Below are 57,671 nucleotides of genomic sequence, written 5' to 3'. Positions count from 1 at the left end.
ACGTCGGCAGCGGGCCCGGCGTCGTCTCCTGCCTGTTCGCCGACGCCTTCCCCGGCGCCCGCGTAGTCGCCGCCGACGGTGCCGGACCGCTGCTGGAGCGGGCCCGCGACCGCGCCGCCCGGCTCGGTGTCGCCGACCGCTTCGGCACCCTCACCGGTGACCTGCCCGGCGTACTGGGCGAGCTGGAGTACCCGGCCGACCTGATGTGGGCGAGCCAGAGCCTGCACCACCTCGGCGACCAGCGTGCGGCCCTCGTCGCGCTCGCCGGGCACCTCGCCCCCGGCGGCACCCTGGCGATCCTGGAGGGCGGGCTGCCCGCCCGGTTCCTGCCCCGCGACATCGGCATCGGGCGTCCCGGGCTGCAGGCCAGGATGCACGCGGTGGAGGAGGACTCGTTCGCGAAGATGCGCGCGAGTCTGCCCGGCTCCGTGGCGGAGAGCGAGGACTGGCCGGCGCTGCTCACCTCGGCGGGCCTCGAGCACACCGGCACCCGCAGCTTCCTGCTGGACCTGCCCGCGCCGCTCACCGATGAGGCCCGTGCGTACGTCACCAGCTCACTGTCCCGGTTGCGCGACCGGATCGGGGACGACCTGGAAGCCACCGACCGGGCCACGCTCGACCGACTGCTCGACCCCGGGGACGAGGCGGGCTTGCACCGGCGCCAGGACGCGTTCGTGCTGGTCGCGCACACGGTCTACACGGCCCGACGCCCCTCCTGACCGGGGCACTTGACTCCGAGGGCGCTCCAAGTGGGCGACGTCGACACCGTGGGTCGTACGGCCGCTGGGGCAGCCCGACCGAGACGTGCGAAGGGGCCCGGCCGCACCGGCCGGGCCCCTTCGCACGCGGACATGTCACTCCCCGTTGAATCCCGCGGGATCCGGGCCCAGCCGCCGGTCCTCGTTCAGCGCGCTGATCGCCGCGAGGTCCTCGGGGTCCAGGGCGAAGCCGGACACGTCGATGTTCTCCTTGATCCGCGACGGCGTCACGGACTTGGGGATCACCACGTTGCCGGTCTGGAGGTGCCAGCGCAGCACGACCTGGGCCGGGGTGCGGCCGTGCTTCTGGGCGATCGCCACGATCGCGGGGACCTCCAGGATGCCCTTGCCGGAACCGAGCGGGGACCAGGCCTCGGTGGCGATGCCCTGCTCCGCGTGGTACTCGCGGGCGGCGTGCTGCTGGAGGTGCGGGTGCAGCTCGATCTGGTTGACGGCCGGGACGACCGACGTCTCGCCGATCAGCCGCTCCAGGTGTTCCGGCAGGAAGTTGGAGACGCCGATGGCCCGGACCCGGCCGTCGGCGTGCAGCTTCTCGAACGCCTTGTACGTGTCGACGTACCGCTCCTTGGCCGGCATGGGCCAGTGGATCAGGTACAGGTCGACGTACTCCAGGCCGAGCTTCGCCAGCGAGGTGTCGAAGGCCCGGAGGGTGGAGTCGTATCCCTGGTCCGTGTTCCAGAGCTTGGTGGTGACGAAGAGGTCCTCGCGGGCGACGCCGGAGGCGGCGATCGCCCTGCCGGTGCCCTCTTCATTGCCGTAGATCGCCGCTGTGTCGATGCTGCGGTACCCGGCCTCCAGGGCGTGGGCGACGGCCGTCTCGGCCTCGTCGTCCGGCACCTGCCAGACGCCGAAGCCAAGCTGGGGCATCTCGACGCCGTTGTTCAGGATGATCGGGGAGACCTTGCTGCTCACGAGCTCTTGATCCTTCGGTTGTGGTCAGGTGGTACTCACATCGTCAACGATCACGGACCGCGACGCATTCCTGACCGGCGGACTCACACCGTGTACAACGCCTCGACCTCCGTGGCGTAGGCCTTCTCGATGGCCCTGCGCTTCAGTTTCAGCGACGGCGTCAGCAGCCCGTGCTCCTCGGTGAACGGCTGGGCGAGGATGCGGAAGGTCCGGATCGACTCGGCCTGCGACACCAGCGTGTTCGCGGCGACGACCGCGCGCCGCACCTCCGTCTCCAGATCGGCGTCGTGCACCAGCTCGGCCGGGGGCATCCGCGGCTTGTTGCGCATCGTCAGCCAGTGCTCGACCGCCTCCTGGTCGAGGGTGATGAGCGCGGCGACGTAGGGCCGGTCGTTGCCCACGATGATGCACTGGTTGACCAGCGGGTGGTCCCGGACGCGCTCCTCCAGCAGGCCGGGGGAGACGCTCTTGCCGCCGGAGGTCACCAGGATCTCCTTCTTGCGGCCGGTGATGGTGAGGTAGCCGTCCTCGTCCAGGGCGCCCAGGTCACCGGTGGCCAGCCAGCCGTCCTGCAGGGTCTCGTCGGTGGCCTTGGGGTTGTTCAGGTAGCCCTGGAAGACGTTGTCGCCGCTGAGCCAGATCTCGCCGTCGTCCGCGATGTGCACGGTGACACCCGGGACCGGCACCCCGACGGTGCCGAAGCGGGTGCGCTCGGGCGGGTTGGCGGTGGCGGCGGCCGTGGACTCGGTCAGCCCGTAGCCCTCGTAGATCTGCACGCCCGCGCCCGCGAAGAAGAGACCCAGCTTCCGGTCCATCGCCGAGCCGCCCGACATGGCGTTGCGGATGCGTCCGCCCATCGCGTCCCGCACCTTGGTGTAGACGAGCTTGTCGAAGAGCTGGTGCTGCATGCGCAGGCCCGCCGACGGGCCGGGTCCGGTGCCCCAGGCCTTCGCCTCCGCCGCCTCCGCGTACCTCACGGCCACGTCGACGGCCTTCTCGAAGGGGCCCGCCTTCCCGTCCTTCTCGGCCTTGCGCCGAGCCGCGTTGAACACCTTCTCGAAGATGTACGGCACGGCCAGGATGAAGGTCGGTCGGAAGGCCGCCAGGTCGGGCAGCAGGGCGGCGGCGTTGAGCTGCGGCTGGTGGCCGAAGCGGACCCGGCCGCGGATCGCCGCGACCTCGACCATCCGGCCGAAGACGTGGGCCAGCGGCAGGAAGAGCAGGGTCGCCGCCTCGTCCCCCTTCCTGGAGTGGAACACCGGCTCCCACCGTTCGATGACGGTGTCCGCCTCGTACATGAAGTTGCCGTGCGAGATGACACAGCCCTTGGGGCGGCCGGTGGTGCCCGAGGTGTAGATGACGGTGGCGGGCGTGTCCGGCGTGACCGCCTGCCGGTGCCGGTGCACCACCTCGTCGTCGAGGTGGGCGCCCGCGTCGTAGAGCTCCTGGACGGCGCCGGAGTCGAGCTGCCACAGACCGCGCAGGTGCGGCAGCCGGTCGATGACCGTGGCGATCGTCATCGCGTGGTCCTCGTGCTCGACGACCGCGGCGGTCACCTCGGCGTCGTACAGCATCCACATGCACTGCTCGGCCGAGGAGGTCGGGTAGACCGGTACCACCTGCGCGCCGATCGTCCACAGGGCGAAGTCGAAGAGGGTCCACTCGTAGCGGGTGCGGGACATGATGGCGACCCGGTCGCCGAAACGGATGCCCTGGGCGAGCAGGCCCTTGGCGAGGGCCAGCACCTCGTCGCGGAAGGCGCCGGCGGTCACGTCCCGCCACTTCCCGGCGTCGTCCTTGCGGCCGAGCGCGATGTGCCGCGGATCCTCCCGGGCATGCCGGAAGACGACGTCGGCCAGACCGCCCACCGGTGGTGCCAACGGCAACGGAGGACTGGTGAACTCGAGCAAACCCCGCTCCCCGCTTCTGGTGACCCCCCGTACAGCGCGGTGAAAGCTACCCCACCCCGGGCGGGGGCGGGAGGGGTGCAGAAATCGAACAGCGCTCATGTTCGCGCTGGTCAGCACGAGAAAATGCGCTCACATGGGGAAGGGTCGGACACATTCCTGACCGTTGAGTAAGCTTCGGTGCCGTAATCTCCACCGAATCTGTACGAGCCGCTTACCGCCGGTACGGGCGACCTGGGCCGCCGTCCACTCCTTCAGCGCGGGCGCCGCGGATTCCGTCACACCGGCTCACCGAGACCCGTGCGCCGAGGCCGGTGCAGCCGGTCACCGCCCGCCAGGATCGCCGACGCGAGGGCGTCCGCCGCGCCCTGCGCCGAGGGGCGGCGCCGGCCGTGCACCAGTACGAAGTCGACGCGGCCCAGCTCGGGCAGCCCGGCCCGCTCCGGCACCCGCACCAGGCCGGGCGGGATGAGCCCTTGCGAGTGGGCCATCACGCCGAGACCCGCACGGGCCGCGGCGATCAGGCCGTTGAGGCTGGCGCTGGTGCACGCGACGCGCCACTCGCGGCCCTGCCGCTGGAGGGCGTCCAGGGCCAGCGCGCGGGTGATGCCCGGCGGCGGGTACACGATCAGCGGCACCGGGCGGTCCGGGTCCAGGCGCAGCCGCTCCGCGCCGATCCACACCAGCCGGTCGCGCCGGACCGGTTCGCCCCGGGGGTCCTTCGGCCGCCGCTTGGCCAGCACCAGATCGAGTTTCCCGGCGGCGAGCTGCTCGTGCAGCGTGCCCGACAGCTCCACCGTCAGCTCCAGGTCGACCTCGGGGTGATCGTGCCGGAAGCCCTCGAGGATCTCCGGCAACCGGGTCAGTACGAAGTCCTCGGACGCCCCGAACCGCAGCCGCCCGCGCAGCCGGGTGCCGGCGAAGAAGGCCGCCGCCTGCTCGTGCGCCTCCAGGATCCGGCGCGCGAACCCGAGCATCGCCTCCCCGTCCTCCGTCAGCTCCACGGAGTGCGTGTCGCGGCTGAACAGCGGTCGCCCGGCGGCGTCCTCCAGCCGTCGCACGTGCTGGCTCACGGTCGACTGGCGCAGCCCGAGCCGCCGGGCGGCCTGCGTGAAACTCAGCGTCTGGGCCACCGACAGGAAGGTGCGCAGGTGGGACGGGTCGTACATCCCCCCAGCCTATCGCGGAACGTGATGACAGTCAGAGCGGTGTACGGGATTCCCGATCGCCGGGTGAGGGAGCAGGATGGGGCGGGGACCCGTGACCCGAAGCGTGACCCGGGCCCGGGACCCCGCCGGACGACAGTGAACGAGCAAGTGGAGCACCGTGACACGCCTGCGATGGCCGCGTTGGATGCCGATCGACCCGTACATCCTGCTGCTGCTGGGGACGGTGGGTCTCGCGGCGCTGCTGCCGGCCCGCGGCACGGGCGCGGACGTCTCCTCCGGAGCCTCCACCGCCGCGATCGCCTTCCTCTTCTTCCTCTACGGCGCCCGGCTCTCCACCCGGGAGGCGGTGGACGGCCTGCGGCACTGGCGGCTGCACGTCACCGTGCTGGCCTGCACCTTCGTCGTCTTCCCGCTGCTGGGGCTGGCCTCCCGCGGACTCGTCCCGGTCTTCCTGACCGACCCCCTCTACCAGGGGCTGCTCTTCCTCACCCTGGTCCCGTCGACCATCCAGTCGTCGATCGCCTTCACCTCCATCGCCCGCGGCAACGTGCCCGCCGCGATCTGCGCGGGCTCCTTCTCCTCCCTGGTGGGCATCGTCGTCACGCCGCTGCTGGCCGCCGCCCTCCTCGGCGGCGGGGGCGGGTTCTCCGCCGACTCGGTGGCCGGGATTGTGCTGCAACTGCTGGTGCCGTTCGTCGCCGGGCAGTTGCTGCGCCGCTGGATCGGGGGCTTCGTCGCCCGCCACAAGAAGGTCCTCGGGCTCGTCGACCGCGGCTCGATCCTCCTCGTCGTGTACACGGCGTTCAGTCAGGGCATGGTCCAGGGCATCTGGCACCAGGTCAGCCCGGTCCGGCTGGCCGGCCTGCTGGCCGTTCAGGCGGTACTGCTGGCCGTGATGCTGCTGCTGACCTGGTACGGGGCGAAGGTGCTGGGCTTCGGGCGGGCGGACCGGATCGCGATCCAGTTCGCCGGGTCGAAGAAGTCCCTCGCCGCCGGACTGCCGATGGCGAGCGTCCTGTTCGGCGCCCAGGCCTCACTGGCCGTACTGCCGCTGATGCTCTTCCACCAGATGCAGTTGATGGTGTGCGCGGTCATCGCCAAGCGCCGGTCGCACGACCCGGAGGCGGTGACCGCGGCGGAGCCCGGCGCTCCGGGGCGCACGGCGGTCGGCAGCGGACGCCACTGAGCCCGCCGGGCTGGCTCAGCCGCCCGCCGGCGTGGGCGTGGGCGGGGAGCGAGGAGGCGGCCAGGGCGAACAGGGAGTCGAGGGCGAGCAGGGGGGAGCGCGGACGCCTGCGGGGAGGTGACGGCATGGAACGGTCCGCCCTTCGGGCGGCTGGACGGGAGCCGGTCTTCAGGACATCACTACATGCAGGACGCGCCATGCCTGATACGCCCCGTTTGCTCCCGCGTGTCGCCCGACGGCGGCCCGGACGGCGGCGCGCGTGTCGCCCGACGGCGCCCAGGGCGGCGCCGGGGAAAGGGGGACCGAGGCGGGGCCCCTGCGGCGCAGGGGGCGCTCCCCGCCGGTCGGGGCCCCGCCGCCGTGCCGCGGGAACCGGGTCAGCCCTGGGCGGCCGCGGCCCGCAGGGCGACGCGGCCCTCACCCGCGTACACGTTCATGGAGCTGCCGCGCAGGAAGCCCACCAGCGTCAGCCCGGTCTCGGCGGCCAGGTCCACCGCGAGCGAGGACGGGGCCGACACGGCGGCCAGCACCGGGATGCCCGCCATCACCGCCTTCTGCGCCAGCTCGAAGGAGGCCCGTCCCGACACCAGCAGAACCGACCGGGACAGCGGCAGGTCCCCGTTCTGCAGGGCGCGGCCGACCAGCTTGTCGACCGCGTTGTGCCGACCCACGTCCTCACGCACGTCCACGAGTTCACCGTCCTCGGTGAACAGGGCCGCCGCGTGCAGGCCGCCGGTCCGGTCGAAGACCCGCTGGGCGGCGCGCAGCCGGTCGGGCAGGTCGGCCAGCAGTTCGGGGGTGACCCGGACCGGGGGAGTGTCGGCGATGGGCCAGCGGGCCGTCGTGCGCACCGCGTCCAGGCTCGCCTTGCCGCACAGCCCGCAGGAGGAGGTCGTGTAGACGTTCCGCTCCAGCGTGATGTCGGGGACCGGCACGTCGGGGGCCGTCCGCACGTCGACGACGTTGTAGGTGTTGGAGCCTCCCCCACGCTCGGCTGCGCTCGCGCGGGAGGTGCCCCCATCCGTGGCGCCCGCGCAGTAGACGATGTTCTGCAGGTCGCCCTGCTCGGCGAGGACTCCTTCGCTGACCAGGAACCCGGCCGCCAGCGCGAAGTCGTCGCCCGGAGTGCGCATCGTGATCGCGAGGGGCTTGCCGTTCAGCCGGATCTCCAGCGGTTCCTCGGCCACGAGCGTGTCCGGGCGGGTGGAGACCGCGCCGTCCCGTACGCGGATCACCTTGCGTCGTTCCGTGACTCGTCCCATGGTCCGTGCCCCTTGTGCCGGTCAGTCCCGGTTCTGTACGTGCTGGTAGCCGAAGCGGCCCTTGATGCAGAGGTTGCCGTGGGTCACCGGGTTGTCGTGCGGCGAGGTGACCTTCACGATCTCATTGTCCTGCACGTGGAGGGTGAGGTTGCAGCCCACTCCGCAGTACGCGCACACCGTGGTCGTCTCGCTCTGCCGCGCCTCGTCCCAGGTGCCCGCCGCGCGCATGTCGAACTCCGACTTGAACGACAGGGCCCCGGTGGGGCAGACCTCGATGCAGTTGCCGCAGTAGACGCACGCCGAGTCGGTCAGCGGGGCGTCCTGTTCGACCGAGATCCGGGCGTCGAAGCCGCGGCCGGAGACCGATATCGCGAACGTGTTCTGCCACTGGTCGCCGCAGGCGTCCACGCACTTGTAGCAGAGGATGCACTTGCCGTAATCGCGTACGTACAGGTCGTTGTCGACCCTCGGCTCCTCGTCGACGCGGGCCGCGTCCGGGCCGAAGCGGTCCGGTTTCGCCTCGTACTCCTTGATCCACCGCGCGACCGACGGGGTCGTCGAGAGGTCGACCGAGGACGCGAGCAGTTCGAGGACGACCTTGCGGCTGTGCCGGGCGCGCTCGGTGTCCGTGCGCACCACCATGCCCGGCTCCGCCCGGCGCGAGCAGGCGGGGGCGAGGGTCCGGGCGCCCTCTACTTCGACCACGCAGACCCGGCAGGCGTTCTTGGGGGTGAGCGTGTCGCCCTCGCACAGCGTCGGGACGTCCTTCCCGGCGGCCCGGCAGGCCTCGAGGATCGTCGACCCCTCGGGGACCCGGGCATCCTGCCCGTCGAGGGTGAACTCCACCAGCCGGCGCGGCACTCCGAGCGGTATCGCGGTCATTCGTACGCCCCCAGACGGTCGATGGCGGATTCCACGGCGTTCCACGCGGTCTGCCCGAGACCGCAGATCGAGGCGTCCCGCATCGCCCGCCCGACCTCCCGCAGCAGGTCGATGTCACCGGCCGCGGCGGCACCCGTACGGTCCGCGATCCGGCGCAGCGCCTCCTCCTGGCGCACGGTCCCGACCCGGCACGGCACGCACTGCCCGCACGACTCGTCACGGAAGAACTCCGCGATGCGCAGCAGCAGCCGGGGGAGGGGCACCGTGTCGTCGAAGGCCATGACGACTCCGGAGCCGAGCGTGGTGCCGGCCTGGCGGGTGCCCTCGAAGGTGAGGGGGATGTCGAGCTCGTCGGGGCGTACGAAGCCGCCCGCCGCGCCGCCGAGCAGTACCGCCCGCAGCCCCGCGCGTACTTGGGCGAGCGTGAGCAGCTCGCCCAGCGTGGCGCCGAACGGCAGCTCGTAGACGCCGGGCCGGTCCACGCTTCCCGACACGCAGTACAGTTTGGGGCCGGTGGAGGCCGCCGTGCCGATCGCCGCGTAGGCCGGGGCGCCCATGGTGAGGATGGGCAGCACGTTGACCAGTGTCTCGACGTTGTTCTCCACCGTCGGCTTGCCGAACAGGCCCTTCTCCACGGGGAACGGCGGCTTGGAGCGGGGCTCGCCCCGGTAGCCCTCGATGGAGTTGAACAGGGCCGTCTCCTCACCGCAGATGTACGCGCCCGCGCCCCGCCGGATCTCGATGTCGAAGGCGTAACCCTGGCCGAGGACGTCGTCGCCGAGCAGGCCGCGGTTGCGGGCCTGCGCGATGGCGTGGGTGAGGCGGGTGAGAGCACGCGGGTATTCACCGCGGAGGTAGAGGTAGCCCTTGTGCGCGCCGGTGGCGTACGCCGCGATCGTCATCGCCTCGACGAGGGCGTACGGGTCGCCCTCCATGAGCACGCGGTCCTTGAAGGTGCCGGGCTCGGACTCGTCGGCGTTGCAGACGAGGTAGTGCGGGTGGTCGGGCTGGGCGGCCGTGGCCTGCCACTTGCGGCCGGTGGGGAAGGCGGCGCCGCCGCGGCCGACCAGGCCCGCGTCGGTGACCTCGCGGATGACGCCGGCGGGGCCGAGGGCGAAGGCGCGGCGCAGGGCCGTGTAGCCGCCGTGGGCGCGGTAGTCGTCGAGCGAGGTGGGGTCGGCGGTGCCGACGCGCTCGAGAAGGGTGAGCGCGGGGTCGCCGGCCTGCGGGACGGCGAGAGCGGGGGCGGGCTCGGCGGGGGCGTTCTCGGGTGCGGTGGCCGCCCGGACGGCGGCGTCCGGGGTCGCGGGGGCGCATACGGCGGTGGCGCGCGGGGTGTCTCTCCCCCGCCGCTCCTTCCCGTCCCCGGGGGCCGCGCCCCCGGACCCCCTCACGGCCTGGACGGTCCCGCCCTCACACGCCGGACGGGCCGAGTCACCCGCGCGTATCACCAGTGCCGCCGGTGCCCGCTCGCACAGGCCCAGGCACGGGCCGCGCTCGACCCGTACGCCGCTCTCCGGGCCCAGGCGTGCCTCGACGTCCGTACTCAAATCCGTCGCCCCGGCCGCCGTGCACGCCAGATCGGTGCAGACGTGGAGGACCGTCGCCGGGCGCGGCCGCACCGAGAACATCGCGTAGAACGTGGCGACCCCGTACGCCTGTGCCGGTGGCACCGTCAGGCGTCGGCACAGGTAGTCCAGGGCGCCCTCGCTGATCCAGCCGATCCGGTCGTTGAGGGCGTGCAGTCCCGGCAGCAGCAGGTCGCGGCGGTCCCGTGCCTCGCGTCCGCCGCGCGCCCAGCGCAGGTCGGCGGCGTCCGTCCCGTCGCGGGCGGCGCCCTCCCAGGACGACTCGGGCGGGCCGAGCAGGGCGTCGACGGCCGCGCGTTCCTCGTCCGTCGGCTCGCTGTCACCGAAGCGCAGGTCCACCGGTGCTCACCTTCTCGATCCGGATCGCCGAGGCCTTGAACTCCGCCGTCCCGGCGATCGGGCAGTTGGCCTCGATGGTCAGTCGGTTGGTGTCCACCTCGTCGGGGAAGTGGAAGCTCATGAAGGCGAGCCCGGGGCGGAGCGCGGTGTCGACCCACACGGGCGCGACCAGCGACCCGCGCCGCGAGGTCACCCGCACCTCCTCACCGACTGCCACTCCGTAGCGTTCGGCGTCCTCCGGGCACAGCTCGACGGACTCGCCGCGTCGCAGTGGGGACGCGTAACTCCCGCTCTGCACACCCGTGTTGTAGGAGTCGAGCCGCCGTCCCGTGGTCAGCCTGATCGGGTACTCCTCGTCGGTGAGGTCCACGGGCGGGTCGTGCCGGACGATGCCGAAGGGCGCGCGCGGACCGCGTCGGGCCGGGTCCGGCTCCCACAGACGGCCGTGCAGGTAGGTGGGTTCCAGCTCCTCGGTGCTCGGGCACGGCCACTGGATGCCCTGGTGCTCCTCCAGGCGGGCGTAGGTCATCCCGTGGTGGTCCGGTGAGAGGGAGCGCAGTTCGTTCCAGACGGCCTCGGCGTCGGCGTACTTCCAGTCGTGGCCGAGGCGGGCCGCCAGGTCGCAGAGGATGTCGACGTCCTCCCGGGCCTCCCCCGGCGGGGTCACCGCCTTGCGGACGCGCTGGACGCGCCGCTCGCTGTTGGTGGTGGTGCCGTCGGTCTCGGCCCAGCCGGCGGTCGCCGGGAGGACCACGTCGGCCAGTTCGGCGGTCTTCGTCAGGAAGATGTCCTGCACGACGAGGAAGTCCAGCGCCCGCAGCCGTCGTACGGCCTGCTCGCCGTCCGCCTCCGACTGCGCGGGGTTCTCGCCGATGCAGTAGACGGCGCGCAGGGTGCCGTCGTCCATGGCCTCGAACATCTCCGTCAGGGTGAGGCCGTGGTGCGGCTGGACGACCGTGTCCCAGGCCGTCTCGAACTTCAGCCGGACCTCGGGGTCGAGCACGTCCTGGAAGCCGGGCAGCCGGCCCGGGATCGCCCCCATGTCACCGCCGCCCTGCACGTTGTTCTGGCCGCGCAGGGGCTGGAGCCCGGAGCCGTAGCGGCCGACGTGGCCGGTGAGCAGGGAGAGGTTGATCAGAGCGCGGACGTTGTCGGTGCCGTTGTGGTGCTCGGTGATGCCGAGGGTCCAGCACAACTGGGCCCGCTCGGCGCGGGCGTAGGCGTGCGCGAGGTCGCGGATCGCGGCGGCCGGTACGCCCGTCACCTTCTCCGCGAGGGAGAGCGTCCACGGTTCGACCAGGGCCCGGTACTCGTCGTAACCGGTGGTCGCGCGCCCGACGAACGCCTCGTTGACGAGTCCGGCGTGGATGATCTCGCGGCCGATCGCGTGCGCCATCGGGATGTCCGTGCCGACGTTGGGGCCGAGCCAGCTCTCCGCCCACTCGGCGGTGGGGGTGCGGCGCGGATCGACCGCGTACATGCGGGCGCCGCCCCGGATGCCCCTCAGCACGTGCTGGAAGAAGATCGGGTGCGCGAAGCGGGCGTTGGAGCCCCACATCACGATCACGTCGGTGTGCTCGATCTCCTCGTACGAGGAGGTCCCGCCGCCCGAGCCGAAGGCGGCCGACAGGCCCGCGACGCTCGGCGCGTGGCAGGTGCGGTTGCAGGAGTCGACGTTGTGGGTGCCCATGACGACCCGGGCGAACTTCTGCGCCACGTAGTTCATCTCGTTGGTCGCGCGGGCGCAGGAGAACATCCCGAACGCGCCGCGCGCCGCCGCCAAGCCCCGTGCGGTCCGGTCCAGGGCCTCGTCCCAGGTCGCCCGGCGCAACGGCGCGTCGCGGGAGTCGCGCACCAGCGGGTGGGTGAGGCGGTTGTAGGTCTTCGGTTGCCGTTTCCTCATGCGGCGCTCCTCAGTGCGAGCAGGTCCGAGATGGCGTGCACGGTGCGCAGGGTGGGCACCTCCACGCCGGTGATCTCCGCCAGTTCGACGACGGCCGCGAGGAGCACGTCGAGTTCGAGCGGCTTGCCGCGCTCCAGGTCCTGGAGCGTGGAGGTGCGGTGGTCGCCGACCTTCTCGGCGCCGGCGAGGCGGCGTTCGATGGAGACGCCGACCTCGCAGCCGAGGGCCTCGGCGACCGACAGGGTCTCGGCCATCATGGTGCCGATCACCTGGCGGGTGCCGCCGTGCGCGCACATCTGCCGCATGGTGGCCCGGGCCAGGGCGCTGATCGGGTTGAAGGAGATGTTGCCGAGCAGTTTCAGCCAGATGTCGTTGCGCAGGTCCGGTTCGACCGGGCACTTCAGACCGCCCGTACGCATCGCCTCGCTGAACGCCGCGCAGCGCGCGGAGACGGACCGGTCGGGCTCACCGATCGAGAAGCGGGTGCCTTCCAGGTGCCGCACGACGCCCGGCCCCGCCAGTTCGGTGGCCGCGTAGACGACGCAGCCGACGGCCCGTTCGGGCGCGAGCACCGCACTGACCGCGCCGGACGGGTCCACGCTCTGAAGGCGGCGTCCGTCGTACGGCCCGCCGTGCCGGTGGAAGTACCACCAGGGGATGCCGTTCTGGGCGGCCACGACCGCCGTGGTGTCGTGCAGCAGCGGCTCGATCAGCGGCCCGCACGCCGCGTACGAGTTGGCCTTCAGGCCCAGGAACACGTAGTCGACCGGGCCGACTTCGGCCGGGTCGTCGGTGGCGTGGGTGTGCGCGGTGAAGTCGCCGCGCGGGCTGTGCACCCGTACTCCGTCCCGCCTCATGGCCGCCAGGTGCGGTCCACGGGCGATGAGATGCACGTCGGCGCCCGCACGGTGGAGCGCGGCGCCGACGTAGGCGCCGATCGCCCCGGCGCCGAGGACTGCGACTTTCATGGCGGGGGAGCTCCGTTCGGTCGAGGGATACCGCGGAACCGCCGACCGAACCCGGCTCCGACGCTCCGTCGGCCGTTCGCTTCTGTCGACGAAATATTGTCTACAGTATGGAGGTTGGCTCAGCAAGGCTTTGTGCAAGGACAGTGGTTGTCTGCTCAACTGTCTTCTCAACCGCTGTCCCCCTCCCTACGGTTGGGGACTCATGAGTCCCCCCGTCGCACCCCCGGGCTGGAGCCGCTGGCTCGTTCCCCCCGCCGCCCTCTCGGTCCACCTCTCCATCGGCCAGGCGTACGCCTGGTCCGTGTTCAAACCGCCCCTCGAGTCCGCGCTCGGCCTCAGCGGCACGCAGAGCGCGCTCCCCTTCCAGCTCGGCATCGTCATGCTCGGACTGTCGGCCGCGTTCGGCGGCACGCTCGTGGAGCGCCACGGACCGCGCTGGGCGATGACCGTCGCCCTGGTCTGCTTCTCGTCCGGCTTCCTGCTCTCCGCGCTCGGCGCGGCCGTGGAGCAGTACTGGCTGATCGTCCTCGGTTACGGCTTCGTCGGCGGGATCGGCCTCGGCATCGGCTACATCTCACCCGTCTCCACGCTGATCAAGTGGTTCCCGGACCGGCCCGGCATGGCCACCGGCATCGCCATCATGGGCTTCGGCGGCGGCGCGCTCATCGCCTCGCCCTGGTCGGCGCAGATGCTGAAGTCCTTCGGCTCCGACAGCTCCGGGATCGCCCTGGCCTTCCTCGTGCACGGACTGACGTACGCCGTCTTCATGCTGCTGGGTGTGCTGCTGGTACGGGTGCCGCGGCCGAAGGAGCGGGCGGACGGAGGGCCGGTGGTGCTCGACGGCGTCCAGGTCTCGGCGCGCGGTGCCATGCGCACGCCCCAGTTCTGGCTGCTCTGGGTCGTGCTCTGCATGAACGTCACGGCCGGCATCGGCATCCTGGAGAAGGCCGCGCCGATGATCACGGACTTCTTCGCCGACACCTCCACGCCGGTGTCGGCGACCGCCGCCGCGGGGTTCGTCGCCCTGCTCTCGGCGGCCAACATGGCGGGCCGGATCGGCTGGTCCTCGACCTCCGACCTGATCGGACGCAAGAACATCTACCGCGTCTACCTCGGCGTCGGCGCGCTGATGTACACGCTGATCGCCCTGTTCGGCGACTCCTCCAAACCGCTGTTCGTCCTGTGCGCCCTGGTCGTCCTGTCCTTCTACGGCGGCGGCTTCGCCACCATCCCGGCCTACCTCAAGGACCTCTTCGGCACCTACCAGGTGGGCGCGATCCACGGGCGGCTGCTCACCGCCTGGTCGACGGCCGGTGTCCTCGGACCGCTGATCGTGAACTGGATCGCCGACCGGCAGGAGGAGGCCGGGCGGCACGGCGCGGCCCTGTACGGGACGTCCTTCGTCATCATGATCGGACTGCTGGCCGTCGGCCTCGTCGCCAACGAACTCGTCCGTCCGGTCCACGCCCGCCACCACATCTCCGCCGCCCAGCCGCCGAAGGAGGCCACCGATGTCCGACGACAGCAGCCAGAGTCCGCCTGACCTGCCCGGCCAGCGGCCGCTGATCGCCTTCACCTGGCTCTGGGTGGGCGCGCCGCTCGCCTATGGGCTGTACGAACTCGTCCGGAAGGCGACCCAGCTCTTCACCGGGTGACGCACCAGGGGCGCCGGGGATGCTGACCGAAGCCGACAAGGCGTGCGCCCGTTTACTGTCGTATCACCTGCCGTCGTACCCGTCGGTCACTGATCACACTGGTGGATCCCGTACCCAAGGCATTGAGGACTCCACCCATGCGCGGCTCCCGCATCAGCGCCGTCGGCCATTACCAGCCCGCCCGGGTCCTCACCAACGAGGACCTGGCGGGCATGGTCGACACGAGCGACGAGTGGATCAGAAGCCGGGTGGGCATTCACTCCCGCCATATCGCCGGGCCCGACGAGCCGGTCGACGAGCTGGCCGGCCAGGCCGCGGCGAAGGCGCTCGCGGCGGCCGGGCTGACGCCCACCGACGTGGACATGGTCGTGGTCGCCACCTCCACCGCGATCGACCGCTCCCCGAACACCGCCGCCCGCGTCGCGGCCCGCCTCGGCATCCCGGGCCCCGCCGCGCTGGACGTCAACGTCGTGTGCGCGGGCTTCACCCACGCCCTGGCCACCGCGGACCACGCCGTACAGGCCGGGGCGTCGAGCAGGGCACTGGTGATCGGCGCGGACAAGATGTCCGAGGTGGCCGACTGGACCGACCGCACCACCTGCGTGCTCGTCGGCGACGGGGCGGGGGCCGCCGTCGTGGAGGCTTGCGCGCCCGGTGAGGAGGCGGGGATCGGCCCCGTGCTGTGGGGGTCGGTGCCCGAGATGAAGAACGCGGTCCGTATCGAGGGCACGCCACCCCGCTTCGCGCAGGAGGGGCAGAGCGTCTACCGCTGGGCGACCACCCGGCTGCCCGCCATCGCCCGCCAGGCCTGCGAGCGGTCCGGGCTGGCACCGGCCGACCTCGCCGCGGTCGTCCTGCACCAGGCGAACCTGCGCATCATCGAACCCCTCGCCGCGAAGATCGGCGCCGTCAACGCCGTCGTGGCCCGCGATGTCGTCGAGTCCGGCAACACCTCGGCGGCGAGCATCCCGCTCGCGCTCGCCAAGCTGGTGGAGCGGAACGAGATCACCAGCGGGGACCCGGTGCTGCTCTTCGGCTTCGGCGGGAACCTCTCCTACGCCGGACAGGTCGTCCGCTGTCCCTGAGCGGTCCCCGGACGGTTCGGCGGCGGCCTCGGTGCGGCCGGGTGTGACGTGGGCTACTCCCGGTCCTCCCACCCGTGCGCGCCGTAGACTGTAGACGAAAGACAATCGATACTCGGCCTAGCGGTCGTATCGCTTCGGCCGTACCGCGTGCGTCGTACCGCTTGTGTCATGTCGCGTGTGTCATGTCGCGTATGTCGTGTCGTGTGCGTCGTGTCGCGTTCGTTGGGCCGCTTTCGAGGGGGGACCGATGTTGTCCGCAGGACTGCCGCAGGGCGCGGTGCCCAAGCTCGAACGGCCCGGCCCGTTGCGTGACCGGGTCTACGAGGCGCTGCTCGAACTGATCACCACCCGGGCCCTCCAGCCCGGCCAGCACCTCGTCGAGAGCGAGCTGGCCGGTCACCTCGGCGTGTCGAGACAGCCCGTGCGCGAGGCCCTGCAGCGGCTCAACACCGAGGGCTGGGTGGATCTGCGGCCCGCGCAGGGCGCGTTCGTCCACGAGCCGACGGAGGAGGAGGCCGACCAGCTCCTGACGGTCCGTACGCTCCTGGAGGCCGAGGCGGCCCGGCTCGCCGCCGCCGACGCGGACAGCGCGGGCGTGGCCGCCCTGGAGGAGCTGTGCGAGGAGGGGGAACGGGCCGTCGCCGCCGACGACGTGGACGCCGCCGTAGCCGTCAACGCCAGATTCCACGCGAAGATCATGGAGCTGGCCGGCAACGCCGTCCTCGCCGAGCTCGCCGCTCAAGTCGACCGCCGGGTCCGCTGGTACTACACGCCCATCGCCCGGCAGCGCGGCCGGCAGTCGTGGATCGAGCACCGCGGCCTGATCGCCGCCATCACCGGCCGGGACGAACAGGCGGCGACGCGGCTGATGCGCGAGCACACCGAACACACGCGCCGTTCGTACCACGCGCGCGGAGAATCGTAAGGTCAGAGGCTGTTCACACGCCGTCCGGCACACCGGACTGGCGGCCCGTGCGGGTTTCACGGAGCCGAGCGCCCCACACTTCTTTGTCCACTCAGTGGAGAAAGTTCGCAGCAATTCGTGCGTGACTTCTTCCCACACCCGGCGCCCACTGCTACGTTCCCTTCGAAAGCAAGCCACTGGACGTGGCCGGGAACCGGCACACTCGAGGCCGATTGAGGCGGGGAGGGGCTCGTGAGACGCATGACGGCACGACCCGCGAACGCCCACCAAGCGCGACTGCTCCAGTTGTTGCGTGACGGAGGGCCCAATTCCCGTGCCCAGCTCGGCGACCAGGTCGACCTCTCCCGGTCGAAGCTGGCCGTCGAGGTGGACCGGCTGCTGGAGACGGAACTCGTCGTGGCCGACGGGCTCGCCGCCTCGCGCGGCGGGCGCCGCAGCCACAACATCCGTCTCAACCCACAACTGCGCTTCCTCGGCGTCGACATCGGCGCGACCTCGGTCGACGTCGCCGTCACCAACGCCGAACTGGAGATCCTCGGGCACATCAACCAGCCCATGGACGTACGCGAGGGTCCGGTCGCGGTCTTCGAGCAAGTACTGTCCATGGCCGCCAAGTTGCGGGCCTCGGGGCTCGCGGAGGGCTTCGACGGCGCCGGCATCGGCGTCCCGGGGCCGGTCCGCTTCCCCGAGGGTGTGCCGGTGGCTCCGCCGATCATGCCGGGCTGGGACGGCTTCCCCGTACGGGAGGCGCTCAGTCAGGAACTCGGCTGCCCGGTCATGGTCGACAACGACGTGAACCTGATGGCGCTGGGGGAGCAGCACGCGGGCGTCGCCCGCACCGTGCACGACTTCCTCGTCGTCAAGATCGGCACCGGTATCGGCTGCGGCATCGTCGTCGGCGGTGACGTCTACCGCGGGACGACGGGCAGCGCGGGCGACATCGGGCACATCCAGGCCGTGCCCGAAGGACGCCCGTGCGCCTGCGGCAACCGCGGCTGTCTGGAGGCCCACTTCAGCGGCGCGGCACTGGCCCGCGACGCCACGGAGGCCGCCCAGCAGGGCCGGTCGGCCGAACTCGCGAGCCGCCTGGAGACGAACGGCGACCTCAGCGCCGCCGACGTCGCCGCCGCGGCCGCCGCGGGGGACGCCACCGCGCTCGACCTGATCCGGGAGGGCGGCCGCAGCACCGGCCAGGTCATCGCCGGCCTGGTCAGCTTCTTCAACCCGGGCCTGGTGGTGATCGGCGGCGGGGTGACCGGCCTCGGCCACAACCTGCTCGCCGCGATCCGCACTCAGGTCTACCGCCAGTCGCTGCCCCTGGCGACCGGCAACCTGCCCATCGTACTGGGGGAGCTGGGTCCCACCGCCGGAGTCATCGGCGGGGCCCGGCTGATCAGCGACCACCTGTTCTCACCCGCCTAGGCACCACCCGCAAACCGGTACCACCCGCGACCCGCGCAGGCGTCACCGGCGACCCGCGCAGGCACCAAGCGGTTCCCGATCTCCATCAGCACAGTGCTCTGCCCCGCCCTGCCCTGTACCGCCCCACCCTGCCCTCTCCCGTCCGCCCCGCCCCGCCCTGCTCTGCCCTGACACCGGCCCGCATGCCCGCCGAGGGGACCTCACATGGCACCAGAACCACCGCTGCTCAGCATGTCCGGCATCACCAAGTCGTTCCCCGGAGTCCGGGCCCTGGACGGCGTCGACCTCGACGTCCAGGCCGGCGAGGTGCACTGCCTGCTCGGCCAGAACGGCGCCGGCAAGTCCACGCTCATCAAGGTGCTGGCCGGTGCCCACCAGCCCGACACCGGCACCATCCGCTGGCGCGGCGAGGACGTCACCCTGCGCTCGCCCATCGCGGCCATGCGCCTCGGCATCGCCACCATCTACCAGGAACTCGACCTGGTGGAGCACCTGTCGGTCGCCGAGAACGTCCACCTCGGCCACGAGCCGACCGCCGCCGGCTTCGTCGTACGGGGCAAGGCCGCCAAGGCGTCGACAGCCCGGCTGCTCAAGCGACTCGGACACCCGGAGGTCGATCCGGGACGACTGGTCGGCGAACTCTCCGCCGCACAGCAGCAGATCGTGTCCATGGCGCGGGCACTCTCGCACGACGTACGGCTGATCGTGATGGACGAGCCGTCCGCCGCGCTCGACCCGGACGAGGTCGACAACCTCTTCCGCATCGTCGCCGACCTCACCGCCGAGGGCGTCGCCGTCGTCTACATCTCGCACCGCCTGGAGGAGATCCGCCGCATCGGCGACCGGGTCACCGTCCTCAAGGACGGCCGGGCCGTCGCCGGCGGGCTGCCCGCCGAGTCGACGCCGACCAGCGAGGTGGTGGCGCTGATGACCGGACGCAACGTGGAGTACGTCTTCCCGGACCGGCCGGCCGCACCGCCTTCGGCCGAGCCCGTGCTGAGCGTGCGGGGCCTGTCCCGGGAGGGCGAGTTCGCACCCCTCGACCTGGAGATCCGCCCCGGAGAGATCGTCGGCCTCGCCGGCCTCGTCGGCTCCGGCCGCTCCGAGATCCTGGAGACGGTCTACGGAGCCCGCAAGGCGACCACCGGCCAGGTCCTGGTCGGCGGACGGCCGCTGCGCCCCGGCAGTGTGCGCGCCGCGGTCCGCGCCGGCCTGGGGCTCGCCCCCGAGGAACGCAAGGCACAGGCCCTGCTGATGCTGGAGTCCGTCACTCGCAACGTGTCGGTCTCCGCCATGTCCCGCTTCTCGCGCGGCGGCTGGATCGACCGCGGCGCGGAACTGGGGGCCGCCCGCGAGGCGACCCGCGAGCTGTCGCTGCGGCCCGACAACCCCTCCGCGCCCGTGCGCACCCTGTCCGGCGGCAACCAGCAGAAGGCGGTCCTCGCCCGCTGGCTGCTGCGCGGCTGCAAGGTCCTGCTGCTCGACGAACCCACCCGCGGCGTCGACGTCGGCGCCCGCGCCGAGCTCTACGCGGTCATCCGCCGTCTCGCCGACGAGGGCCTCGCCGTCCTGCTGGTCTCCAGCGAGGTGCCCGAGGTACTGGGCCTCGCCGACCGGGTGCTGGTGCTGCGCGAGGGCCGAGTCGTGCACGAGGCCCCCGCCCGCGAACTCGACGAACACCGCGTACTCGACCTCGTGATGGAAGGAAGCCCGGCGTCATGACGCAGCACGTCTCCCCGCCGCGGGACGGCACCGGCAAGGCGGCTCCGGTGGACGGTCCGCCCGCCTGGCGGGTCCAGTTGGGCCGCGCCGACGTCCGCACCCTCACCCTGCTCGGGGTGCTCGCCGCACTGGTCCTGATCGGCGGCATCACCCAGCCCGACGCGTTCCTGGACACCCGCAACCTCCAGTTGGTGCTCACCCAGGCGTCCGTGATCGGCGTCGTCACCGTCGGCATGACCTTCGTCATCGTCTCCGGCGGCATCGACCTGTCCGTCGGCGCCATCGTCGCCCTGGCCTCGGTCTGGGCGACCACGGTCGCCACCCAGGAGTACGGCTTCGTCGGCATCCTCTTCACGGCGATCGTGGTCGGTGTGGGCTGCGGACTGGTCAACGGGGTGCTCATCGCGTTCGGCCAGATGGTGCCGTTCATCGCCACCCTCGCCATGCTGGCCTCGGCGCGCGGTCTCGCGCTGCAGATCACCGACGGCCGGACCCAGGTCGTCACGGTCCCCAGCGTCCTGGACCTCGGCGAGCGCGACGCCTACGTGCTCGGCATCCCTCCCCTGGTTCTGGTGTTCGCGGCCGTCACCGTCATCGGCTGGCTGGTGCTCAACCGGACCACCTTCGGCCGCCGCACGGTGGCCGTCGGCGGCAACGCGGAGGCCGCCCGGCTCGCCGGCATCGACGTCCGCCGCCAGCGGCTCTACCTCTACCTGCTGTCCGGGCTCTGCTGCGGCATCGCCGCCTTCCTGCTGATCGTCCTGGCCGGCTCCGGCCAGAACACCAACGGCAACCTCTACGAACTCGACGCCATCGCCGCGGCGATCATCGGCGGAACGCTCCTGACCGGCGGGCGCGGCCACATCCTCGGCTCCGTGCTCGGCGTCCTGATCTTCACCACGATCACCAACATCTTCGCCCTGAACAACCTGCAGAGCGACGTCCAGCAGATCGCCAAGGGCGCGATCATCGTCGCCGCCGTGCTGGTCCAGCGACGTACCGCAAGCACGCATTGAGGAAAGGGTTCACCGTCATGACGAAGCTCACGAGTCGCAGAGGACTGCTCTTCGGAGCCGCCGCCGTGTCCGCCGGTGCCGTCCTCACCGGGTGCACCAGCAACGAGACCGACGACGGAGGCGACAAGGCGTCCGCCAACGACCAGCCGGTCGCCGACGACAAGCCGGGCAAGCAGGTCACCATCGGCTACGCCGGCCCGCAGGCCGACCACGGCTGGCTCAACGCCATCAACGACAACGCCCAGAAGCGCGCCGAGAAGTACTCGGACGTGACCATGGAGGTCACCGAGGGCTCGAACGACACGGCCCAGCAGATCGGCCAGATCGAGACCCTCATCAACAAGAAGGTCGACGTCCTGGTGGTGCTGCCCGCCGACGGCAAGGCCCTCACCCAGGTCGGGCTGAAGGCCATGCGCGCCGGCATCCCCGTCGTCAACCTCGACCGCATCTTCAACAGCCCCCAGGCCTACCGCTGCTGGATCGGCGGCGACAACTACGGCATGGGCCTCAACGCCGCCCACTACATCGGCGAGAAGCTCAAGGACACGCCGGACGCCAAGGTCATCGAGCTGGCCGGCCTGGACAACCTGGAACTGACCAAGCAGCGTACCCAGGGCTTCGACGACGGCCTGAAGAACTACCCGAACATCCAGAAGGTGGCCCGCCAGGCCGCCGAGTTCACGGTCGAGTCCGGCCAGGCCAAGATGGCCCAGTTGCTCCAGGCCCAGTCGGACTTCGACGCCCTGTGGAACCACGACGACGACCAGGGCGTGGGCGCGCTGCGCGCCATCGAGCAGGCCGGGCGCGACGACTTCCTGATGGTCGGCGGCGCGGGCGCGCTCTCCGCCTTCCAGGCCATCAAGGCGGACAGCGGCGTCCTGAAGGCGACCGTGCTGTACCCGCCGACCATGGCCGCCTCCGCGATCGACCTGGCCCGCGCCCTCGGACAGGGCAAGGGAGTCTCCGGCCTCGCCGAGTTCGAGATCCCGTCGACCGTCACCTGCTACTCGGCCGTCGTCGACAAGGAGAACGTCGACCAGTACATGTCCACGGGCTTCAAGTGAGGGGCGCCGCCCCGGCAGCGGCCTGACCAGCCTGCCGGGGCGGGGCCCACCCCCACCGCGCCACCACGACGAGGAGGACATCCGCATGGGACAGCCGCAGCAGCCCGAGGGGGCCGGGGCGGAGGCATCAGCCGCCGGAACCGGTACCGACAGCGGGACCGGCACCAGGGCGACGGGGGCATCCGCGACCAGACCGCCGCTGCGCGTCGGCATGGTCGGCTACGCCTTCATGGGTGCCGCACACTCCCAGGGCTGGCGCACCGCCGGCCGGGTCTACGACCTGCCGCTGAACCCGGTCATGTCCGCGATCTGCGGCCGGGACGCCGACGCCGTCCGCACGGCGGCCGACCGTCACGGCTGGGCGAGCACCGAGACCGACTGGCGGACCCTGGTGGAGCGGGACGACATCGACCTCGTCGACGTCTGCACCCCCGGCGACAGCCACGCCGAGATCGCCCTGGCCGCGCTCGCCGCCGGGAAGCACGTCCTGTGCGAGAAGCCGCTGGCCAACACCGTCGCGGAGGCGGAGGCGATGACCCGGGCGGCCGACGAGGCGGGCGCGCGCGGCCAGTTGGCGATGGTCGGGTTCAACTACCGCCGGGTACCGGCCACCGCGCTCGCCCGCCGGATGGTGGGCCAGGGCCGCATCGGCCGGCTGCGGCACGTGCGGGTGACGTACCTCCAGGACTGGCTGGTGGACCCCCAGGCGCCGCTGACCTGGCGGCTGCGCAAGGAGCTGGCCGGGTCCGGAGCCCTCGGTGACCTGGGCGCGCACATCGTGGACCTCGCCCAGTACCTGACGGGGGAGCGGATCGCGGGCGTCTCCGCCCTCACCGAGACCTTCGTACGGGAACGCCCGCTGCCCGAGGGCGCCGCCCGGGGACTGTCGGCGGGCTCGGCTGACGGGGTAACGGGGCAGGTCACCGTGGACGACGCCGCCGTGTTCACCGGCCGCCTGACCTCCGGCGCCCTGGTCTCCTTCGAGGCCACCCGGTACGCCACCGGCCGCAAGAACGCCCTGCGCATCGAACTCAATGGCGAGCGCGGCTCGCTCGCCTTCGACCTGGAGCGGCTCAACGAGCTGTCCTACCACGACGGTACCGAGCCGGGGGAGCACGCCGGGTTCCGCCGCATCCTCGTCACCGAGCCCGAGCACCCCTACCTGGACGCCTGGTGGCCGCCGGGGCACGGACTCGGCTACGAGCACACCTTCGTGCACCAGGTGCGCGACCTCGTCCACGCCGTCGCCGAGGGCCGCCGGCCCGAGCCGTCCTTCGCCGACGGGCTGCAGGTGCAGCGCGTGCTGGCGGCAGTGGAGGAGAGCGCCGAGAAGAACTCCGTCTACACCCCGATCGCCCCCTGAGGAGGCCGGCAGCGACATGCCACGCAACTTCACTCTCTTCACCGGTCAGTGGGCGGACCTGCCTCTGGAGGAGGTCTGCCGCCTCGCCCGCGACTTCGGCTACGACGGTCTCGAACTCGCCTGCTGGGGCGACCACTTCGAGGTCGACAAGGCCCTGGCCGACCCCTCGTACGTGGAATCGCGCCATCAACTGCTCGACAAGTACGGGCTGAAGTGCTGGGCGATCTCCAACCACCTGGCCGGCCAGGCGGTCTGTGACGCCATCATCGACGAACGCCACGAGGCCATCCTGCCCGCCCGCATCTGGGGCGACGGCGACGCGGAGGGCGTGCGGCAGCGCGCCGCCGCCGAGATCAAGGACACCGCACGGGCCGCGGCACGCCTCGGCGTCGACACCGTCATCGGCTTCACCGGATCGGCCATCTGGCACCTGGTCGCCATGTTCCCGCCCGCCCCCGAGTCGATGATCGAACGCGGTTACCAGGACTTCGCGGACCGCTGGAACCCGATCCTCGACGTCTTCGACGCCGAGGGCGTGCGGTTCGCCCACGAGGTCCACCCCAGTGAGATCGCGTACGACTACTGGACCACCCAGCGGGCCCTGGAGGCGGTCGGCCACCGGCCCGCCTTCGGTCTGAACTTCGACCCGTCCCACTTCGTGTGGCAGGACCTCGACCCGGTCGGCTTCCTGTGGGACTTCCGCGACCGGATCTACCACGTCGACTGCAAGGAGGCCCGAAAGCGCCTCGACGGCCGCAACGGGCGGCTCGGCTCCCACCTGCCGTGGGGCGACCCGCGCCGCGGCTGGGACTTCGTGTCGGCCGGCCACGGCGACGTCCCCTGGGAGGACGTCTTCCGCATGCTGCGCTCCATCGACTACCAGGGCCCCGTGTCCGTCGAGTGGGAGGACGCCGGCATGGACCGGCTCCAGGGCGCCCCCGAGGCCCTCACCCGCCTCAAGGCCTTCGACTTCGAGCCGCCGAGCGCGTCCTTCGACGCCGCGTTCAACAGCTGATCCGCGGCGCGTCCAAAAGCTGCTCGCCACCGCGTCGGGAAGCTGGTCCGGCTGCGCGTCCGGCCGCCGGCCCGCGCGCCGGCGGCGGGTCGGGGACCGGGGACCGGAAGGTCCGCCGGTCCCCGGTCCGGCCTGCCCCGACCCCGCTTTGTCCTGTATTGGGAAAAAGTTCAACCGTTTCTGATCCAAGGGGTGTTCGCCCCGGAAGAACGCGGTTACCGTCCCTGAAGTGTTCAGGACACCCACACCGCCGGGGTGACGGCGCACCCCGGCGCCCGCCGCATCGCAGTCTTCGCACCCGTTCCGTACGGCCCACCCGTTCCCGGAGGGACTTCGTGCACAGAAGCAGACTCAAAAGCACCGGCAACAGCACCAGCGCCAAGAGGCGTCCCAGGCTCCGCACCACCCTCGCCCTGTTCACCGGTCTGATGCTGGCCGTGGGCACCCCGGCGACCGTAGCCGGCGCACAGCCGTCGGCCGACGAACCGGCCGCCGCCGAAGGCCAGTTCCAGCAGGTACCGCTGGCCAAGGGCGAGCCCGAGATGGGCGAGCCGATGTCGCTCGCCGTGCTCCCGGACCGCAGCGTCCTGCACACCTCGCGCGACGGCACGCTGCGCCTCACCGACCAGGGCGGCGTCACCAAGGTCGCCGGCAAGCTCGACGTCTACAGCCATGACGAGGAGGGCCTGCAGGGCGTCGGCATCGACCCGGACTTCGAGAACAACCGGGCGATCTACCTCTACTACGCCCCGCCGCTGGACACCCCCGCGGGTGACGCCCCCGAGACCGGCACCGCCGAGGACTTCAAGAAGTTCGACGGCGTGAACCGCCTCTCCCGCTTCGTCCTCAACCCCAACGGCACGCTGGACATGGCCAGCGAGAAGAAGGTCCTGGACGTCGCGGCCTCCCGCGGCACCTGCTGCCACGTCGGCGGCGACATCGACTTCGACGCCGAGGGCAACCTCTACCTGTCCACCGGCGACGACACCAACCCCTTCGCCTCCGACGGCTTCACGCCGATCGACGACCGCCCCGGCCGCAACCCGGCCTTCGACGCCCGCCGCAGCTCCGGCAACACCAACGACCTGCGCGGCAAGATCCTGCGCATCAAGGTCGCCGAGGACGGCTCGTACACCGTTCCGGAGGGCAACCTCTTCGCCCCGGGCACCGAGAAGACCCGTCCCGAGATCTACGCGATGGGCTTTCGCAACCCGTTCCGCATGAGCGTCGACGACGAGACCGGCACGGTCTACGTCGGCGACTACGGCCCCGACGCGGGCGCCGCCGACCCGAACCGGGGCCCGGCGGGACAGGTCGAGTTCGCCAAGGTCACCAAGCCCGCCAACTTCGGCTGGCCCTTCTGCACCGGTGACAACGACGCCTACGTCGACTACGACTTCGCCACCAAGACCTCCGGTGACAAGTTCGACTGCGCCGCCCCGAAGAACACCTCGCCGCACAACACGGGCCTCGTCGACCTGCCGCCCGCGCAGGCCGCGTGGATCCCGTACGACGACGGCAGCGTGCCCGAGTTCGGCAGCGGCTCGGAGTCCCCGATGGCCGGCCCGGTCTACCGCTACGACCCCGAGCTGGACTCCTCCGTGAAGTTCCCCGAGGAGTACGACGGCGACTTCTTCGCGGGCGAGTTCGGCCGCCGCTGGATCAAGCGGATCGAGCAGAACGCCGACGGCACGGTCGCGAAGATCAACGATTTCCCGTGGACCGGCACCCAGATCATGGACATGGAGTTCGGCCCCGACGGCGCGCTCTACGTCCTCGACTACGGCGTCTCCTGGTTCCAGGGCGACGAGAACTCCGCGCTGTACCGGATCGAGAACGCCGAGGACGGCTTCTCGCCGATCGCCGAGGTGAGCGCGAACAAGACGTCCGGCGCGGCCGGCCTGAAGGTCAAGTTCACCGCCTCCGCCAAGGACGCCGACTCCCCGGACCTCACCTACAGCTGGGACTTCGGCGACGGCACCAAGGGCGAGGGCCTCACCCCGACCCACAAGTACAAGAAGGTCGGCACCTACACCGCGACCTTCACCGCGAAGGACCCCGAGGGCAACACCGGCAACGCCAGTGTCCGGATCGTGGTGGGCAACACCGAGCCCAAGGTGAAGATCGAGATCCCGGGCAACGGCAGCCTCGCCGCCTTCGGCGAGCCCGTTCCCTTCAAGGTGAAGGTCACCGACCCCGAGGAGACCGTCGACTGCTCCAGGGTCAAGGTCGCCTACAGCCTCGGCCACGACTCCCACGCCCACGAGCTGACCAGCGAGATGGGCTGTGAGGGCACCCTCACCCCGCCCCCGGGCGACGGCGGTCACGACCCCAACGCCGACATCTACGGCGTGGTCGGCGCCAGCTACACCGACGGCGGGGCGAACGGCCAGGAGGCCCTGACCGGCACCGCGCGCACCGTCATCCAGCCGCTGCACCGCCAGGCCGAGCACTTCACCACCCAGTCCGGCGTGGCGGCGATCGACAAGACCGGCGCCAACGGCGGCAAGACCGTCGGCGACATCCACGACGGTGACTGGATCTCCTTCAGCCCCTACAAGTTCGACGGGCAGAAGAAGCTGACCGTCCGGGCCTCCTCCGGCGGCGCCGGCGGCTTCCTCGAGCTGCGCACCGGCTCACCCACCGGCAAGCTGCACGGCTCGGCGTACATTCCGCCGACCGGGAGCTGGGAGACGTTCCAGAACGTCGACGTGCCGCTGCGCTCGCTGCCCAAGCGCACCACGGAGATCTACCTGGTCTTCCGGGGCGGCGACGGCGCCCTGTACGACGTGGACGACTTCGAATTCTCCAAGGAGCCGTTCAAGAAGGGCAAGAAGGTCCTGGTCTTCTCCAAGACGGCCGGCTTCCGCCACGACTCCATCCCGCAGGGCATCGCCGCCCTGAAGGAGCTGGGTGCCCCGGCCGGCATCTCGGTCACCGCGACCGAGGAAGCCGGGCAGTTCACCACGGCCAACCTCGCCAAGTACGACGCGGTGGCCTTCCTGTCCACCACCGGCGACGTCCTGGGCGCCGACCAGCAGAAGGCGTTCGAGGACTACGTCGAGAACGGCGGCGGCTACATGGGCATCCACGCCGCCGCCGACACCGAGTACGACTGGGAGTTCTACGGCGGCCTCGTCGGCGCCTACTTCGACTCGCACCCGGCCATCCAGAAGGCCACCGTGCGTGTCCACGACCACGACCACCCGTCCACCGCGCACCTGGGCGACACCTGGGAGCGCACCGACGAGTGGTACAACTACCGCACCAACCCGCGTGAGCAGGCCAAGGTCCTCGCCACCCTCGACGAGACCACCTACGAGGGCGGCACCATGAAGGGCGACCACCCGATCGCCTGGTGCCAGAGCTACGGCGGCGGCCGCTCCTTCTACACCGGCGGCGGCCACACCAAGGAGTCGTACGCCGACGAGGCCTTCCGCAGCCACCTGCTCGGCGGCATGCGGTACGCCACCGGCCAGGTGAAGGCGGACTGCAAGCCGAGCAAGGGCTACCGGGACATCTTCAACGGCCAGACCCTGGACGGCTGGAAGCAGGCCGGCCCCGGCAAGTTCGTCGTCAAGGACGGCACCATGGTGTCCGAGGGCGGCATGGGCCTGCTCTGGTACCAGGCCAAGGAGCTGGAGTCGTACTCCCTCAAGCTCGACTGGAAGATGCGGGGCGACGACAACTCCGGGATCTTCGTGGGCTTCCCGGCCTCCGACGACCCCTGGTCCGCGGTGAACAAGGGCTACGAGATCCAGATCGACGCCACGGACGCGCCCGACCGCACCACGGGCTCCGTCTACTCGTTCAAGTCGGCGAACATCAAGGCCCGTGACCAGGTCCTGCGGCCGCCCGGCCAGTGGAACTCCTACGAGATCAAGGTCCGGGGCGAACGCCTCCAGGTGTTCCTCAACGGAGTCAAGATCAACGACTTCACCAACAAGGACCCCGAGCGGAGCCTGACCGACGGCTACATCGGCCTGCAGAACCACGGCGCCGACGACCAGGTCTCCTTCCGCGACATCCAGTTGAAGGAACTGCCCGCCAAGGGCCACTAGAACGGCGGCGGGCGGAGGACGCCGGACCTCCGCCCGCCGCTCCCCGGGGGGTGCACGTCGGCTTGCGCGTGCGCGATCGCCCATGTGCGCGATCGCGTCCGAGTGTGAGGGCCGGCGTGTGTGCGACCGCTTGTGTCTGTTCGACCGCTTGAGAGTACTGGCGCTTGTGTGTGTTCGACGCGCTCGACAAGGAGGCTGCCCATGTCCGCGTCCCCCTCTGGTTCCCATGGCTCCCGCACCGGTGTCTGGCTGATCGGAGCCCGTGGCTCCGTCGCCACCACGGTGGTGGCGGGCTGCGCCGCCGTGACCGCGGGACTGCACCCGCCGACCGGCATGGTCACCGAAACCCCCGACTTCGCCGACACCGGGCTGCCCGCCCTGTCGTCCCTCGTCTTCGGCGGCCACGACACCGTGGACTGCCCTCTGCCCAAGCGGGCGGAGGCCCTGGCCGACGGGGGCGTGCTGCCGCCCGGACTGCCCTCGGCCGTGGGCGCCGAACTGGCCGCCGCCGACCGCGAGATCCGCCCCGGCGGCCCCCTGCCCGGCGACACGCGCGACGAGGACGAACTGATCGCCGCCTTCGCCGCGGACATCACCGACTTCGTACGACGCTCGGGGGCAGACCGGGCGGTAGTGGTGAACGTGGCCTCCACCGAGCCCGCCCCCACCGGCCGCACCCTGCCGGCCAGCTCGCTGTACGCGGCCGCGGCACTGCGCGCCGGCTGTCCGTACGTCAACTTCACCCCGTCGACCGGCCTGCACCACCCCGAGCTGGCCGCCCGGGCGGCCGCGGCCGGCCTCCCGTACGCGGGCCGGGACGGCAAGACCGGCCAGACCCTGTTGCGCTCGGTGCTGGGCCCGATGTTCGCGCAGCGCGCGCTCACCGTACGCGCCTGGTCCGGCACCAACCTCCTCGGCGGCGGCGACGGCGCTGCCCTCGCCGACCCCGCGGCCGCCGCCGCCAAGAACGCCGGCAAGGAACGCGTCCTCGCCGACACCCTCGGCGCGCCCGTCGAGGGCGAGGTCCACATCGACGACGTGCCCGCGCTCGGCGACTGGAAGACGGCCTGGGACCACATCGCCTTCGACGGCTTCCTCGGCGCCCGGATGTTCCTGCAGACCACCTGGCAGGGCTGCGACTCCGCGCTCGCCGCGCCGCTCGTCCTCGACCTGGCCCGGCTGGCCGCCCGCGCCCAGGAGCGGGGCCTGTCCGGCCCGCTGAGCGAACTGGGCTTCTACTTCAAGGACCCGGTCGGGGACGGCCCGTCGTCACTGGCCGGACAGTACGCGGAGCTGTTGCGTTTCGCCGAGCGGTTGCGGGACGGCGCCGACGGTCGCGGGGCGCAGCGGTGAGCCGCACGGTCGCCACGACGCGGGGCACGCCCGCGCCGGCCGGGTCGCCGGCGGCGGACGCCCCCGCGCCGGGAGGCATCGCCCCGCCCTCCCGCGGCGCCGCGCCCCACGCCCACCGTCCCCGCTCCGGCCACGCCGGTGCCTGGGCCGAACTGCTGCGCCTGCCCGCGTTGTTCACCGTCCCCGGTGACGCCCTGGCCGGCGCGGCGGCGGCCGGCGCGCGTCCCGGGCCCCGCACGCTGCTCGCCATCGGCTCCTCCCTGTGCCTGTACGAGGCCGGCATGGCCCTGAACGACTGGGCGGACCGCGCCGAGGACGCCGTGGAGCGCCCGCACCGCCCACTGCCGTCCGGCCGCGTCCGACCGGCCGCCGCCCTCACCGCGGCCTGTGGCCTCACCGGCGCCGGTCTGCTGCTCGCCGCCCGTGCCGGCCGGCCCGCCCTCGCGGTGGCCGCGCCGCTGGCGGCGACCGTCTGGGCCTACGACCTGGCGCTGAAGCACACACCCGCCGGGCCGGTGGCCATGGCCGCCGCCCGCGGACTTGACCTGCTCCTGGGCGCGGCCGCCACCGGCGGCGGCACCCGCGCCGCGCTGCCCTCCGCCGCGCTGCTCGGCAGCCACACCCTCGCGGTCACGGCCGTCTCCCGCAAGGAGACCACCGGCGGCTCGACGCTGGCCCCGCTGGCGGCCCTCGCGACGACGGGGGTACTGGCCCGGCTGGTCACCCACCGCCGCACCCGACCCCCGGCAGGCCGGCGGGCAGCAGCCGCCCCCGGCCTGCCGGGCTCCACCCCCGCCGAGGGCCGGTCCTGGGACACCGGTGGCGCCCTGGTCACCGCCCTGACCGCCGCGTACGCCGCCACGGCCGCCCGCCCCTACTTCCACGCCACGCTCAACCCCTCACCGCCGCTCACCCAACGCGCCGTCGGCGGCGGCATCCGGGCCACGATCCCGCTCCAGGCCGCGCTCGCCGCCCGTTCCGGCGCGGTGGCCACGGCCCTCGTGGCCGCGGCCCTGGCCCCGGCCGGCCGGATGTTCGCGAGGCGGGCCGGCATGAGGAAGGTGAGCATCACATGAGCCGGAACCCCCACCGGGGGCCGAACGCGACCACCTCCACGCCGACCTCCACGCCGGCGTCCACGGCCGCGCCAGTCCCCGCCTCCGAGTCCGCGTCCGTGTCTGTCCCCGCCTCCGCCACAGCGTCCATGGCCCCGCCCGCCTCCGCGTCCGAGTCCGTGTCCGTCCCCGCGTCGGCGTCCACGGCCGGGCCTGTCCCCGCCTCCGAGTCCGCGTCCGTGTCTGTCCCCGCCTCCGCCACAGCGTCCATGGCCCCGCCTGCCTCCGCGTCCGTCCCCGCGTCGGCGTCCACGGCCGGGCCTGTCCCCGCCTCCGCGTCCGAGTCCGTGTCCGTCCCCGCGTCGGCGTCCACGGCCGCGCCAGTCCCCGCCTCCGAGTCCGTGTCCGCCTCCGCGTCCACGGCCGCGCCAGTATCCGCCTCCCGGTCTGTCCCTGACTCCGCGTCCACGTCCATAGCCGCGTCCGCCGCGACCCTCGCGGTCGAGCGGGCTTCCACGTCCGCGGGAGCCTCGGTCTCCGCCGCCGCGTCCGCGGCTGCCTCGACGCCTGCCTCCGGGGCCCCGCCCATGGCCGCCTCCGCGTCCGCGGGCTCGCGGAGGGTCCCGGGCGGTGTCCCCCCGTCCCCTCTCCGCTTCGGCTACGGCACCAACGGCCTCGCCGACCTCCGTCTCGACGACGCCCTCGCCCTCCTCGCCGACCTCGGCTACGACGGCGTCGGTCTCACCCTCGACCACATGCACCTCGACCCGCTCGCCGACGACCTGGCCGCCCGCACCCGCCGGGTCGCACACCGGCTGGACGCGCTCGGCCTGGGCGTCACCGTGGAGACGGGCGCCCGCTATGTGCTGGACCCGCGCCGCAAGCACGGACCCTCCCTCCTCGACCCGGACCCGGACGACCGAGCCCGCCGCGCCGATCTCCTGGTCCGCGCCGTCCGGGTCGCCGCCGACCTCGGGGCCCACGCGGTGCACTGCTTCAGCGGGATCACCCCGGCCGGGACGGACGAGGACACGGCGTGGCAGCGGCTGGCCGAGTCCCTCGCCCCAGTCCTGGACGTCGCCGCCGGCGAGGGCGTCCCCTTGGCCGTCGAACCCGAACCGGGCCACCTCCTCGCCACCCTCGCCGACTTCCACCGACTGCGCCGCACCCTCGGCGACCGGGAGCACCTCGGCCTCACCCTGGACATCGGCCACTGCCAGTGCCTCGAACCCCTCCCTCCCGCCGACTGCGTGCGCGCCGCCGCCCCCTGGCTGCGCCACGTACAGATCGAGGACATGCGCCGCGGCGTCCACGAACACCTCCCCTTCGGTGACGGCGAGATCGACTTCCCGCCCGTTCTCGAGGCCCTCGCCGCCACCGGCTACCAGGGCCTGACCGTCGTCGAACTGCCGCGCCACTCCCACGCGGGCCCACACTTCGCCGAACGCTCCCTGCCCTTCCTCCGCAGGGCCGCGGCAGCGGCCGCGTCCCCCCGCACGAACCGCTCGGGCGAGCCCTCCGCCACCCGCTGAAGGGAGCCACACCCATGAAGCAGCCACCCGCCACCCACGTCACCACCCCCGCCACCCAGGGCGTGGACGGCACGGCCGCCGGGCAGGACCCCCAGGGCACCACCCCCGCCCACGTCCCGCCGGCCGACCTGCGCGCCGCTCTCACCGCCGAGCTCGGCGGAGCCGCCCGGGCCTGGCTGGACCAGGCCCTGGACGAGGCGGCCGCCCACCCCGGCGGCCACGGGCCCATCTCCGTCTGGGAGCTGCGCCTCGCCGAGGCGGGCCGCCGCTGCGGCCCCGCCCACGCCGACGCCGCTCGCGTCCTCGTCCTGCACGCGGCCCGCGCCGACACGGACGCGCTGACCCGGGTCTACTTCCAGGGCACCGCCGACGAACGCCGCGCCGTCCTGTACGCCCTGCCCCACCTCGTGCCCGGCCCCGACGCCCTCCCGCTCGTCGAGGACGCCCTGCGCACCAACGACACCAGGTTGGTGGCCGCCGCCCTCGGCCCGTACGCCGCCCGGCACCTGGATCCGCACCAGTGGCGGCACGCCGTACTGAAGTGCCTGTTCACCGGCGTCCCCGTCGACCGCGTGGCGGACCTCGACCGCCGGGCGGGCGGCGACGCGGAACTCGCCCGCATGCTCGCCGACTACGCCGCCGAACGCACCGCCGCGGGCCGCCCGGTCCCCGAAGACCTGCACCGCGTCCTGGCCCTGACCGAGCCCGCGCACTCCTCGCACGGCACGGCCGGCCCCCACGGCAAGGAGTCCTGATGCGCATCTTCGACCCCCACATCCACATGACCTCCCGCACCACCGACGACTACGAGGCGATGCACGCCGCGGGTGTCCGCGCCGTCGTCGAGCCCTCGTTCTGGCTCGGCCAGCCCCGCACGTCGCCCGCCTCCTTCCGGGACTACTTCGACGCCCTGCTCGGCTGGGAGCCCTTCCGCGCGGCCCAGTACGGCATCGCCCACCACTGCACCATCGCCCTCAACCCCAAGGAGGCGAACGACCCCCGGTGCCTCCCCGTCCTCGACGAACTGCCCCGCTACCTCGTCAAGGACCGCGTCGTGGCCGTCGGTGAGATCGGCTACGACTCGATGACCCCGGCCGAGGACACCGCCCTGGCCACCCAGCTCCAGCTCGCCGCCGACCACGGTCTGCCCGCCCTCGTGCACACCCCGCACCGGGACAAGCTCGCCGGCCTGCGGCGCACCCTGGACGTCGTGCGCGAATCCGCGCTGCCCACCGACCGGGTGCTGGTCGACCACCTCAACGAGACCACCGTCAAGGAGGCCAAGGACAGCGGCGCCTGGCTCGGTTTCTCCGTCTATCCGGACACCAAGATGGACGAGGCCCGGATGGTCGCCCTCCTGAGCGAGTACGGCCCGGAACAGGTCCTGGTGAACTCCGCCGCCGACTGGGGCAGGAGCGACCCGCTCAAGACCCGCAAGGTCGGCGACCTGATGCTCGCCGAGGGTTTCACCGAGGACGACGTGGACCGGGTGCTGTGGCGCAACCCCGTCGCCTTCTACGGGCTCAGCGGGCGGCTGGTCCTCGACGTGACCTCGGCCGACGCCACGCACGAGGGCAACTCCATCCTGCGCGGCGGGGAGTGAGCCATGCGCTTCCGGCACCCCGACGGCTCCACCGTCCACCTCGCCTACTGCACCAACGTGCACCCGGCCGAGACCCTCGACGGTGTCCTCGCCCAGCTCCGCGACCACTGCGAGCCGGTCCGCCGCCGCCTGGGCCGCGACCGCCTCGGCATCGGGCTGTGGCTCGCCCGCGACGCCGCCCACGCCCTGGTCACCGACCCCGCCGCACTGCGCGGGCTGCGCACCGAACTCGACCGGCGCGGCCTGGAGGTCGTCACCCTCAACGGATTCCCCTACGAGGGCTTCGGCGCCGGAGAGGTCAAGTACCGCGTCTACAAGCCGGACTGGGCCGACCCCGAACGCCTCGACCACACCACCTCCCTGGCCCGCGTCCTCGCCGGTCTGCTGCCCGACGACGTCGCGGACGGCACCATCTCCACCCTGCCGCTCGCCTGGCGCACCGCGTACGACGACACCCGCGCCGACAAGGCCCGCACCGCCCTGGTCACCCTCGCCGAACGCCTCGACGCCCTCGAGGAACTGACCGGCCGCTCCATCCGCGTCGGCCTCGAACCCGAGCCCGGTTGCGTCGTGGAGACCACCCACGACGCCATCGCCCCGCTCACCGCGATCGGCCACGACCGCATCGGCATCTGCGTCGACACCTGCCACCTCGCCACCTCCTTCGAAGACCCGCACACCGCTCTGGACGCCCTCACCGACGCCCGGGTCCCCGTCGTCAAGTCCCAGCTCTCCGCCGCCCTGCACGCCGAACACCCCTCCCTTCCCGAGGTCGGCGAGGCCCTCGCCGACTTCGCCGAACCCCGGTTCCTGCACCAGACCCGCGCCGCCACCTCGGCCGGCCTGCACGGCACCGACGACCTCGACGAGGCTCTGGCGGACGGCGGCCCCCTGCCCGCCACCGTGCCCTGGCGCTCCCACTTCCACGTCCCCCTGCACGCGGCCCCTGCCGCGCCCCTCACCTCCACCCTCCCCGTGCTCGAGGCAACGCTGGCCCGGCTCGTCGGCGGCCCTCACCCGCTCACCCGCCACCTGGAGGTCGAGACCTACACCTGGCAGGCCCTCCCGCCCGAGCTGCGGCCCCGCGCCCGGGCCCAGCTCACCGACGGCATCGCCGCCGAGCTCACCCTCGCCCGCGACCTGTTGACGGACCTCGGCCTCAAGGAACTGCCATGACCCGACCGCTCCCCTCCGACGGCCCGACTCCCTCCGACGGCCCGGCCTCCCCGGACGGCCCCACCCCCCTCCTCGTCCTGGACGTCGTAGGCCTCACCCCCCGTCTCCTCGACCACATGCCCCACCTCAAGAAGCTCGGCCAGTCCGGCTCCCGTGCGCCTCTCGGCACCGTCCTGCCCGCCGTCACCTGCGCCGCCCAGTCCACCTTCCTCACCGGCACCCATCCGTCCGAGCACGGCATCGTCGGCAACGGCTGGTACTTCCGCGAACTGGGTGACGTCCTGCTGTGGCGCCAGCACAACGGTCTCGTCGCCGGCGACAGGCTGTGGGACGCCGCGCGCCGCGCGCACCCCGGTTACACCGTCGCCAACATCTGCTGGTGGTACGCCATGGGCGCGGACACCGACATCACCGTCACCCCCCGTCCCGTCTACTACGCCGACGGCCGCAAGGAACCCGACTGCTACACCCGGCCCCCGGCCCTGCACGACGAACTCACCGACAGACTCGGCACCTTCCCGCTCTTCCACTTCTGGGGACCCGGTGCGGACCTGGTCTCCAGCCAGTGGATCATCGACGCGACCCGGCACATCATGGGCACCCGGCACCCCGACCTGACGCTGTGCTACCTCCCTCACCTCGACTACGACCTGCAGCGCTTCGGCCCCGACGACCCGCGCTCCCTGAAGGCGGCGGCGGACCTGGACGCGGCACTGGCACCGCTCCTCGACGACGCCCGCGCCGAGGGCCGCACCGTCGTCGCGCTGTCCGAGTACGGCATCACCCGCGTGAACCGGCCCGTCGACATCAACCGCGCCCTGCGCCGCGCCGGCCTGCTCGAGGTGCACACGCAGGACGGCATGGAGTACCTCGACCCGATGGCCTCCCGCGCCTTCGCGGTCGCGGACCACCAGATCGCCCATGTCTACGTGCGCCGCCCCGAGGACCTCGACGCCACCCGCGCCGCCCTCGACGGGCTGCCCGGTATCGAGCAGCTCCTCGACGACGAGGGCAAGAAGGCCCAGCACCTCGACCACCCACGCGCCGGCGAGCTCGTCGCCGTCGCGGAGCCGGACGCCTGGTTCACGTACTACTACTGGCTCGACGACGACCGCGCGCCCGACTTCGCGCAGCTCGTCGAGATCCACCGCAAACCCGGCTACGACCCGGTCGAGCTGTTCATGGACCCACTCGACCCCTACGTCAAGGTCAAGGCGGCCGGCGCCCTGGCCCGCAAGAAACTCGGCATGCGCTACCGCATGGCGGTCGTGCCCCTGGACCCCTCACCTATTCGAGGCAGCCATGGCCGCCTCCCCGCGAGCGACGACGACGGTCCGCTCCTCATCTGCTCCACCCCCCGCGCTGTCGGAGACCGCGTCGCGGCCACCGACGTGAAACAACTCCTGCTCCGGCTCGCCGGGCTCGGCTGACGCACCATCGGTCAAGGCACGCGATCCAGCCGATTTCCAGCTACTGAGAGTGAAACACACGGCACTGACAACGGTCCGCCCCAGCCGCATCGGGGCAGGCCACGACCCAGAAGGCAGGCACCCGTGACCCTGTTCTCCGACCCGTCCGCCCGCACCGACGCCTCCTCGGACCCGGCCGTCGACGGCCCGGGCGAAGGCCTGCGCCGCACCCTCGGGGTGGACCGGCGCCGCTTCCTCAGCACCTGCACAGCCGTCGCGGCCGGAGCCGTGGCGGCCGCCCCCGTCTTCGGCGCGGCCCCCGCCCTCGCCCAGGACCGGGGGAGAGACCACGGCCACGGCCACGGCCACGGCCACGGCCACGGCGGGCACGTCCTCGTCCCGGCGGACAAGCGTGGCATCATCCTGTACACCGTCCGTGACGCCACCGGCCGCGACCCCCTCGCCACCGACCTGCCCTCCGGCTTCCGCGAGGTGTTCAAGCAGCTCGCCCGGCACGGGTACCGCCAGGTCGAGTTCGCGGGCTACCGCCAGCACCCCAACGCGCCCGGCGGCGCCGACCTGGAATCGGTCAAGGGCGCCAAGCTGCTGCGCTGCTGGCTCGACGAGTACGGTCTGCGCGCCCAGGGCAACCACGGCTTCATCCCGTCCTCCTGGCCGCTGACCACGGCCGACAAGGACACCTTCAAGAAGCACCTGGAGATCGCCAACATCCTCGGGCTGGACCACATGGGCACCGGTGGCGACCCCACCGGCAGCTCGTACCGCGACGACTGGGACGTGGCCGCCGACAAGTGGAACGCCCTCGGCGCGATAGCCCGCCGGGAGGGCGTCAAGCTCTACACCCACAACCACGACAGCGCCTACGGCTTCCTGCTCGACGGAGGCCCGCTGGACGACCAGGGGCGGCCGACCCGCAGCTCCGGCATCCGGAAGCTGGAGTACTTCCTCAAGATCACCGACCCGAGGGTCGTCTGGCTGGAGATGGACATCTTCTGGGCGCACGTCGCCCAGTACAAGTTCCACACCTACACCGCCCACGACGGTTCCACCCGGAAGGACGTCTTCGACCCGGCCGGCCTGGTCGCCCGCAACAACAAGCGCTACCCGCTGTTCCACGCCAAGGACGGCGTCGTCAGCACGACCAACGGCATGGGCTACGACATGGTGCCCTTCGGGACCGGCGTCATCGACTACACGACGTTCTTCTCGCGGGTCGGGCAGCGGAACTACCACAACCCGATGATCGAGGACGACAACTCCCCGAGCGCCACCGACCCCGCGCAGTCGCTGCGCGAGGCCAAGATCAGCTACGACAACCTGGCGGCCCTGCGCAAGCGGCGCCGCTGACCGTCCCGCACGGCGGCGCGGCGGCGGCCGTTCCCGTGAGACATCCTCGCGGGAACGGCCGCCGCCGTACCGCCGTGCCGCCGGCGTGCCCGCCGCCCGGGCACCCCTGGCCGCACGGCAACGTCATGTCATGCCGATTCCTCGCCGAGCGGTTGCGGGTTGGGCGTGATGCGCTTGGCACGAGGCCGTCCCGGCGGGTGCAGGAACAGCGCCACGAAGCCCGCGAAGATCGATATCGACCCGGCCAGGACGAACGCCCCGGAGTAGTCCCAGGCGCCCACCACGACCGCGCCCATGCCCGAGCCCAGCAGACCGGAGACCAGCTTCGAGGAGTACACCAGCCCGTAGTTGGTGGCGTTGTTGTTCTCCCCGAAGTAGTCGGCGGTCATCGCGGCGAACATCGGGAAGATCGCGCCGCCGCCGAAACCGGAGATCGAGGAGAAGACCAGGAACAGCGGCAGGTTGCCCATGTTGCCGGAGAGCAGGATGCCGTACTGCGACAGTCCGAGGACCATGCAGACGAAGATCAGGCACTGCTTGCGGCCGTAGCGGTCGGACAGCCAGCCGATGACACCGCGGCCCGTGCCGTTGACGATGGCCTTCAGGGACATCGCGGTCGCCACGATGCCGCCCGCGAAGCCGGCCTCGTCACCGAACGGAACCTGGAAGGCGATACCGAAGATGTTCACGCCCGAGGTGCACAGCAGACAGAACCACATCAGGGCCACACGTCCGGTCCGCCACGCCTCCATGGGGGTGTACTGGTGCACGGCGGGCGGGTTCTTCTCCAGCGCGCGCCGGGTGCGCGCGTCGGTGGGCTTCTTGAGCGGGTCCACATCCGCGGGCCACCAGTTCTTCGGCGGGTCCTTGAAGAAGAACCCGGCGAACGCGACGACCCCCGCCAGGAACACACCCACCGAGACCAGCACCCAGCGGAAGTTGGTGCCGTCCATGTAGCCGGTGAAGATGAACACGAACGGCACGGACCCGTAGGCGAATCCGCCGTTGACGAAGCCCGTCTTGCCGCCCTTGCGCTCCGGATACCACTTGGCGACCATGTTCACGCTGGTCGCGTACACCATGCCGGCACCCATGCCGCTGAACATGCCGAACCCGATGTAGGCGACGATCACATGCGGCGCGAACGCGAGCGAGAGATATCCCAGCAGCGTGCCGACGGCGCCGCACATCATCGCCCAGCGGGCCGGCAACCTGCCGCTCTCCCGCAGCTTGCCCGCCGGGAAGGCCACCGCGGCCTGGAAGAAGACCCAGACACCGAGCATCCAGAAGATGTGCGCGCTGCTCCAGCTATGGGCCGTGTGCAGGGTGTCCTCGGCGGACGCGAACGCGTACTCCGCCGAGCTGATGCCCATCATGCCGATCCAGGGCAGGATGACCATCCACTTGCGTTTGCGGCCCATGATGTCGATGTCGGTCTCACCGAGGCGGTAGACGCGTCCGTTGGCGTCGGTCACCTCTCGGTACGGAACCGAGGTCCGCAGGTCGGTCGTTGTCATGTCGTCTCGCACCCCTAGCGTTCGAAAGATCTGGCCAGCGCCCCCTGTCCATTTCCTTTCGTGCGCGCGCGGGTCCTGGGGCCGGCCGACGCGCACCGTCGGCCGGTCCCGTGCTCGCTCAGCTCATGAACCGCCCCCCAACAGCCCCGCCGCCCGCGCCCAGCGGTACTTCGCGCCGAGTACGGCCACCGGCTTCTCGGTGGTGTACGGGTACGCCACGACCCCGTGCTCGAAGAGGTACTGGCTGGCCTCCTCCACCTCCACGTCGCCCGCGAGGGATGCCACCACGGGCTTCTCGACGCCGCGCTCGCGGAACTCGGCCACCACGCGCGCGGTGAGTTCGGCGAACACCATGGGGGGAGTGACGATGGTGTGCCAGTAGCCGAGGACCAACGCGTGGATGCGCGGATCCTCGAGACCGAGCCGGATCGTCGCCTCGTACGTCGACGGCGGCTCGCCCCCGGTGATGTCCACCGGGTTGCCCGCCGCCCCGAACGGCGGGATGAAGGCCCGGAACGCCGTGTCCAGGTCCGGCGGAATCTCCATCAGCGACAGCCCGTTGTCCGTCACCGCGTCCGAGAGCAGCACCCCGCTGCCGCCCGCCCCGGTGATGATCACCACGTTGTCGCCAATGGGGGCGGGCAGCACCGGCAACGCGCGCGCGTACTCCAGCATCTCGCCCAGGCCGGGCGCCCGGACGACCCCGGCCTGCCGCAGGATGTCGTCGTACACGGCGTCGTCCCCGGCGAGCGCCCCGGTGTGCGAGCCGGCGGCCTTCGCCCCCGCCGCGGTCCGCCCCGCCTTCAGCACCACGACCGGCTTCCTCGGCACCGTCGCCCGCGCGGCCTCGACGAACGCGCGCCCGTCCTTGAGGTCCTCCAGGTGCATCGCGATGCACTCGGTGTGCGGGTCCTCGCCGAACCAGGTCAGCAGGTCGTCCTCGTCCAGGTCCGACTTGTTGCCGAGGCCGACGATCGCCGACACACCGGTCTTAGTGGTCCGCGCGAAGCCCAGGATGGCCATCCCGATACCGCCCGACTGCGACGTCAGCGCGACACCGCCCTTGACGTCGTACGGCGTGCAGAACGTGGCGCACAGGTCCTGCCACGTGGAGTAGTAGCCGTAGATGTTCGGGCCCAGCAGCCGGACGCCGTGCCGTTCGGCGATCGCCACGATCTCGTCCTGGAGGGCGTGCTCACCGGTCTCCGCGAAGCCGGACGGGATCAGTACCGCGTTGGGGATCCCCTTGCGCCCCACCTCCTCCAGGGCCCCGGCCACGAACCGCGCGGGGATCGCGAAGACCGCCACATCCACCTCACCGGGAACGTCGGTGACCCTCTTGTACGCCTTGCGGCCCAAGATGTCATCGGCCTTGGGGTTCACCGGATGGATCTCGCCCGCGAAGCCGCCGTCGACGAGGTTGCGCATCACCGAGTTGCCGATCTTCCCCGGCTCACCGGAGGCGCCGATCACCGCGACCGACGAGGGCTGCATCAGCCGGCGCATCGAGGTGAGGATCTCCTCGCGCGTGTACCGGCGCCGCTGCTTGGGCGTCTCGGTCGCGAGGATCACCCTGATGTCGGCGGCGACCGCCCCGTCGGGCGTGGCGATCACCGGGTTCAGGTCCACCTCGGCGATCTCCGGGAAGTCCGCGACGAGTTCGGAGACCCGGCGGATCTGCTCCGCCACCGCCCACCGGTCCACCCCGGCCTGCCCGCGCACCCCGCGCAGCACCTCGGCCGCCCGGATCGAGTCCAGCATGGACAGTGCCTCGTCGGCGTCCACGGGCGCGAGCCGGAACGTGACGTCCTTGAGAACCTCGACCAGCACCCCGCCGAGCCCGAACGCCACCACCTTCCCGAACGTCGGGTCGGTCACCGCGCCGACGATGACCTCCTGCCCCCGCGGCAGCAGCTCCTGTATCTGCACACCCTCGACGCGCGCCGACGCGTCGTACGCACGCGCGTTGTCGACGATCCGGCAGAACGCGGCCCGTACGTCCGCCGCCCCCGCCACCCCGACGACCACTCCGCCGGCGTCGGTCTTGTGCAGGATGTCCGGGGAGACGATCTTCATCACGACCGGTCCGCCGAAGCGCGCCGCACACGCCACCGCCTCGTCGACGTCCCGCGCCAGCTCCTCGCGCGGCACGGCGATCCCGTAGGCGTCGGCGAGCACCTTGCCCTCGGGAGCGGTCAGCGCGGTGCGCCCCTTCGCCCGCACGGAGTCCAGGAGCCCGCGCACCCGCGCCACCCGGTCCTCGGTCGTCACCTCAGATCACCCCGTTCGACTTGAGCAGGCGCAGCTCCTCGTCGCCGAGGCCCAGCTCGCCGACGTAGACCTCTTCGTTGTGCTCGCCGAGCAGCGGCGAACTGATGACCTCCACAGGGGAGTCGGAGAGCTTGAGCGGGCTGCCGACGGTCACGAACTCGCCGCGCTCGGGGTGGGGGACGGTCACCACCATCTCGTTGGCGACCAGGGACCGGTCCTCGATGATCTCCTTGGTGGACAGGATCGGCCCGCAGGGGATGTTGTGCGCGTTGAGCCGCTCCAGCACCTCCCACTTGGGGAGGGTGGACGACCACTCCTCGATGAGCTGGAACATCTTGTTCAGCTTCGGCAGCCGGGCCTGGGGCGTCGCCCACTCGGGGTCCTCGGCGAGCTCGGGCCGGCCGATGAGTTCGCTCAGCGGCTGCCAGCCGACCGGCTGGACGATGACGTACACGTAGTCGTTCGGACCGCCCGGCGCGCACTTGACCGCCCAGCCCGGCTGCCCGCCGCCGGACGCGTTCCCGGACCTGGGAACCTCGTCGCCGAAGTCCTCGTTGGGATATTCGGCGAGTGGACCACGGGTCAGGCGCTGCTGGTCGCGCAGCTTCACCCGGCAGAGGTTGAGCACCGCGTGCTGCATGGCCACGTTCACCCGCTGACCGCGTCCGGTGTGCTCCCGCTGGTACAGCGCCGCGAGGATGCCCGCCACGACGTGCACGCCCGTGCCCGAGTCCCCGATCTGGGCCCCCGTCGCCAGCGGTGGTCCGTCCTCGAAGCCGGTGGTGGACATCGATCCGCCCATGGCCTGCGCGACGACCTCGTACGCCTTGAAGGCGGTGTACGGGCCCTCGCCGAACCCCTTGACGGAGGCGTAGACGATCCGTGGATTGATCTCCCTGATGCGGTCCCAGGTGAAACCCATCCGGTCGACCGCGCCCGGGCCGAAGTTCTCGACCATGACGTCCGAGCGCCGGATCAGCTCGGTGAGGATCTCCTTGCCGCGCTCGGTCTTGGTGTTGAGGGTGATGCTCCGCTTGTTGCAGTTGAGCATCGTGAAGTAGAGGGAGTCGACGTCCGGCAGATCACGCAACTGCTTGCGCGTGATGTCACCGCTCGGCGCCTCCAGTTTGACGACGTCCGCGCCGAGCCAGGCGAGGAGCTGGGTCGCCGAGGGTCCCGACTGGACGTGCGTCATGTCCAGGACGCGGATGCCCTCAAGAGCCTTGGCTGTCATGGGCGGTCACCTCACTTGTACATCGTCTGGTTCATGGTTCCGGGGGCGTACGCGTCCGGGTCGACCCAGACGTTGACCAGGGACGGCTTGCCGGACTCGCGGGCCCGGCGCAGCGCGGGGCCGATGTCGGCGGGATCGCGGACCTCCTCGCCGTGGCCGCCGAGCATGCGCGCGAACTGGTCGTACGGCACGTCGCCGAGGGTGTTGCCGACCCGCTCGCGTTCCTTGCCGTACTTGGCGGCCTGGCCGTAGCGGATCTGGTTCATGGAGGAGTTGTTGCCGACGACGCCGATGAAGGGGAGGTCGTAGCGGACCAGGGTCTCGAAGTCCCATCCGGTGAGCGAGAAGGCGCCGTCGCCGAAGAGGGCGACGACCTCCTTGTCGGGCCGCGCCTGCTTGGCGGCCAGCACGAAGGGGACGCCGACGCCGAGTGTGCCCAGCGGACCCGGGTCCATCCAGTGGCCCGGTGACTTGGGCTGCACGACCTGCCCGGAGAAGGTGACGATGTCGCCGCCGTCGCCGATGTAGACCGAGTCCTCGGTGAGGAAGTCGTTGATCTCGCTGACCAGCCGGTACGGGTGGATGGGGGAGGCGTCCGACCTGAGCTGCGGCAGCCGCTTGTCGAGGGCGCTCTGCTCGGCGGCGCGCAGTTCGTCGAGCCACTCCTTGCGTTTGGACGCGCCGCCGTTCACCCGTCCCGAGGCGGCCTCGGTCACCGACTTCAGGACGAGTCCCGCGTCGCCGACGATCCCGAGGTCGATGTCGCGGTTCTTGCCGACGGTGCGGTAGTCGAGGTCGATCTGCACGACGGTCGCGTCCGGCGACAGCCGCTTGCCGTAGCCCATGCGAAAGTCGAAGGGCGTGCCGACGATGACGATGACGTCGGCGTTCGAGAAGGCGTAGCGGCGTGAGAGCTGGAAGTGGTGCGGGTCGCCGGGCGGGAGGGTGCCGCGTCCGGCGCCGTTCATGTACGCCGGGACGTTCAGCGTGCGGACCAGTTCGACGGCCGTCTCGGTCGCGCGGGTGGTCCACACCTGGCTGCCCAGCAGGATGGCCGGCTTCTCCGCGTGGACCAGCAGGTCGGCGAGGTGCTCGACCGATTCCGGGTCACCGCCCGAGCGGGTCGAGGCGCGGTAGGCCCCGGCCTTCGGGACCCGCGCCTTGTCCACCGCCACCCTGGCGTCCAGTACGTCGCGCGGGATCTCCAGGAAGGAGGGGCCCGGCGCGCCGTGGTAGCACTCGCGGAAGGCCATCGACACCATGTCGGCCGCCCGTGCCGTGTCCGGCACGGTCGCCGCGAACTTGGTGATCGGCGTCATCATGTCCACGTGGGGCAGGTCCTGGAGAGACCCCATCTTGTGCTGGGTGTGCGCGCCCTGTCCGCCGATCAGCAGCATGGGCGACTCGGCGCGGAAGGCGTTGGCGACTCCGGTGACGGCGTCGGTCGTACCGGGCCCCGCGGTGACCACCGCGCAGCCGGGCTTGCCGGTGACGCGGGCGTAACCGTCGGCGGCGTGCGCGGCGACCTGCTCGTGGCGCACGTCGACGACCTCGATGCCCTCGTCGACGCAGCCGTCGTAGATGTCGATGATGTGGCCGCCGCACAGCGTGTAGATGCGGTCGACCCCCTCGGCCTTGAGTGCCTTGGCCACGAGGTGTCCGCCGGAAATGACGTCCTGGGTGTCGTCGGGCATGGCGAAGTCCTGTCCCTTCACGAGGGGTTGGGGCGCTCTCGCAGTACATTGCATACAGTCGACGAATACTGTATGAAGCTTGTTATCCCGCATCCGGTGGGTGGTGTCCAGGGGGCGTGCGGCACTTTCAGTCAGGAGCCGGAATGGACCTGTACGAACACCAGGCAAGGGAACTCTTCGAGGAACACGGCATCGTGGTGCCGAGGGCCGAGGTCACCGACTCGCCCGGACGGGCCCGCGAGATAGCCCGCGCACTCGGCGGACGCGCCGTCGTCAAGGCGCAGGTGAAGACCGGCGGGCGCGGCAAGGCGGGCGGAGTGCGGCTCGCCGCCGACCCGGCCGCGGCCGAGGAGGCGGCACGGCGGATCCTCGGCATGGACATCAAGGGGCACCCGGTCGACACGGTGATGCTTGCCGAACCGGTCGACATCGAGCGCGAGTTCTACGTCTCCTACGTCCTCGACCGCTCGGCCGGTCGCTTCCTCGCGATCGCGTCCGCGGCGGGCGGCACGGAGATCGAGCAGGTCGCGGCCGAGCGGCCCGAGGCCGTGGCGCGCATCCCGGTCGACCCGGCCGTGGGCGTGCACACGGCCATGGCGGTACGCATCGCGGACGCCGCCGGCCTGCCCCCGCAGACCGTCGACGTGCTCGTACGGCTGTGGAAGGTGCTGGTCCGCGAGGACGCGCTGCTCGTCGAGGTCAACCCGCTGGTCAGGACGGCCCAGGGCCGGATCGTGGCCCTCGACGGGAAGGTCACCCTCGACGACAACGCCCGCTTCCGCCGCTCCCGTTGGGGAGACGAGCGGGCGGCGTCCGCCGACCCGCTGGAGGCGCGGGCCGCGGCCAAGGGCCTGAACTACGTCAGGCTCGACGGAGAGGTGGGCGTCATCGGCAACGGCGCGGGTCTGGTCATGTCGACGCTCGACGTGGTCGCCGGCTGCGGTGCCCGGCCCGCCAACTTCCTCGACATCGGCGGCGGCGCCTCCGCCCGGGTCATGGCCGACGGGCTCTCGGTCGTCCTCTCCGACCCCGCCGTGAAGTCCGTCCTCGTCAACGTCTTCGGCGGCATCACAGCCTGCGACGCGGTCGCCGACGGCATCGTCGGCGCCCTGGACGAGGTCCGCCTGACCAAACCGCTCGTCGTACGCCTCGACGGCAACAACGCCGCCCGGGGCCGGGCCCTTCTCGACGCACGCGCGCATCCGCTCGTCGAACAGGTCACCACCATGGACGGCGCCGCCCGCCGTGCCGCCCGACTCGCCACCGCGGCGTAAGGAGACAGGACGACATGGCGATCTACCTCACCAAGGAGAGCAAGGTCCTCGTCCAGGGCATGACCGGTGCCGAGGGCATGAAGCACACCCGCCGCATGCTGGCCGCCGGCACCGACGTGGTCGGCGGCGTCAACCCGCGCAAGCCGGGCCGCACCGTGCACTTCGACGAGCGTGCGGTGCCGGTCTTCGGCTCGGTGCGCGAGGGCATGGAGCGCACCGGCGCGGACGTCACCGTCGTGTTCGTACCGCCCGCCTTCGCCAAGGGCGCGGTCGTCGAGGCCGCCGACGCCGGTCTCGGGCTCGCCGTCGTCATCACCGAGGGCATCCCCGTTCACGACTCCGTCGCCTTCACCGCGTACGCCAGGAGCAGGGGTACCCGGGTCATCGGCCCCAACTGCCCCGGCCTGATCAGCCCCGGCCAGTCCAACGCGGGCATCATCCCGCCCGACATCACCAAGCCCGGCCGCATCGGACTGGTCTCCAAGTCCGGCACCCTCACCTACCAACTGATGCACGAGCTCCGCGACATCGGCTTCTCCACCTGCGTCGGCATCGGCGGCGACCCGGTCGTCGGCACCAGCCACATCGACTGCCTCGCCGCCTTCCAGGACGACCCCGACACCGAACTGATCGTCCTCATCGGCGAGATAGGCGGCGACGCGGAGGAACGCGCTGCGGCCCACATCCGCGACCACGTCACCAAGCCGGTCGTGGGCTACATCGCCGGCTTCACGGCACCCGAGGGCCGGACCATGGGCCACGCCGGCGCGATCGTGTCCGGGTCCTCGGGTACGGCGCGGGCGAAGAAGGACGCGCTGGAAGCGGCCGGAGTACCGGTCGCAAGCACGCCGACCGACGCCGCGCGGCACGTCCTCGCCGTACTCAGCGGCGCGGCACGGAACGGAGCCCCCGCATGACACCCACGGTGTCCTCCTCGCCCGCCCTCACCCTCAAGTCCGGCACCTCCTGGACCGACGCCTGGCAGCGCTGCCTGACCGTCGCCCCCGAGGCGTTCCGGCACGAGCGTGTCCTCAACCTCTGGGACGCCGGCTGGCGGGCGGACGGCCGTGTCCTGCCCGCCACCAGCCCCGTCGACGGTACCCCGATCACCGGCCCGCCCAGGCTGGACGGCGTCACGGCCCACCGGGCCGTACGCGCCTCGCTCGACCAGCACCGCGCCTGGCGTCATGTCCCCCTGCCCGAACGCCGCGCCCGCGTCGCGGCCACCCTCGACGCCCTCGCCCAGCACCGGGAACTGCTCGCGCTGCTGCTCGTCTGGGAGATCGGCAAGCCCTGGCGGCTCGCGCAGGCCGACGTCGACCGGGCCGTCGACGGCGTGCGCTGGTACGTCGACGGCATCGACGAGATGACCGAAGGCCGCGCCCCGCTGGACGGGCCGGTGTCCAACATCGCGAGCTGGAACTACCCGATGAGCGTGCTCGTTCACGCATTGCTGGTACAGGCACTGGCGGGCAACGCGGTCATCGCCAAGACCCCGACCGACGGCGGCGTCGCCTGCCTGACCCTGGCCTGCGCGCTCGCCGCCCGCGAGGGGGTTCCCGTCACCCTCGTCAGCGGCAGCGGAGGCGAGCTGTCCCAGGCGCTGGTGCGGGCGCCCGAGATCGGCTGCGTCTCCTTCGTCGGCGGCCGCGACACCGGGGCCGCCGTCGCCACCGCCGTCGCCGATCTGGGCAAGCGGCACATCCTCGAACAGGAAGGACTCAACACCTGGGGCATCTGGAACTTCACGGACTGGGACGCGCTCACCGCGGTGATCCCGAAGCTCTTCGACTACGGCAAGCAGCGCTGCACGGCATACCCGCGCTTCGTCGTGCAGCGCACGCTGTTCGACGCGTTCCTCGCGGCGTACCTCCCGGCGGTCCGCACCCTGCGCGTCGGACACCCGCTCGCCGTCGAGGCACCGGACGACCCGTACCCGGCGCTCGACTTCGGACCGGTGATCAACGCGGCCAAGGCCAAGGAACTGCGGGACCAGGTCGCCGAGGCCGTCGACCGCGGCGCCGTACCCCTGCACCGCGGCAGCGCGGCCGACGCGCGGTTCCTGTCCGGCCAGGACACCTCGGCCTACGTCCAGCCGGTCACGCTGCTGAACCCGCCCCGGTCCTCGCCGCTGCACCACGCGGAACCCTTCGGCCCGGTCGACACCATCGTCCTGGTCGACACCGAGGCCGAGCTGCTGGCCGCCATGAACGCCTCCAACGGCGCGCTGGTGGCCACCCTGTCCACGGACGACCCGGCGACGTACGACAGGCTGGCGCCGCAGATCCGCGCGTTCAAGGTCGGCCACGGCGTGCCACGCTCCCGCGGTGACCGCGACGAGCTGTTCGGCGGACACGGCGCGTCCTGGCGCGGGGCCTTCGTCGGCGGTGAGCTGCTGGTGCGCGCCGTCACACGGGGGCCGGCGGGGGAGCGGCTGCCCGGGAACTTCCCGGACCACCACCTCATGCCGTGACGGCCGTGCCGCGGACCGGGCACCCGGGACGGTCCGCGGGTCAGCCGATGCCCTGCCGGTCCGGCTGAAGGCCGAAGGCCCGGTCCGCCGGGCTCGGCGCGGACCGCTCGACGGCCTGCCGCAGCAGCGCGCGGTGGCGCAGCAGCGGCTCGCGCCGGTCCGGCGGGGCGAGCAGCAGCAGATCGTCGAGACCGGCCAGCATGCGCCGCGTGACCTGCGGCGTTCGGGCGGCGCAGGCCCGGATCTCGGTGAACCCGAGATCCACCAGCTCGGTCCAGCCCGGCACGGGCTGCACCAGCCGGACCGTCCCGCGCCGGTCCCGGTGCACGACGGCGTCCAGCGGCCGCCGGGACAGGGTGGCCAGGATCTGCACGACGCGGTCCAGGGCCTGCACGGCGGTCGTCGGATCGTTGACCGCGCTCGACAGGGCCCGCAGCGCGATGTCGGAGAGCTGGCGGAGCCCGAACGCCAGGTCCTGGTGGAAGGTGCGCTCCACCCCGACGGACAGGGCGTACCGCAGCGCCCGGCGCGGCGGAGCCTGCCCGCCGTGCACGGCCAGGACGGGGGTGCCGGGCACCAGGAAGTCACCGGTCCGCGGGACCGTCCGCAGCACGACCCCGTGCTTGCGCGCCACCCGTACCAGCCGCGCGATGTGTACGTCCCGCAGCACGCCGGCCTGCCCCTCGTGGGCCACCCACGCGGTCACCGGCCCCAGGGCGGGCGCCTGCCCGTCCTGGGCCGGCAGGGGCATGAGCGCGGCCACCCGGAAGGACTCCGCGGCGATCCGGGCGATCACATGACTGACCCGCATCAGCCGCAGCGTCGTGTTCACGTACATCACGAACAGCAGCAGGCTCAGCGCGACCATGACGAGCGTGAGCACCGACTGCACCAGGGGGGCCGACGCGACCACGAGGGGGTCGGCGCCGCTGTCGTAGGAGGTCAGGACCAGCAGTGTCAGGACGAAGGTGGCGAGAAAGACCGCGAAGGTCGCCTTGGTGATCCGGCTGCGGACGAAGAGCCGCACCACCCGCGGGGTGAACTGCCCGCTCGCCATCTGCACGGCGACCAGCGAGATGCTGAACACCACACCGATGAACGTCATCATCGCCGAGCCGACCGCGGACACCACCGTCTTCGCGTCGTCGGCGAACCTCAGCAGGTCGGCCAGCGTGTCGAAGTCCCCGTCGTCCCGCAGCGACCGGACGAGCGCGGCGTCGAGTTCCTGGGCCACCAGCCACACCACGAAGACGCCCACCATGGCCGCGGTGGGCGCGAACCAGAACGTGTCCCGCAGATGCTCCCTGAGCGGCGACAACGCCCGCGGCCGACGACGCGGAAGCGGGGTCTGGGTAACCATCCAGTCACTCATGGTGCGACCTTAGGACCAGCGGGGCCGCCGGGCCCGGACCGCCGCTCAGGGGAAGGAAACGCAGGTGAAAGGCGCTGCGAAACCTTGGTATGGTTGTCCATGTCGCCGCGGGGAGCACCTCCGCACCGCGACAGGCACCTGGTCCGGGTGGCGGAATGGCAGACGCGCTAGCTTGAGGTGCTAGTGCCCTTTATCGGGCGTGGGGGTTCAAGTCCCCCCTCGGACACAAGATCGGGCAGAAGCGAGATGCCGGTCGGGAGACATCCCGGCCGGCATCTCGCGTTGTGCGGGCATCGCAGTGCCGTGGAAAAGCCCATGCGGTGTCCCTCGCCGTCTCCCTACACTCACCACGACACCGAGACCGAGTGAGGGGAGCCGGGCCGTGCGTATCCGCACCACCGCCGTCGTTCCCCCGTCCCGGTACGAGGTGATCCTCGTGTCCTCGGCCGTCCGGTGTCCGCTGCGCGGCCGGCACCGGATGCCCGCGACGAGCATCTGACGCACCGGCACGCCCGCCCTCCCGCGGTGGGCCGTCGAGCCGCTCCGCCCTCGTCCCGGGAATCGCGCCGCCCTGTTCACAGACAGCGAAAGGCCACGGGCCGTGCGCACCCACACCAACCCCCTCACCACCGTCCGCAACCTGGGCATCCTCGCCCATGTCGACGCCGGCAAGACCACCGTCACCGAGCGGATCCTCTACGCCACCGGCACCACCCACAAGCGGGGCGAGGTCCACGACGGCACGACCGTCACCGACTTCGATCCGCAGGAGCGCGATCGCGGCATCACCATCTTCGCCGCGGCCGTCACTTGCTCCTGGGACGGTCACCGGATCAACCTCATCGACACCCCGGGGCACGTCGACTTCGCCGACGAGGTCGAGCGCTCCCTGCGGGTGCTGGACGGCGCGGTCGCCGTCTTCGACGCGGTCGCCGGCGTGGAACCGCAGAGCGAGTCGGTGTGGCGGCAGGCCGACCGGCACGGCGTACCGAGGATCGCGTTCGTCAACAAGATGGACCGCGCGGGCGCCGACCTCGACGGCGCCGTCGCCTCGATCCGCGAGCGGCTGCACCCGGTACCCCTGGTCGTGCAGTTGCCGATCGGCGCCGAGGACGGCTTCACCGGCGTCGTCGACCTGGTCCGCATGCGCGCCCTGGTGTGGGCCGACGGCGCGGAGACGGCCGAGGTGGGGCCGGTGCCCGACGCCCTGCGCGAGGAGGCGGCACACCGGCGGCGACTACGCGACGCTGCTGCGCAGCCGCACCCAGGGCCGCGGCACCTTCACGGCCCGGCCCACCGGCTACGCGCCGGCGCCCGCCGCCGTCGCGACGCCGGCGCGGTAGCGTGCCGGGCCGCCCCCTGCGACCGGCAGGTTCGAGGAGGCGGCCCCGTACCGGCCGCGAGAGGCGACAGCCCCGTACCGGCGCCGGGTCCGGGGCCCGGGGCTGCGCCGGGGGTACGGCGTCGGGCCGGGGGTACGGTGCCGGGCCGGAACTACCGTGCCGGGCCAGAAGTGCGGTGCCGCGCCGGGGGCACCGGATCAGGCGCGTCAGACGTGCGGCTCCGGGTCAGGGATACGACACCACCGTCGACGGCACGGTCGACGTCCCCGAGGTGGGCGCACCCGTGTCGTTGATGACGCACTCGTACTGCCCGTTGCCGCCCAGGGACACGACCAGCAGCCCGTGGAAGCGGACGCCGGACCGGTTCGGCGCGGCGAAGCCGTGGTGCTGCACGATGGACGGGTTCACGTTGTAGTAGCAGTAGCTGCCCAGACCCCAGCCCTCGTGCTCGGTGACGTGGTCGCCGACCTTGTAGGCGGCGTAGCCCTTGACGGAGCCGTTCTGGATGGCGGCCTGGTCGGGGGCGTCGTAGGCCTTCTCGTTCTGGAAGAAGACGGTGCGGCCCCGCTGGCCGTTCCACCGCACGTCGTACTTGTTGAAGTGCTCGACGAACAGTCCGGTGGCCAGCACGTCGTCGCCGTTCACCACGACGCCGTAGTCGGCCCGGTTGGTCTCCCAGCCGACCCCGTCTCCGTGGTCGGCCCGCCAGACCCAGGTGTGGTCCACGATGGTGTGCCTGCTGTTGATCACCATGCTGGTGGTGGCCTTGCCGGGGCCCGCCCCGCCGATCCGGATGAACACGTCCTGGACGGTAGTCGGGTTGGCCGAGTGGTCCCTGGACGCGCCCTGGGGGCCGACCTCCAGCAGCGTCGTGGAGTTGACGGGACCGGCGTCGACGAGGAACCCGGCCAGCCGTACGCCGTCCACGTCAGCCACCTTCAGGGCCGTGACACCGTTGTCGGGGATCAGCGTGGCGTAACCCAGGCCCAGGACCACCGCGTTCGCCCGTTTCACCTCGACCGTCCCGTCGAGGTGGTAGATCCCCGGCGTCAGCAGCAGGTTGAGTCCTTCCTCCAACGCCTGGTTGAGCGTGGCCGCCGGGACGCCGGGCCTGGCGACGTAGAACCGTGACAGCGGCAGGGAGGTGCCGCGCGGGGTGCCGTTGCCCCAGGAGACGCCGCGGGCGTCGGTGCGCTTCTCCGGCAGGAAGACGCGGTACTCCTCGCCGTCCAGGTAGAGGAAGGGCTTCTCACGGGAGACGGGTGTGGTGTCCAGGGTGGTGTACGGCGGGTCGGGGAAGCTCTGCGCGGGCGCGCCCTCCACGCCGGAGAAGACCATGTTCCAGACGGCGTTGAGCCATCCGCCGACCGAGCTGTCCCGGGTGTACCACTGCTGCTGCGAGTACGGGCCGACCTGACCGTCGATCCGGCTGTCGGCGATGTAGCCACCGCTCGCCCAGCCGTAACCGTCGGGGGCGAGGTTGAGGCCGCCGCGTATGTGCATCCGCCGGAAGGGGGCCGCCTGGGAGACCGCCCAGCGGTTGGTGCCGTTGACCGGCACCAGGGCGAGGTTCTCCGCCGAGCGCCAGAAGTTCTGGGTGGCGTTGCCGTCGAACCAGCCGGCGTCGACCGTGACGTCGCCGTTGATGGTGGTGTCGTCGGGGGAGAGGCCGAGACCCGCGATGGAGGTGTAGAAGCCGAGCTGGGCGTTGAGGCCGTTGTACGTGCCGGGCTTGAACAGCAGGGCGTAGCGCCCGGTGCCGAACTGCGCCGACTCCTGCTGCCGGAAGATCTCGTCCAGTCTGCCCTGGATGTTCGCGGTGGACGGGTCGAAGACGATGACGTTCGGCCCGAGGTCGCCGCCGCCGGGGAGGGCTCGGGGGCGCCGGCGGGGGCGGTCGGCGGAGGCCGCGGAAGCGGACCCGGCGCCGGCCAGTCCGGCCAGCACGGGCGCCGCGGCGGCCGCCCCGAGGACGGCGCGCCGCCGCACCCCGGTTGGCTCGGGAGCGGAGGACTGTGTGGGGGAGGAGGACATGGGGGGCGACTCTCCTTGTTCGGAAAATGAACGAAGTGGGGGTGGGGGAGCGCTCTCTGGGTGTGCATGCTTCATCTGCCTCCACGGCACGTCAATAGTTGCGACCGTCTCTGGTGCGCCGTGTTCAACAAGTGGGCGCAATGCGCCTGTTGATCCTTCGGTCGGATCCCTTGACACCTTCCCGTCGCGGCCTCAACACTCCGAGTGGGAGAGCGCTCTCCGAAACTTCCCCGACCCTCCCAGGAGGTCTCCATGCCACGGAGATCGAAAGTCCTGTCCGGCACCCTCGTCGCAAGCGCGCTGCTTCTGATTTCGATCGGCGTCGGCGGCCTCGCCGTGAACGCCGGTGCCGCGACACCGCCCGTGCACGCCGGCCACGCCATGGCGGCACCCACCGCATCCTCGCCCGAGGACCCGGACGGCGACGGCTACATCCCCGCGAATCCGCCGGTCACCGGCGTCACCCCGTCCACCGAGGAGCCCCCGCACCGCTACTTCCACGAGTTCCAGGCCAACTGCGCGGTCAGCCACACCAAGCCGGACGACCCGATCGTCTACCCGCAGCAGCCCGGCAAGTCGCACGACCACACGTTCATGGGCAACACGACGACCGACGCGAACAGCACCACCGCCTCGCTCGACGCGGGGAGCACCACCTGCCTCGCACCCGGCGACCGGTCGGCGTACTGGATGCCGACCATGTACGACGGCGATCGCCCGGTACTGCCGGTCGGCCCGCAGGTCATCTACTACAAGGCCGGTGTCACCGACTACACCAGCGTGCGGCCCTTCCCGAAGGGGCTGCGCTACGTCGTCGGCAGCCCGATGCAGAGCGCCCAGGAGTTCCGCGACCACCCGGGCTTCGTCGAGGGCTGGGAGTGCGGCGACAGCTTCTTCAACACCGACTTCCCGGCCGACTGCCCCGAGCGCCAGGACGTCCAGGTCAACATCCGTTTCCAGGCACCCAGTTGCTGGGACGGGAAGAACCTGGACACGCCCGACCACAAGAGTCACATGGCGTATCCGGTGGTCAACCCCGGGACCAACAACAACATCTGCCCGGCCGGCCACCCGGTCGCCCTGCCGATGATCGAGTTCAAGATGGCCTTCCCGGTCAACGGCGACCTCTCACAGGTACGACTGGCCAGTGGCGCGAGCTACTCGTTCCACTACGACTTCTTCAACGCCTGGGACGAGCCGACCCTCGGGGCACTGGTCGGCCACTGCATCGTCGGTGGCCTGCAGTGCGACGCGCGCGGCTACGACCAGACCCACCCGGAGGCCGGAGCAGCGCTGAACGAGCAGTACGAACTGCCCTGACCCCGCCGGCCCGCGAGACCGGCCCGGCCGTCCGTGCCCCGACGGCCGGGCCGCCCTCGTTCGACGGCCGGGCCGCCCTCCCCTGTCGGCTGGGGTGCCATTCTCGTCGGCCGGGGCGTCCCCGACGGCTGTCACCGCATCGTGTACGGCACCGCACAGGGGAAGGGGCGGGCGGGGTGAGCGGAACGCCGCCGTCCTACTGCCCTGGGTGACGGCGGGGAGAGCGCTCTACCACCCGCCCGACCCGGCCGGTTAAGGTGCGGTCATGAGCAGACAGGCCCCGACCCTGGAGGACGTGGCCCGGGAAGCCGGCGTGTCCCGGGCCACCGTCTCGCGGGTGGTCAACGGCGTTCGCAACGTGGACCCGGCCATCCAGGACCTGGTCCGGCGGGCCATCGATCGGACCGGGTACGCGCCCAACCAGGCCGCCCGGCAACTGGTCACCCGGCGCACCACGACCGTGGCCCTGGTGGTGTCCGGCGCGGGGGACGCCTCGGAGACGGAGCGGAACGCCTTCGCCACGCGAGTGTTCGCCGACCCCTTCTTCGGCCGGATCGTCGGCGGCGTGGTCGGGCATCTGAGGCCGCGCTCGATGCATCCGGTGCTGATGTTCGCGGAGACGCCCGGGGCCCGGCAGGAGGTCGTGGCGTACCTCAGGCAGGGCGGCGCGGACGGCGCGCTCGTCGTGTCCACGCACCCCGACGACCCGCTGCCCGCGCTGCTCGCCGGCGCCCGACTGCCGGCGGTGCTGTTCGCCCGGCCCGGACGCCCGGTACCGCTCAGCTACGTCGACCTCGCCCACCGCGACGGCGGCCGGCTCGCGGCCGAGCACCTGCTGGAGCAGGGCTGCCGGCGCATGGCCACCGTCACGGGGCCCCTGGCTGTCGCGGCGAGCCAGGAGCGCCTGGCCGGGTTCCGGGACGCTCTCGCCCGGCACGGACACCCCTGCGTTCCGGTGGCCGAGGGCGGCTTCACGGTCGACAGCGGCATGGCGGCGATGACGTCCTTGCTCGCCGAGCATCCCGGACTGGACGGGGTGTTCGCCGCCAACGACCTGATGGCGCAGGGTGTCATCCAGGTACTGCGGGACCACGGACGCCGGGTGCCGGGGGACGTCGCGGTCATCGGCTTCGACGACTCCAGCGTGGCCGTGACCTGCCGGCCCCGGCTGACCACCGTCCGGCAACCGGTGGAGGAGATGGCGGCCACGATGGCCCGTCTCCTCGACGAACACATCAAGGGCGAGCGCGCCGAGCCGACGTCGATGATCTTCGATCCGGAGCTGGTGGTACGGGACTCGGCGTAGCCGCGGCACCGCCGGGGGGAGCGGGCACGGCTTCGGCAGCCGTGCCGGCGCGTGCGTCGGAAGAAGGCGGTACGGCATATTCCGCTGAACTGGACGGAATAATCGCATACATGTCAAAGGGGACGCGTACAGCGCTGATCACCGTCCTTCTGGTCTGGAGCGTGTTCGCCTACCCGTGGTTCGACAAGGGCTGCGACATCGCGGAGGCGTACACAGCGGTCCTGAAGTACGGGGTGCCGGAGGGGCTTGAACCCCTGCCGGCCTGCTACGGCTGAGAGGCGGGGCGGGGCCCCCGAATGGAGGGGGAGGGGGGAGCGGCGTGCCGGTCGTCAAGCCAGTGCCGAGAGCGGGGGGCCGAGGGCGGAGGGGCGAGGGCGGAGGGCCGAGGGGCGACGGGCGGCGAACAGGCGGCCGGGCTGGGATACGGACCATGCACGGTGCCGCCGGGCCCCTGAAGAGGGCCAGGCCTCGGGAAGGGCCGGGCTCCGGCGGGGGCCGGGTTCAGGGAAGGCCGGGCCTGGGAAAGCCCAGGGCTTCGGGTAGGGCCGGGGTCCGGAAAGCACCGGGCTCCGGGATGGGCCGGGCTTGAGGGAGCCTGGGGCTCCGGGGTGGGCCGGGCTCGGGGAAGTCCCCGGCTCCCGGTAGGGCCGGGCCCCGGGAGGCCCGGGGCCCGGCCGATTCCGGTCACCTGCCCGAGAGCAGCGCCTCCAGGGTCTTCGCCGTGTGCGGGTGGCGGGCCGTGAGCGCGGCGCCGTCCGACGCGGAGGTACGGAGCGCCGGCCACCCGCCGTCGCAGCCCAGCAGATCCGCCACCGCGTCGCACGCCGCCGGGTGCGCGGCCAGCAGTACGGCGCCCGACGGGGCGGGAGCCTCGGAAGGCGCCCATTCCCCGACACAACCCAGCAGTCCCGCGACCGCCTCGCAGGCCGCCGGATACTCCGGGAGCAGCGCGGCCCCCCGGGGAACGTGGACCGCCGCCTCGGCCCGGGAGGCGGGAAGCGGTGCGGCGGGCGCCCGCCACGGCGGCACCCACGCGTCCAGGGGCGCCAGCCGGCCCGGGAAGATCCGCCCGGCCTCGCGGACCAGCAGCGGGGCCAGCTCCGCGGCGCCGGACCGCAGGGTGGTGATGAGCAGCGGCAGCCACGGCAGCAGCACCGCGTCCGGCAGCCGCCCGAACGCGTTCGACACCGCCTCCACCACCACGTCCGCCAGCCCCGGAACCGGCTCCAGCGCCTGCACGAAGCCGCTGAGGTAGCGCGGATAGGCGGGTACCACCAGAGGGTTGTCCAGCAGCTCGTCGCACCGGGCCCGCAGCTCGGCCCGCGAGAGCGTGCCGAGCTGCACCTGCGCCGCCCACAGCAGGGCCGTCTTCGACGGCTCCTCGGGGTGCGACTGGGCGACCGCCAGCTCCAGTTGGGCCCGGTCGCAGCCCAGGGACAGTGCGAGGCTCTCCATGCTGAACAGGAAGCCGAGCATCGCCGCGACCTGCCCGACCGTCGCGTCCTCGTCCCGGAACGCCGTCGGCAGCAGCGTGCAGTAGTGCGCGTAGCCGGTCTTGACGAACGACTCGATCCACGCCGGCAGCACCGGCTCGCTGGTCCGGTAGTACGCCAGCAGCGCGCGCACCCGGCGCAGCACCTCCGGCGCCCCGTCCACGCTGCGTTCGGTGGCGAGCACCTTCAGCGCGTGGGTGCCGAGCTCGTCGGCGAGGCGGCGGCTGCGCAGGTACAGCGTCGCGTCCTCGACCGCCGCCAGGACGGTCGCCGTCGTCGCCCGCGGCCCGTAGGCGTCGCGCCGCAGACGCTGCTCCAGGACCTGCTCGATGCTGACGCCCTCGTAGCCGAGCTCGATGAGAGCCCGCTGGTGGGTGCCGATCGCCAGGTCCCACGATTCCTGGATCGAACGCTCACCGAGCCGTCGCTCACCCATGATCGGTCGTGCCGCGCCGTGCGGCATCAGACGACGCAGCATCCACAGCACGTCGGAGCAGGCCTCGAGCTCCGGCCGGGAAACCATGTCCAGCAGCGCACGCTGCACACCCCGCTGCTGGAGCTTCAGCCCGAGCGGCTCCAGCCGGTCGTGCACGTCGCGGGCGAGCGGCGGCAGTGACTCG

The 57,671-nt window shown here is 71.9% G+C and carries 43 protein-coding genes, 1 tRNA gene and 1 pseudogene (2 of these 45 only partly in view); 29 read left to right on the top strand and 16 right to left on the bottom strand.

What is annotated here, in order from left to right; all coding sequences use genetic code 11:
- Positions 1–719, top strand: partial view of a class I SAM-dependent methyltransferase gene (locus B1H29_RS06330; protein ID WP_055419291.1) — the 3' portion only. The gene continues 202 nt to the left of window position 1, outside the view; the window shows 719 of its 921 coding nt (coding positions 203–921); its start codon lies beyond the left edge, outside the window; the stop codon is at positions 717–719.
- 135 nt (positions 720–854) lie between these two features.
- Here B1H29_RS06330 and B1H29_RS06325 read toward each other — a convergent pair whose 3' ends face one another.
- From B1H29_RS06325 to B1H29_RS06315, 3 genes are all read right to left on the bottom strand, one after another.
- Positions 855–1,691: an aldo/keto reductase gene (locus B1H29_RS06325; RefSeq protein ID WP_055419290.1), complete on the bottom strand. Its 837-nt coding sequence runs from the start codon at positions 1,689–1,691 to the stop codon at positions 855–857.
- Between the two features lie 83 nt (positions 1,692–1,774).
- Entirely contained in the window at positions 1,775–3,601 is a 1,827-nt protein-coding gene (locus B1H29_RS06320; protein ID WP_055419289.1) for an AMP-dependent synthetase/ligase, read from the bottom strand.
- A gap of 275 nt (positions 3,602–3,876) precedes the next feature.
- A complete protein-coding gene (locus B1H29_RS06315) occupies positions 3,877–4,767 on the bottom strand; it encodes a LysR substrate-binding domain-containing protein (protein ID WP_055419288.1) in 891 nt (296 codons plus the stop codon).
- Positions 4,768–4,951: 184 nt separating this feature from the next.
- Between B1H29_RS06315 and B1H29_RS06310 the strand changes: the two genes are divergently transcribed.
- Complete coding sequence (locus tag B1H29_RS06310) at positions 4,952–5,953, top strand: bile acid:sodium symporter family protein (protein WP_055419287.1); 1,002 nt, start codon at positions 4,952–4,954, stop codon at positions 5,951–5,953.
- 377 nt (positions 5,954–6,330) lie between these two features.
- Here B1H29_RS06310 and fdhD read toward each other — a convergent pair whose 3' ends face one another.
- The 5 genes from fdhD to B1H29_RS06285 are packed head-to-tail and all read right to left on the bottom strand — an operon-like array spanning position 6,331 to position 12,896.
- On the bottom strand, positions 6,331–7,215 hold the full coding sequence (gene fdhD, locus B1H29_RS06305; protein ID WP_055419286.1) for a formate dehydrogenase accessory sulfurtransferase FdhD: 885 nt from the start codon (positions 7,213–7,215) through the stop codon (positions 6,331–6,333).
- A gap of 21 nt (positions 7,216–7,236) precedes the next feature.
- On the bottom strand, positions 7,237–8,097 hold the full coding sequence (locus B1H29_RS06300) for a 2Fe-2S iron-sulfur cluster-binding protein (protein WP_055419285.1): 861 nt from the start codon (positions 8,095–8,097) through the stop codon (positions 7,237–7,239).
- The gene (locus B1H29_RS06295; protein WP_055419284.1) at positions 8,094–10,025 is read right to left on the bottom strand and encodes an NADH-ubiquinone oxidoreductase-F iron-sulfur binding region domain-containing protein; all 1,932 of its coding nucleotides are present in this window, start codon (positions 10,023–10,025) and stop codon (positions 8,094–8,096) included. The genes B1H29_RS06300 and B1H29_RS06295 overlap by 4 nt, the downstream gene beginning before the upstream one ends.
- Positions 10,006–11,928, bottom strand: a complete 1,923-nt coding sequence (locus tag B1H29_RS06290) for a molybdopterin oxidoreductase family protein (RefSeq protein ID WP_055419283.1) — start codon at positions 11,926–11,928, stop codon at positions 10,006–10,008. The genes B1H29_RS06295 and B1H29_RS06290 overlap by 20 nt, the downstream gene beginning before the upstream one ends.
- The gene (locus B1H29_RS06285) at positions 11,925–12,896 is read right to left on the bottom strand and encodes a 2-dehydropantoate 2-reductase (protein ID WP_055419282.1); all 972 of its coding nucleotides are present in this window, start codon (positions 12,894–12,896) and stop codon (positions 11,925–11,927) included. The genes B1H29_RS06290 and B1H29_RS06285 overlap by 4 nt, the downstream gene beginning before the upstream one ends.
- Positions 12,897–13,098: 202 nt before the next feature.
- On the opposite strand from B1H29_RS06285, the gene B1H29_RS06280 reads away from it, so the two are divergent.
- From B1H29_RS06280 to B1H29_RS06225, 13 genes are all read left to right on the top strand, one after another.
- A complete protein-coding gene (locus B1H29_RS06280; protein ID WP_055419281.1) occupies positions 13,099–14,439 on the top strand; it encodes an OFA family MFS transporter in 1,341 nt (446 codons plus the stop codon).
- On the top strand, positions 14,408–14,551 hold the full coding sequence (locus B1H29_RS38450) for an MFS transporter small subunit (protein WP_167392513.1): 144 nt from the start codon (positions 14,408–14,410) through the stop codon (positions 14,549–14,551). Before B1H29_RS06280 ends, B1H29_RS38450 begins: the two co-directional genes overlap by 32 nt.
- A 137-nt stretch (positions 14,552–14,688) precedes the next feature.
- Entirely contained in the window at positions 14,689–15,636 is a 948-nt protein-coding gene (locus tag B1H29_RS06275; RefSeq protein ID WP_055419280.1) for a beta-ketoacyl-ACP synthase III, read from the top strand.
- A 247-nt stretch (positions 15,637–15,883) separates the two neighbouring features.
- Positions 15,884–16,561: a GntR family transcriptional regulator gene (locus B1H29_RS06270; protein ID WP_055419279.1), complete on the top strand. Its 678-nt coding sequence runs from the start codon at positions 15,884–15,886 to the stop codon at positions 16,559–16,561.
- A gap of 240 nt (positions 16,562–16,801) precedes the next feature.
- Positions 16,802–17,983 (top strand): ROK family protein, encoded by a 1,182-nt coding sequence (locus B1H29_RS06265; protein ID WP_055419278.1) that lies wholly within the window; start codon positions 16,802–16,804, stop codon positions 17,981–17,983.
- Between the two features lie 204 nt (positions 17,984–18,187).
- Complete coding sequence (locus B1H29_RS06260; RefSeq protein ID WP_055419277.1) at positions 18,188–19,705, top strand: sugar ABC transporter ATP-binding protein; 1,518 nt, start codon at positions 18,188–18,190, stop codon at positions 19,703–19,705.
- Positions 19,702–20,721, top strand: coding sequence for an ABC transporter permease (locus B1H29_RS06255; protein WP_055419276.1), 1,020 nt, complete (start codon positions 19,702–19,704; stop codon positions 20,719–20,721). The genes B1H29_RS06260 and B1H29_RS06255 overlap by 4 nt, the downstream gene beginning before the upstream one ends.
- 17 nt (positions 20,722–20,738) lie before the next feature.
- A complete protein-coding gene (locus B1H29_RS06250; RefSeq protein WP_055419275.1) occupies positions 20,739–21,785 on the top strand; it encodes a substrate-binding domain-containing protein in 1,047 nt (348 codons plus the stop codon).
- An 85-nt stretch (positions 21,786–21,870) separates the two neighbouring features.
- Positions 21,871–23,148, top strand: a complete 1,278-nt coding sequence (locus B1H29_RS06245) for a Gfo/Idh/MocA family protein (protein WP_055419274.1) — start codon at positions 21,871–21,873, stop codon at positions 23,146–23,148.
- A gap of 16 nt (positions 23,149–23,164) precedes the next feature.
- The gene (locus B1H29_RS06240; RefSeq protein ID WP_055419273.1) at positions 23,165–24,163 is read left to right on the top strand and encodes a sugar phosphate isomerase/epimerase family protein; all 999 of its coding nucleotides are present in this window, start codon (positions 23,165–23,167) and stop codon (positions 24,161–24,163) included.
- A gap of 335 nt (positions 24,164–24,498) precedes the next feature.
- Positions 24,499–28,224 carry a ThuA domain-containing protein gene (locus B1H29_RS06235; RefSeq protein WP_055419272.1) on the top strand — a complete coding sequence of 1,242 codons (3,726 nt, stop codon included), beginning with the start codon at positions 24,499–24,501 and terminating at the stop codon, positions 28,222–28,224.
- Positions 28,225–28,425: 201 nt separating this feature from the next.
- A complete protein-coding gene (locus B1H29_RS06230; protein ID WP_055419271.1) occupies positions 28,426–29,577 on the top strand; it encodes an inositol-3-phosphate synthase in 1,152 nt (383 codons plus the stop codon).
- Positions 29,574–30,653 carry an SCO3242 family prenyltransferase gene (locus B1H29_RS06225; RefSeq protein WP_055419270.1) on the top strand — a complete coding sequence of 360 codons (1,080 nt, stop codon included), beginning with the start codon at positions 29,574–29,576 and terminating at the stop codon, positions 30,651–30,653. Before B1H29_RS06230 ends, B1H29_RS06225 begins: the two co-directional genes overlap by 4 nt.
- Here the strand turns inward: B1H29_RS06225 and B1H29_RS06220 are convergent.
- Positions 30,646–31,221: a hypothetical protein gene (locus B1H29_RS06220; protein WP_055419269.1), complete on the bottom strand. Its 576-nt coding sequence runs from the start codon at positions 31,219–31,221 to the stop codon at positions 30,646–30,648. The genes B1H29_RS06225 and B1H29_RS06220 overlap by 8 nt on opposite strands.
- On the opposite strand from B1H29_RS06220, the gene B1H29_RS06215 reads away from it, so the two are divergent.
- The 6 genes from B1H29_RS06215 (at position 31,220) to B1H29_RS06190 (ending at position 37,720) form a co-directional block, all read left to right on the top strand.
- Positions 31,220–32,164: a sugar phosphate isomerase/epimerase family protein gene (locus tag B1H29_RS06215; RefSeq protein WP_055419268.1), complete on the top strand. Its 945-nt coding sequence runs from the start codon at positions 31,220–31,222 to the stop codon at positions 32,162–32,164. The genes B1H29_RS06220 and B1H29_RS06215 overlap by 2 nt on opposite strands.
- 14 nt (positions 32,165–32,178) lie before the next feature.
- Positions 32,179–32,919, top strand: a complete 741-nt coding sequence (locus B1H29_RS06210; RefSeq protein ID WP_079160055.1) for an EboA domain-containing protein — start codon at positions 32,179–32,181, stop codon at positions 32,917–32,919.
- Positions 32,919–33,767, top strand: a complete 849-nt coding sequence (locus tag B1H29_RS06205) for a TatD family hydrolase (protein ID WP_055419267.1) — start codon at positions 32,919–32,921, stop codon at positions 33,765–33,767. The genes B1H29_RS06210 and B1H29_RS06205 overlap by 1 nt, the downstream gene beginning before the upstream one ends.
- 3 nt (positions 33,768–33,770) lie before the next feature.
- Positions 33,771–34,943: a metabolite traffic protein EboE gene (gene eboE / locus B1H29_RS06200; RefSeq protein ID WP_055419266.1), complete on the top strand. Its 1,173-nt coding sequence runs from the start codon at positions 33,771–33,773 to the stop codon at positions 34,941–34,943.
- Positions 34,940–36,373 carry a nucleotide pyrophosphatase/phosphodiesterase family protein gene (locus B1H29_RS06195; protein ID WP_055419265.1) on the top strand — a complete coding sequence of 478 codons (1,434 nt, stop codon included), beginning with the start codon at positions 34,940–34,942 and terminating at the stop codon, positions 36,371–36,373. Before eboE ends, B1H29_RS06195 begins: the two co-directional genes overlap by 4 nt.
- A 123-nt stretch (positions 36,374–36,496) precedes the next feature.
- Positions 36,497–37,720, top strand: a complete 1,224-nt coding sequence (locus B1H29_RS06190) for a sugar phosphate isomerase/epimerase family protein (protein ID WP_055419264.1) — start codon at positions 36,497–36,499, stop codon at positions 37,718–37,720.
- A gap of 128 nt (positions 37,721–37,848) precedes the next feature.
- Here B1H29_RS06190 and B1H29_RS06185 read toward each other — a convergent pair whose 3' ends face one another.
- From B1H29_RS06185 to B1H29_RS06170, 4 genes are all read right to left on the bottom strand, one after another.
- Positions 37,849–39,237, bottom strand: a complete 1,389-nt coding sequence (locus tag B1H29_RS06185; protein WP_055419263.1) for an OFA family MFS transporter — start codon at positions 39,235–39,237, stop codon at positions 37,849–37,851.
- 123 nt (positions 39,238–39,360) lie between these two features.
- Positions 39,361–41,508 carry an acetate--CoA ligase family protein gene (locus B1H29_RS06180; RefSeq protein WP_055419262.1) on the bottom strand — a complete coding sequence of 716 codons (2,148 nt, stop codon included), beginning with the start codon at positions 41,506–41,508 and terminating at the stop codon, positions 39,361–39,363.
- Position 41,509: 1 nt separating this feature from the next.
- Positions 41,510–42,742 carry a formyl-CoA transferase gene (gene frc / locus B1H29_RS06175; RefSeq protein WP_055419261.1) on the bottom strand — a complete coding sequence of 411 codons (1,233 nt, stop codon included), beginning with the start codon at positions 42,740–42,742 and terminating at the stop codon, positions 41,510–41,512.
- A gap of 11 nt (positions 42,743–42,753) precedes the next feature.
- Positions 42,754–44,436: a thiamine pyrophosphate-binding protein gene (locus B1H29_RS06170; protein ID WP_055419930.1), complete on the bottom strand. Its 1,683-nt coding sequence runs from the start codon at positions 44,434–44,436 to the stop codon at positions 42,754–42,756.
- A 143-nt stretch (positions 44,437–44,579) separates the two neighbouring features.
- Between B1H29_RS06170 and sucC the strand changes: the two genes are divergently transcribed.
- From sucC to B1H29_RS06155, 3 genes are read left to right on the top strand one after another with little or no spacing between them, the layout of a single operon-like run.
- Complete coding sequence (gene sucC / locus B1H29_RS06165) at positions 44,580–45,710, top strand: ADP-forming succinate--CoA ligase subunit beta (RefSeq protein WP_055419260.1); 1,131 nt, start codon at positions 44,580–44,582, stop codon at positions 45,708–45,710.
- A gap of 14 nt (positions 45,711–45,724) precedes the next feature.
- Entirely contained in the window at positions 45,725–46,627 is a 903-nt protein-coding gene (gene sucD / locus B1H29_RS06160; RefSeq protein WP_055419259.1) for a succinate--CoA ligase subunit alpha, read from the top strand.
- Positions 46,624–48,183 (top strand): aldehyde dehydrogenase family protein, encoded by a 1,560-nt coding sequence (locus tag B1H29_RS06155; protein ID WP_055419258.1) that lies wholly within the window; start codon positions 46,624–46,626, stop codon positions 48,181–48,183. Before sucD ends, B1H29_RS06155 begins: the two co-directional genes overlap by 4 nt.
- Before the next feature lie 40 nt (positions 48,184–48,223).
- Here B1H29_RS06155 and B1H29_RS06150 read toward each other — a convergent pair whose 3' ends face one another.
- Positions 48,224–49,555 (bottom strand): DUF2254 domain-containing protein, encoded by a 1,332-nt coding sequence (locus tag B1H29_RS06150; protein ID WP_055419257.1) that lies wholly within the window; start codon positions 49,553–49,555, stop codon positions 48,224–48,226.
- Positions 49,556–49,696: 141 nt separating this feature from the next.
- Between B1H29_RS06150 and B1H29_RS06145 the strand changes: the two genes are divergently transcribed.
- Positions 49,697–49,781, top strand: a tRNA-Leu gene (locus B1H29_RS06145).
- Positions 49,782–50,156: 375 nt separating this feature from the next.
- Positions 50,157–50,822, top strand: a pseudogene (locus B1H29_RS06140) (GTP-binding protein); the annotation flags it as partial.
- Between the two features lie 301 nt (positions 50,823–51,123).
- Here B1H29_RS06140 and B1H29_RS06135 read toward each other — a convergent pair.
- Positions 51,124–52,932, bottom strand: a complete 1,809-nt coding sequence (locus B1H29_RS06135; RefSeq protein WP_055419256.1) for a hypothetical protein — start codon at positions 52,930–52,932, stop codon at positions 51,124–51,126.
- Positions 52,933–53,184: 252 nt separating this feature from the next.
- Here B1H29_RS06135 and B1H29_RS06130 point away from each other — a divergent pair, with 252 nt between their 5' ends.
- The 3 genes from B1H29_RS06130 to B1H29_RS37985 all read left to right on the top strand — a co-directional run bounded on the left by B1H29_RS06130 (position 53,185) and on the right by B1H29_RS37985 (position 55,833).
- Entirely contained in the window at positions 53,185–54,252 is a 1,068-nt protein-coding gene (locus tag B1H29_RS06130; RefSeq protein WP_055419255.1) for a DUF1996 domain-containing protein, read from the top strand.
- A gap of 265 nt (positions 54,253–54,517) precedes the next feature.
- On the top strand, positions 54,518–55,558 hold the full coding sequence (locus tag B1H29_RS06125; RefSeq protein WP_055419254.1) for a LacI family DNA-binding transcriptional regulator: 1,041 nt from the start codon (positions 54,518–54,520) through the stop codon (positions 55,556–55,558).
- Between the two features lie 110 nt (positions 55,559–55,668).
- Positions 55,669–55,833: a hypothetical protein gene (locus B1H29_RS37985; protein WP_159027788.1), complete on the top strand. Its 165-nt coding sequence runs from the start codon at positions 55,669–55,671 to the stop codon at positions 55,831–55,833.
- A 409-nt stretch (positions 55,834–56,242) separates the two neighbouring features.
- Here B1H29_RS37985 and B1H29_RS06120 read toward each other — a convergent pair whose 3' ends face one another.
- Positions 56,243–57,671 carry the final stretch of a hypothetical protein gene (locus B1H29_RS06120; protein WP_055419253.1) on the bottom strand. The gene runs 1,547 nt beyond the window's last position, so only the last 1,429 of its 2,976 coding nucleotides appear in the window; its start codon lies beyond the right edge, outside the window; the stop codon is at positions 56,243–56,245.

This window comes from Streptomyces pactum (genome assembly GCF_002005225.1).
GTDB classification, from domain to species: domain Bacteria; phylum Actinomycetota; class Actinomycetes; order Streptomycetales; family Streptomycetaceae; genus Streptomyces; species Streptomyces pactum_A.
This window is presented reverse-complemented; position numbering and strand designations above follow the sequence as displayed.

Excerpts from the sequence above, each read along its gene's own strand:
- B1H29_RS06315 (WP_055419288.1), bottom strand. The coding sequence starts at position 4,767 with ATGTACGACCCGTCCCACCTGCGCACCTTCCTGTCGGTGGCCCAGACG.
- B1H29_RS06310 (WP_055419287.1), top strand. The coding sequence starts at position 4,952 with ATGCCGATCGACCCGTACATCCTGCTGCTGCTGGGGACGGTGGGTCTC.
- fdhD (WP_055419286.1), bottom strand. The coding sequence starts at position 7,215 with ATGGGACGAGTCACGGAACGACGCAAGGTGATCCGCGTACGGGACGGC.
- B1H29_RS06300 (WP_055419285.1), bottom strand. The coding sequence starts at position 8,097 with ATGACCGCGATACCGCTCGGAGTGCCGCGCCGGCTGGTGGAGTTCACC.
- B1H29_RS06290 (WP_055419283.1), bottom strand. The coding sequence starts at position 11,928 with ATGAGGAAACGGCAACCGAAGACCTACAACCGCCTCACCCACCCGCTG.
- B1H29_RS06285 (WP_055419282.1), bottom strand. The coding sequence starts at position 12,896 with ATGAAAGTCGCAGTCCTCGGCGCCGGGGCGATCGGCGCCTACGTCGGC.
- B1H29_RS06280 (WP_055419281.1), top strand. The coding sequence starts at position 13,099 with ATGAGTCCCCCCGTCGCACCCCCGGGCTGGAGCCGCTGGCTCGTTCCC.
- B1H29_RS38450 (WP_167392513.1), top strand. The coding sequence starts at position 14,408 with ATGTCCGACGACAGCAGCCAGAGTCCGCCTGACCTGCCCGGCCAGCGG.
- B1H29_RS06275 (WP_055419280.1), top strand. The coding sequence starts at position 14,689 with ATGCGCGGCTCCCGCATCAGCGCCGTCGGCCATTACCAGCCCGCCCGG.
- B1H29_RS06270 (WP_055419279.1), top strand. The coding sequence starts at position 15,884 with ATGTTGTCCGCAGGACTGCCGCAGGGCGCGGTGCCCAAGCTCGAACGG.
- B1H29_RS06265 (WP_055419278.1), top strand. The coding sequence starts at position 16,802 with ATGACGGCACGACCCGCGAACGCCCACCAAGCGCGACTGCTCCAGTTG.
- B1H29_RS06260 (WP_055419277.1), top strand. The coding sequence starts at position 18,188 with ATGGCACCAGAACCACCGCTGCTCAGCATGTCCGGCATCACCAAGTCG.
- B1H29_RS06255 (WP_055419276.1), top strand. The coding sequence starts at position 19,702 with ATGACGCAGCACGTCTCCCCGCCGCGGGACGGCACCGGCAAGGCGGCT.
- B1H29_RS06250 (WP_055419275.1), top strand. The coding sequence starts at position 20,739 with ATGACGAAGCTCACGAGTCGCAGAGGACTGCTCTTCGGAGCCGCCGCC.
- B1H29_RS06245 (WP_055419274.1), top strand. The coding sequence starts at position 21,871 with ATGGGACAGCCGCAGCAGCCCGAGGGGGCCGGGGCGGAGGCATCAGCC.
- B1H29_RS06240 (WP_055419273.1), top strand. The coding sequence starts at position 23,165 with ATGCCACGCAACTTCACTCTCTTCACCGGTCAGTGGGCGGACCTGCCT.
- B1H29_RS06230 (WP_055419271.1), top strand. The coding sequence starts at position 28,426 with ATGTCCGCGTCCCCCTCTGGTTCCCATGGCTCCCGCACCGGTGTCTGG.
- B1H29_RS06215 (WP_055419268.1), top strand. The coding sequence starts at position 31,220 with ATGGCCGCCTCCGCGTCCGCGGGCTCGCGGAGGGTCCCGGGCGGTGTC.
- B1H29_RS06220 (WP_055419269.1), bottom strand. The coding sequence starts at position 31,221 with ATGGGCGGGGCCCCGGAGGCAGGCGTCGAGGCAGCCGCGGACGCGGCG.
- B1H29_RS06210 (WP_079160055.1), top strand. The coding sequence starts at position 32,179 with ATGAAGCAGCCACCCGCCACCCACGTCACCACCCCCGCCACCCAGGGC.
- B1H29_RS06205 (WP_055419267.1), top strand. The coding sequence starts at position 32,919 with ATGCGCATCTTCGACCCCCACATCCACATGACCTCCCGCACCACCGAC.
- eboE (WP_055419266.1), top strand. The coding sequence starts at position 33,771 with ATGCGCTTCCGGCACCCCGACGGCTCCACCGTCCACCTCGCCTACTGC.
- B1H29_RS06195 (WP_055419265.1), top strand. The coding sequence starts at position 34,940 with ATGACCCGACCGCTCCCCTCCGACGGCCCGACTCCCTCCGACGGCCCG.
- B1H29_RS06185 (WP_055419263.1), bottom strand. The coding sequence starts at position 39,237 with ATGACAACGACCGACCTGCGGACCTCGGTTCCGTACCGAGAGGTGACC.
- frc (WP_055419261.1), bottom strand. The coding sequence starts at position 42,742 with ATGACAGCCAAGGCTCTTGAGGGCATCCGCGTCCTGGACATGACGCAC.
- B1H29_RS06170 (WP_055419930.1), bottom strand. The coding sequence starts at position 44,436 with ATGCCCGACGACACCCAGGACGTCATTTCCGGCGGACACCTCGTGGCC.
- sucC (WP_055419260.1), top strand. The coding sequence starts at position 44,580 with ATGGACCTGTACGAACACCAGGCAAGGGAACTCTTCGAGGAACACGGC.
- sucD (WP_055419259.1), top strand. The coding sequence starts at position 45,725 with ATGGCGATCTACCTCACCAAGGAGAGCAAGGTCCTCGTCCAGGGCATG.
- B1H29_RS06155 (WP_055419258.1), top strand. The coding sequence starts at position 46,624 with ATGACACCCACGGTGTCCTCCTCGCCCGCCCTCACCCTCAAGTCCGGC.
- B1H29_RS06150 (WP_055419257.1), bottom strand. The coding sequence starts at position 49,555 with ATGAGTGACTGGATGGTTACCCAGACCCCGCTTCCGCGTCGTCGGCCG.
- B1H29_RS06135 (WP_055419256.1), bottom strand. The coding sequence starts at position 52,932 with ATGTCCTCCTCCCCCACACAGTCCTCCGCTCCCGAGCCAACCGGGGTG.
- B1H29_RS06130 (WP_055419255.1), top strand. The coding sequence starts at position 53,185 with ATGCCACGGAGATCGAAAGTCCTGTCCGGCACCCTCGTCGCAAGCGCG.
- B1H29_RS06125 (WP_055419254.1), top strand. The coding sequence starts at position 54,518 with ATGAGCAGACAGGCCCCGACCCTGGAGGACGTGGCCCGGGAAGCCGGC.
- B1H29_RS37985 (WP_159027788.1), top strand. The coding sequence starts at position 55,669 with ATGTCAAAGGGGACGCGTACAGCGCTGATCACCGTCCTTCTGGTCTGG.